Below are 57,671 nucleotides of genomic sequence, written 5' to 3'. Positions count from 1 at the left end.
CGCCCTGGCCAATGGCACCATCTCGCATGCGCTGGACTATGACGATACCCATTTTGCCCATATTGGCCACCCCTCGGTGGCAGTGTTTTCAGCGGCCTTTGCGCTTGGTCAGCTTCAGGGCAGGTCAGTATCGCAGATCATCGAGGCCGCGCTTTTTGGCATGGAACTCTCAATCCGGTTGGGGGTGTGGCTGGGGAGGTCTCATTACCAAATGGGGTTTCATCAGACGGCCACGGCCGGGGCCTTTGGCGCGACGGCGGCGTCAGGGCGTTTGCTGGGACTGACACCGGGGCAGATGGAAATGGCGCTGGGGCTGTGTGCCACCCGCGCGGCAGGGCTGAAGGCGCAGTTTGGCACCATGGGCAAACCCTATAACGCAGGCCTTGCCGCCACCGCCGGGGTCGAAGTGGCCCAGCTGGTTGCAGCGGGATTCGAGGCAAACCCGGAGGCCCTAGAGGGGGCTCTGGGGTTTGGCGGCACCCATCACGGCGAGGGCAATAGGGATGCAGCCCTGCAGGATCTGGGGCGGGTCTGGCTGTGCGAAGAGATCAGCCATAAATTTCACGCCTGTTGCCATGGGCTGCATGCGGCACTGGAAGCGGCGCGCAGCCTGGATCTGGCCGCGCCTGAAATCGCCAGTCTGACGGTGCGGACCCATCCGCGCTGGATGACCGTGTGCAATCAGACTGCGCCAGAGACTGGACTTGGGGCCAAATTCTCTTATCGCACCGTGTTGGCCTTGCAGGCACTTGGCAAAGATACCGCGCGGCTGGACAGCTACAGTGCTGCGCTGTGCCGGGATCCACGGCTGGTTGGGCTGCGCGATTTGATCCATGTGCAGGCCGACGAAAGCCTCACTGAGACGCAGGCCTATGTGACCTTGGTCCGTCGTGACGGTAGACGCCTGGAGGCCAGCCATGACTTGCAAACGCCAGTGGCCTATGAGCTGCGCCAAGAGCGGCTGATGGGGAAGGTCCAGGCTCTGATCGGTGCGGAACGCAGCGCCGCGCTGTGGGCCATGCTGCAGGGCAGCGGATCAGCTGCAGATATCGCCGCACATTTTTGATCTCGGCCATGTGGGCAGAATACAAAGCGGGCGCCCCTCGGTCTGGGGCGCCCGCCAATGCACCGAAATGCATCTATGCCGCGTGAGTGGTGGCATCTGTGTGGTGTGCCCGCTGATCGGGCGTGACACTTTGTTTAGCTCGTCATGTCGTAGGCGCGTTCGCCATGAACAGAGATGTCCAGCCCATTGGTTTCGGTTTCAACATCAACGCGCAGCGATGTGAAGGCACCGACGATTTTGATCAGGGCGATGGTGACAACGGTGGTAAATATCCCAACCACTGCCAGGGCGCCCAATTGCGCAAACCAGCTGGCTTCGCCAAAGACTGCGATCATCACGGTGCCAAAAATCCCGCCAACCCCGTGTACGGCAAAGACATCCAGGGTGTCGTCGATATGCAGCTTGTTGCGGACCAGATTCACCAGCTCCTGACACAGGATACCAGCGATACCGCCGATGATCAGCGCTTCAACGGGGCCAACAAAGCCGCTGGCCGGGGTGATCGAGGCGAGGCCTGCGATGGTGCCGGTGACCAGACCCACAACCGAAGCCTTGCCGTATTTGATCTTTTCCCACAGCGCCCAGGTCAGCGAAGCGGCGGCGGCTGACAGATGGGTGACGGTGATGGCCATGGCGGCACCGCCATCAGCGGCCAACTGCGAGCCACCATTGAAGCCGAACCAGCCAACCCAGAGCATTGCAGCCCCGATGACCACATAACCGGGGTTATGCGGTGGGGTTGTGCGGTTCTTGCGTGGTCCAAGGAAGATGGCGATGATCAGGGCTGCCAGACCGGCGGTTTCATGCACCACGATTCCACCGGCAAAATCCTTGACGCCGACCTCACCAAAGATGCCGCCATCTGCCATAATGCCGCCGCCCCAGATCCAATGCACCACGGGGGCATAGCACAGCAGCATCCAAAGCCCTGAAAAGGTCAGTACAAAGGCAAAGCCAACCCGTTCCACATAGGCGCCCACAATCAGGGCCGGAGTAATGATGGCAAAGGTCATCTGAAAGGCAAAGAACAGGATCTCGGGCAGGGTGCCGCTGAGACTATCTGCGGTGACCCCGTTGAGGAACATCTTGTCTAGCCCGCCCCAATAGCCGCTCTCGCCGGGACCAAAGGCAATGGTGTAGCCAAAGGCGAGCCAGAGAATGCTCATCAAACAGGCAATTGCGTAGCATTGCATAAAGACGCTGAGCACATTTCGTGCACGCACCAAGCCGCCGTAAAACAGGGCAAGCCCTGGCAGAGTCATAAACAGCACAAGGGCCGTTGCTACAATGATCCAAGCTGTATCAGCTCCATTCATGGGGTCGTCCTTCCATCCCGCTTGCGTGGTTGGTGGATCACAGACCTGATCTGAAGTGAGGAAAAAAGCGTCACGTGGGTCAAAAGCGCCAAAAACATGGGCTTTTGTAAAAGTGATTAAAGAATAGGCGTAATTTGACTGCCGTTGCCTAAAATGCGCTCGATTTGCAAAGTCGAATTTTGCAGCAGTAAAAGCGCATGTGCACAGCTCTTGGCCCGCACGCGGTCACGCCCCAGGGCGCCAAACTCGATGGTTTCGACCATGACCTTTTGGCCTGTTCTGGCTAGGCCGAAACAGACCCGACCTTCGGGCTTGAGTCCGGACCCGCCTGGACCGGCGATGCCTGTAATTGCCACTGCTAGGTGTACCTGTGCTTGGTTTAGGGCACCCTGTGCCATCTCCGCAGCGACCTCTTCGCTGACAGCGCCATAGGCGTCAAGCGTTGCAGGGCTGACGCCTAGCATCTCTTGCTTGGCGCGGTTGGAATAGGTGACAAAGCCGCGGTCCAAGACCGCAGAGGAGCCGGGAACATCGGTCAGGGCCGCCGCAACCAAGCCGCCGGTACAGCTTTCAGCGGTTGCCATGGTGAGGCCTAGTTGGGTCGCCAGAGCAATGAGATTCGCGATATCGAGCGTTAAGTCCGGCGGTGATTGTGAGAGAGTGTGACTCATAGACCTAGTACCCCGTGGCTGAAACCGGCGAGCAGGACGACACCAATAGCCGCCAGCAGCCCGGCAATGACATCATCCATCATTACCCCGACGGGGCCCTCTTTGCCATCGGCCCAGCCCACGGGCCCAGGTTTCCAAATGTCGAAGAGGCGGAACAGTACAAAGGCGGCAATCCAGCCGGGCCAGAGCGCGGTGATCTCAATCCCTTTGGCCCAGGCTGGATAGGAGATCGCCCAGATGGCCAGCCATTGCCCGGCGACTTCGTCGATGACAATTTCTGACGGGTCGTGATCGGATTTACCTCTTGTCATTTCCGCTGTTGCCCAGATGCCAAGCCCGGTGCAGATCACCGTGGCCAGGGCCAGCAGGGGAAAGCCGCCAAGCTGGTGCAGGGCATAGGCCATGGGCAGGGCCACCAGGGAGCCCCAGGTGCCCGGAGCCGGGCGGAGATACCCTACACCGCCGACGGTGGCAATCATTGCGGCCAGGGTCATGGTTTCACCAGGGCCGCAGTCGCCAGCGCGGCAATACCTTCGCTGCGCCCGGTGAAGCCCAGCCGTTCAGAGGTGGTGGCCTTGATCGACACGCGGGTGGGGTCAATCCCCAGAATCTCTGCCATCACGCTGCGCATCTTTTCTGCCCGGGGACCGATTTTTGGATATTCACAGACCAGAGTGCAATCAACGTTGGATATCTGAAACCCCATCTCACGCGCCAGTTCAGCGGCATGGCGCAGAAAGATCTCGCTTGCGGCGCCTTTCCACTGGGGATCTGAGGGCGGGAAGTGCTGGCCGATGTCGCCCTGCGCAAGGGCGCCATAGATCGCATCTGTTACCGCGTGCATACCCACATCTGCATCTGAGTGGCCCTGAAGGCTGCGATCATGCGGGATTTCGACCCCGCAAAGGATGACGCTGTCACCGGGGCCAAAACGATGCACGTCGTAGCCATTGCCCAGTCTGATGTCGGGGCTGATACTCATTTTATCTTCCGTTTCTAATATTTTGGCGGCGCGGGCAAAATCCTCGGGCCGAGTGATTTTGATATTGTCCGGCTCTCCGGCGATGATTGCAACCTCCAGGCCAGCCTCCCGGGCAACCTCCACATCATCGGCAGCCCCGCCGGGATGCCGGGCATGGGCTTGCAGGATTGCATCGAGGCGGAAGCCCTGCGGGGTTTGCGCGGCAAAGAGCCCAGAGCGGTCTTGGGTGCCTGTAACCATACCCTTTGCACCGGTCCAGAGTGCATCTGTCACCGCAAGGGCGGGGGCGGCGGCTGGGCCATGGTCTAGTGCGGCAATAACGGCGGCGATCAGCGCCTGGCTGGTGCAGGGGCGGGCGGCATCATGGATCAACACCTTTGAGATCGGCAGCCTCTGGTGCTCTGCGTGATCGCGCAGAGTGGACAGGCCATTTTGCACAGAGATCGCACGCTCTGGGCCGCCTGCGGTCAGGATCAGGTCGCTCTGGTCTGCAAAGCTATCCCAGGCTTCACGATCTTCGGCCAACAGCACCAGAACGATGGTGCCAATCCCTGCATCCCGAAAGGCATTGATTGTCCAGTCAATGACGCGCTTACCCCTAAGGGGGCGCCATTGCTTTGGCAGGCCGACGCCGGCGCGGGTGCCGCGTCCGGCGGCAACGATCAAGGCAGCTGTCTTCATTAAGCCCTCATTATTTTGGGTCACTCTGGTCCTGTCTTTCAGGCCAGTGCGTTGGCCTGGAATGCCCGGGCAGTGTGCCAAGTCTGTGCTGGGATTTGTTTAGGTTCTGCCGGTTCCAGAGGCAATCACCTGTGGATGGCTGCTTAAAATTTAGGCATGTGGGTGGAGTTGTCCCCTTGCAGAGGGCGGTTTCATTGTCCAATACCGGGGGCTTCGGTTACAAAACACGCACTCGCACAAGGATTAGGCAGTTGTCCTTCACCCTCGGAACCACTTCATTGACCCCCCCTATCGCACTGGCCCCCATGGCTGGAATCACGGATCGCCCGTTCCGCGATCTGGTGCGGTCCTTTGGTGTTGGGCTTATGGTCAGTGAAATGGTGGCCAGTCAGGAGATGGTTCAGTCCAAGCCTGGTGTGCGCGAACGCGCCGAGTTGAGCGCCGATGTGGAAAACACCGCAGTGCAGCTTGCGGGACGCGAAGCCAGCTGGATGGCCGAGGCCGCGCGACAGGTCGCGGATCGTGGCGCACGCGTGATTGATATCAACATGGGCTGTCCCGCCAAGAAAGTGACCAACGGCTATTCTGGCTCTGCCCTGTTGAAAACGCCGGATCATGCCCTGTCGCTGATTGAGGCGGTGGTCGAGGCCGTGGATATTCCCGTGACCCTAAAAACCCGCTTGGGCTGGGATGACAATTGCCTGAACGCTGCCTCCGTTGCGGCCCGTGCCGAGGCGGCGGGCATTCAAATGGTCACGATCCACGGTCGCACGCGCTGTCAGTTTTACAAAGGCCGTGCGGATTGGTCCGCTATCCGTGCGGTTAAAGAGGCGGTGGGCCTTCCGGTTCTGGCCAATGGCGATATCGTTGACAGTGCAACGGCGACCAGTGCCCTGGAGCGCTCTGGTGCCGATGGGGTGATGATCGGCCGTGGCATCCAAGGCAAGCCCTGGCTCCTGGCACAGGTCGCCAGCGACCTTTGGGGCAGTGCGGCACCTGCCATTCCCGAAGGTGATGATCTTATCGACATGGTTTCAAAGCATTACGAGGCGATGTTGGGCTTTTATGGCGGCGATCTGGGCCTGCGCGTCGCCCGGAAGCATTTGGGCTGGTACATGGATCAGGCCCAGACGCCAGCCGCTTTGCGGCGCGCTATTTTGACCGAGAAATCCCCAACCGAGGTACTACGGCTCTTGCCTGATGCCTTGTCCTCTTCTCTACGAAAGGGAGCCGCATGATTTCGGACACCGCACTTTGGGCCTCGCTCCCGATTCCCGCCTTTCTGATCGGCCCTGACAACCGTATTCTGGATGCCAATTCTGCCGCCGAGGGATTTTTGAACACCTCCCGTCGGGGATTGCTGAACCAGCCGCTCTGGGAAAAGATCGCTATTGATGCCCCCATTGAGGCCTCGTTTGAGCGCGCCCGGACCCAAGGGACGCCTCTTTTCGTGAACGACATAGACGTGGGCTCGCGGGGGCGGGCACCGTTGCAATGTGGGGTTCAGGTCGCGCCTGTACAGGGCCAAGAGGGGGAGATGTTGTTGCTGCTTTCCCCGCGTGAGTTGGCGGCGCGGATGACGCAGAACCATTCTGCCAAATCAGCGGCGCAATCGGCTATAGGCATGGCTGAAATGCTGGCCCATGAAATCAAGAATCCGCTTGCTGGTATCACCGGAGCGGCCCAGCTCTTGAGCATGAACCTCACTGGGGAAGATGTTGAACTTACAGATCTAATTGTCAGCGAAAGCCGTCGTATCGTTAAGCTGCTTGATCAGGTGGAACAGTTCGGAAATTTGAGCGAACCCCAGTTCAAGCCGGTAAACCTCCATGACGTTCTGGACCGGGCGCGGCGCTCGGCTTTGCTCGGCTTTGGCGCCCATATGACCATTATCGAAGACTATGATCCCTCGCTGCCGCTGGCCTGGGGGGATGCCGATCAATTGCTTCAGGTGGTGTTAAACCTGCTCAAGAATGCTTCAGAGGCGGCCTCTCCAACGGGGGGCACCATCAGCATTCGCAGCTACTATGAGCATTCCTTTAGAATGCGCCGGAGTGACGGAACGGGCAAGCTGCTACCTCTGCAGATCGAGGTAATCGACGATGGCCCTGGCTTGCCAGACTCGATCCGTGACGATGTTTTTGATCCCTTTGTCTCTGGCCGTGAAAACGGCACAGGGCTTGGGCTCGCCTTGGTGAGCAAGATCATCGCTGAACACAATGGCTGGATCTCAGTTGACTCGGTGCCGGGACGCACCGTGTTCCGGCTTTCCTTGTCCCGAATACCAAAAGACGCAGAAACGCAGGAGATTTAACCCATGGACGGTACCGTTCTTGTCGCAGATGACGACCGCACTATTCGCACCGTGCTGACGCAGGCATTGACCCGGGCTGGGTGCCGGGTGCATGCAACCTCCTCGTTGACGACCCTCATGCGTTGGGTGGCTGAGGGAAAAGGCGATGTGGTGATTTCCGACGTGGTCATGCCTGATGGCAACGGTCTGGAGATGCTGCCAAAGATTGCGCAGGATCGGCCTGGCCTGCCGGTTATCGTGATTTCAGCGCAAAACACCATCATGACCGCGATTAAGGCCGCCGAGGCTGAAGCCTATGACTATTTGCCGAAACCTTTTGATCTGCCAGAACTGATGAAACGCACGGCCAAGGCCATGGCTGATGCGCGTAAGTCCCCCAGCAGTTCGAACGTGGTTGAGGAAGAACGCCCCGAAGATCTGCCGCTGGTGGGACGGACCGAGGTTATGCAGGCCCTGTACCGGTTGATAGCGCGGGTGATGAATACCGATATGCCGCTGATGATCACCGGCGAGAGCGGTACCGGAAAATCCCTCATTGCACGGGCAGTACATGATTTCTCCGATCGCAGAACCCTTCCTTTTGTCACTGCATCGGAAAGTGATCTTATGGCACTCGAGGGGCCTGCCCGGCTGCTCTCAGAGGTTAAGGGCGGAACTCTGTTGATTGATGAGTTGATCGATCTGCCAGATGAGGCACAGGCGCGGTTGGTTCGGATGATGGATTCTCCAGGAACCCATGCACCACGTATCATGGCGACCAGTCAAAAAGATCCGGCGACTGAAATGGAAAGTGGCGCGCTGCGTCAGGATCTGTACTACAGAATTTCCGGAACCGAGCTGCGGGTGCCGAGCCTGCGCGAGAGGGTCGAAGATATTTCTCTGTTGTCCGCACATTTCCTGATGAGGGCCGAAAATGACGGCGCACCTCATCGGCGGTTTAGCGAAGAGGCTACCGAGATGATGCGCCACTGCGCCTGGCCGGGCAATGTTCGGCAATTGGAAAACCTGGTGCGGCGCCTGGCGCTGACGGCCCATAGCGAGGAGATCACCAGATCAGAAGTCGCGGCCGCGCTTGGACCTCAGACTGAGGCTGGGCCGATTATTGGCGGAACTGTCAATGAGAAGCTCGCAGATTCGGTGGCGCGCCATTTGCAGCGGTATTTCGATCTGCATGGGGACATTCTGCCGCCTCCCGGGCTCTATGCGCGGATCTTGCGTGAAGTCGAAGCCCCCTTGATCGAGATTGCGCTGACTGCAACGGGCGGAAATCAGGCCAAATGCGCCGAGCTTTTGGGCATCAACCGAAATACCCTCAGAAAGAAAATTACAGATTTGGATATAGAGGTGACACGCCGCCGCAAACTGATGTAATATCGCCACATCACTGTGGTCATCGCCGTTGCTTTCTGGTGATAACCGCGAGATATGGCGGTTGGCTGGGATGGCCACACATCAGAATGAGGGTGTTACGTGGCTCAAAAGTCACTACTTTGGACCGGGCAGAGCCCCTTGATGGCTTTGGACCGCTGGCGCAAAACGCGCCAGGCCCGCAATATTGGCACGCTGGGAATGGTCCTTTTGGGGCCGCTTCTGGCACTGCTGACCTTCCTGATTTTTGGTCCGCTCGGCCATGGCGCCTCTTCCAGACCGCTGCGCGTGATTCTGCTCGCCGATATGGTTTACATCATGGCCATCGCTGCCTTGGTGCTTACCCAGATCGTGCGTTTGTTTGCGGCGCGCCGCTCTAAATCGGCGGGATCTCGCCTACATTTGCGGCTGATTGGCGCCTTTGGCTTTTTGGCGCTGGGGCCAACCGTGATCGTTGCTGTTTTTGCGGTGCTTACCGTGAATGTCGGGCTTGAGGGGTGGTTTTCCCAACGGGTGCATCAGGTGATCGGCAGCTCGCTTGCTGCGGCTGAAGCGTATCAAGAAGAGCAACGTCGGGATATAACCACTGATGCCCAGGCCTTGTCACGGTTCTTGGATCAGAGCCGCAGCCGCAGCTACTATATCAACGATGCCGAATTGCGGCAGGTCCTGACACAGGGGCAATTGCAGATCCAGCGCGGGCTGCGTGAGGCCTATGTCATTGACGGCACAGGCCGTATTCGCGCCCGCGGTGAGCGCTCCTATGAATTTGATTTTGAACGTCCCAGCGCCGATGATCTTGCAAAGGCCAGCTCAGAAGGGCTGAGTATCATCCAGGATTGGGACAACAACGAGTTTCGCGCTCTTGTCCGGCTGGAGGCATTTGTTGATCGGTTCTTGTACATAAGCCGCGATGTCGATGGGGCACTGTTGAACCTGTTGGACGAGACCAAAGAAACCGCGCTGCTGTATCAACAGCTTGAAAAAGAACGCGGTCGGGTTCTGTTTGAATTTGGCATTCTGTACATCGGCTTTGCACTGATCCTCATTTTGGCGGCGATGTGGCTGGGGATCTGGTTTGCGGAACGTTTGTCGCGCCCGGTTGGTCGGCTGACCGTTGCGGCGCAGCGGGTGGGGGGCGGTGACTTGAATGTCCGCGTCCCCGAAGAACACGGCGGTGATGAGATCTCACAATTAGGCCATTACTTCAACCAGATGACCCGCGAGTTGCGGGCGCAAAGAGCGACCTTGTTGGAGAACACCAATCAGATTGAACGGCGTCGGCGCCTGTTTGATTCTGTTTTGTCCTCGGTCACGTCGGGCGTTGTTGGTCTGGATGATGAGGGGAGAATTACCTTTGTGAACCGCTCGGCAGAACGGCTTTTGGATTGGCATGAGGATCAGCAGACACTGGCGCTTTCGGTTGCGATCCCTGAGTTCGGGCCGCTGTTTGAGACATTGGTCACAAGCGGTGGTGAGGCAGAGCAGGGAGAAATCAAAGTGACCCGCCAGGGTCGATTGGAAAACCTGCTGGTGCGCATGTCGTTGCGCCGCGGTGATGATGGCAAGCTTGAGGGCTACGTTGTGGCCTTTGATGATGTGACCGACCTGGTGAGCGCCCAACGGATGGCGGCCTGGGGTGACGTGGCACGGCGGATCGCCCACGAGATCAAAAACCCACTCACCCCCATCCAGTTAAGTGCGGAGCGGATTAAACGCAAATTCGCCCCAATGCTGGGAGAGGAAAACAGTGACAAGTTGCAATCCATGACCGACGTGATTGTCCGTCAGACAAATGATCTACGCCGGATCGTCAATGAGTTTTCCAAATTTGCGCGTATGCCTGAACCTGAACGGCATGAGGAGGATCTGGTTGCACTGGTGCGAGATGCCGTGACCCTGCAACAGACTGGCCAACCAGAGGTCGCCATTTCAGCGCAGCTGCCGCAAGAGCCGTTTTGGGCGGATCTGGACTCAACCATGATTGGCCAGGCCCTGACCAATCTTATCAAGAATGCAGGTGAGGCGATCGAGACGCTTACAGCAAAACAACCCGATACCCCGGTGGAGCCGCAGATACGTATCTCGCTCCACATGGCGCAGACAGGTGGCTATGAGATTACCATTGCCGACAATGGGATTGGTTTACCGGAGGACCGCGCTCGGTTGTTTGAACCCTATGTAACGACGCGGAACGAGGGCACCGGACTGGGGCTCCCGATCGTGAAAAAGATTATCGAAGAACATGGTGGTGTTCTCTCGCTTGAGGACGCACCAATTTTTGAAGGGCACCAGCATTGTGGTGCTATGGCCGTTATACGTCTGCCCGCAGCTGCCAGCGCGGCGCAGAGGAACCGGAATACAGTGAAAGCAGGTCTGACATGAGTGACATTTTGATTGTTGACGATGAACGTGACATTCGCGAGTTGATTTCTGACATCCTGGAGGATGAAGGATATGCGACACGCAAGGCCGGGAATTCCGAAGACTGCATGGCGCAGCTAAACCAGGAACTGCCCTCATTGCTCATTCTCGACATCTGGCTCAAAGACAGTCAGATGGATGGAATTGACATCCTCAAAACCGTGAAACGGGACAACCCCGAGGTGCCGGTGGTGATCATCTCTGGACACGGGAATATTGAAATCGCTGTGGCTGCGATCAAACAAGGCGCTTATGACTTCATTGAAAAGCCCTTTAACATTGACCAGTTAATGGTGGTTATCCGCCGCGCTATGGAAGCGTCACAACTGCGCCGCGAAAACACTGATCTGCGGCGGAAGGAAACCGGTAGCTCCGAAATGGTGGGATCTTCAGCCGCTTTTCGTGGGTTGGTTGGCCAACTGGATAAGGTCACAAAATCCAATGGCCGGGTGATGCTCAGTGGTCCGGCTGGCAGCGGTAAAGAGATCGCAGCGCGTTATATCCATCTGAATTCTGCGCGTTCTTCTGCACCCTTTGTCACGGTGAGCTGTGCCGGAATTGAGCCTGACCGCATGGAAGAAGTGCTGTTCGGCCGCGAAAGCTCTGAGCGCGGTGTCGAACCTGGCTTGCTGGAACAGGCCCATGGCGGTGTGATTTTCTTTGATGAAGTTGCAGACATGCCGCTGGGCACTCAGTCAAAGATTTTGCGGGTATTGGTGGATCAACAGTTCCAACGTGTTGGAGGCAATGACAAAGTGCGCGTAGATTTGCGCGTGATCTCGGCCACCAACAAGGATCTTGAGGCGGAGATCAATGCAGACCGGTTCCGCCAGGAGCTTTATCACCGCCTGAATGTGGTGCCGATCAATGTGCCCTCACTGGCGGATCGGCGCGAGGATATCCCGCAATTGGCGGAGTATTTTATCGCTCAGTTCAATGAAAGCCAGGGATTGCCGCTGCGTGCCTTGGCGGATGAGGCTGTCGCGTTGATGCAAACCATGACCTGGCCAGGCAACGTGCGCCAGCTCAAGAACATGGTGGAGCGGGTATTGATCCTTGGCGATGGCACCGGGCCGATTGAGGCAAAGGACTTGCCGCGTGAAGAGGACAAGGTCGTGGAAGAGGGCCGGGTGGTGCTGTCTGGTGCCCTAGCAACCCTGCCATTGCGCGAGGCGCGCGAAGCTTTCGAGCGAGAGTATCTGCTGACGCAGATCAACCGATTTGGTGGCAATATCAGTCGGACAGCTTCCTTTGTCGGGATGGAACGTTCCGCCCTGCATCGTAAGTTGAAATCTCTGGGGGTTGTGACCTCCAATAAAACCGGGGCACGCATTGCCCATGTCGAAAAGGAAGAGGACATGGTCTGAGGCTTCAGACCATTGGCCCCTTGAGGCTCCAGGAGTTTGCTGTCGATTCTGATGGTGATTTTGGGAGACCCTATGTCACATCATGGCCCCCTAGCGGGGCCATTTTCATGCCCCGCCAAGCGTAGGCTTCCGCCCTCAGGGTGCCGCGTTCTAGAGAGGCGGGAGAATAACGGTATTGCCGTTGCTTTGCCGGACAGCGCAGGCCTCGGCCGGCAGCCCTCCGGCGCTCCGCGAGGATTTTGGTTGGGATTGCAGTAGGGCGATTTGCTCTTTGGTACAGCGCGGAAGTTCCAGGCGACGATAGCCTTTTTGCGTCATGCAGTTCTGCACTAGTTGGCGACGCAACCCCTGGTTCACATCCACCGTGTAGGTGCCGCCATCGACCCAGTAACCGGGGCTGGTCCAACAGTTGCCAGCGCTATTGCAATGGCTTCTGCCCGGATAATAGACGGGCGGGCGTTGGCGGATTTGATTGGCGACAGGCGCCTCTTTCAGGGCTTTGACCTCGCAGGTCAGCGTATCGCTGTTGGTTCGGGTTTGGTCGCTGCCTGTCTTGTAATAGACCGGCAGCGGGCCGCAGGCGGCAAGCCCCAGAAAGACAAGTGAAAATGCGCAGGCGATGTGAGTTTTCATCATAGTGCAAGGGTGCCGTATAAGGAGAGGCGTTACAATTGATTTGACCCCCCTGATGGCTTCTGGCATTCAAATCTGGCGAAATGTCGCCCAATAATCGCGGCCAGGGGACTGTGGCATGAAAGTTATTATCTGTGGTGCAGGCCAGGTTGGCTGGCAGATTGCGCGCCATCTCTCTGCGGAACAAAACGATGTCACTGTCGTTGACAACAACCCAGAACTGGTGCGCCGTGCGACGGATACATTGGATGTGCAGGGGGTGGCGGGATTTGCGTCCTATCCGGATGTGTTGGACCGGGCAGGGGCGCGCGACGCTGATATGATCATTGCGGCCACCCACTCCGATGAAGTCAATATGGTCACCTGTCAGGTGGCCCATTCGGTCTTTTCGATCCAGCGCAAGATTGCACGGCTCAGAGCCCGCAGCTATCTGACCGCGATCTATTCCGATCTGTACCGCCGTGAACATTTGCCCATTGACGTGGTGATCAGCCCTGAACGCGAAGTGGCGGCTGCGGCGATGCAACGGCTGTCGGCGCCAGCGGCCTTTGACACCGAGATCTTCATGGAAGGGGGGGCCCAACTCCTGGGGATCCACATCGATGAAGATTGCCCCGTGGTGAATACCCCTCTGCGGCAGCTTACCGATTTGTTCTCGACCCTGCGGGCGATCGTTGTGGGGGTGCGCCGCGAAGGGTCACTGTTTGCGCCTGAACCGGGGGACCAGTTGTTTGTGGGCGACAGTTGCTACGTCTTTGCCCATGCAGATGATGTGAACCGCACCATAGAAGTCTTTGGCAAGGTTGAAAAACGTCAGGACCGAGTGGTGATTGTCGGTGGCGGAAACGTGGGGCTGGAAGTCGCCAAGGCGTTGGAGAGCGGGACCAGCCGAATCCGCGCCAAGATGATTGAGAAAAGCCGGAAATGTGCCGAACATGCGGCTGAGGCGCTGGAGCGCACCATTGTGCTCAATGGGGATGGCTTGGATCGCTCACTGATGATCGAGGCGGGGATTGATCGCGCAGATGCGATGCTGGCTGTGACCGATGATGACAAGACCAATATGCTGGCTGCCGTGCGGGCCAAGGCCGAGGGCTGCCCCTTTGTAATTGCGCTGATCAACGATCCAACCCTCTTGCCGTTGCTGTCGCCTTTGGGAATTGATGCTTTCATCAACCCCCGTGCCACCACCGTCAGCTCCATTCTGCGTCACATCCGCTATGGGCGGGTGCGTCAGGTCTATAGTATCGGCGATGCAGAAGCCGAGGTGATTGAGACCGAGGTTATGAGCACCTCGCCCATGGCCGGGAAGGCGATCCGCGATATTGACTTTCCAGAGGGCGTTCTGGTGGGGGCGGTACGAAAGGGCGGTGAAGTGCTGCGCCCAACCGGCGGGCTGAAAATCGAGACAGGCGATGTGATCGCGCTCTTTGCCATGGCAGATGATGTGCCCGAAGTGGAGCGTCTGATGCAGGTCTCCATCGACTATTTCTAGGATGGCACGCCGCAATAAGACACCCAACCGGCTTTTGCGTTTGCCGCTGTTTCTGTTGATCTGGAGCATTGCCTCTTTGGCCATGTGGATCCCAGCAACCCATGCGCTGATCCTGGATGATCATCCAACCTCGCGGGCGTTTTTCTATACGGGTATTCTGGGCCTGTTCCTGGTCACCCTTGCAGGGTTATCGCTGGGCAATCGAGTGCCGCGTTATGGCATGCCTGGGCAGTTGCTGTCGCTCTTGGCGACCTTTGTGATCCTGCCACTCTTTCTGGCGATTCCAGTGCAGGAGTCACTGCGCAACACAAGTTTTCTGAACGCTTATTTTGATATGGTCAGCGCTGTGACCACCACGGGCGCTGACATTTTTGCCGATCCTGGTAGGCTGCCGCCAAGTCTGCATCTGTGGCGCGCCATTGTGGCCTGGCTCGGCGGGCTGCTGATGTGGATCTCGGCTTCTGCGGTATTGGCACCGCTGTCCCTTGGTGGCTTTGAGGTGACAGCCCGAGGTGAGCCCGGCGGCGGGACCGCGACGCCTTCGCAAATACAAGATGCTGATCCCAAACGACGTTTGATCGAGATCGCGCGGACGCTTGGTCCGGTCTACGGTGGACTTACCCTCGCGCTATGGATTTTGCTGATGATCACCGGTGAGACCCCGCTGGTTGGGGCCAGCCACGCCATGTCGACCTTGTCAACCTCGGGGATTTCGGCGGTTGGCGGTGTCGATAAGGGCACCGGTGGAATTGGCGGCGAAATGGTGATGTTTCTGTTTATGTTCTTTGCCTTGTCCCGGCTGACCTTTTCCAATGACACAGTCACTGTGGGGTCGGGAAGGCTGGACAAGGACCCAGAGTTTCGAACCGGGATATTGATCCTCGTGGGGATGCCGGTTCTGTTGCTGTTTTGGCATTGGTTAGAGGCATTTGAGGTCGGGGCCCATTCCGAACCGCTACAGGCGCTTCGATCCCTTTGGGGGATGCTTTTTACGGTGATGTCCTTTTTGTCCACCACCGGTTTTGAAAGCGCTGACTGGGAGACCACGCGGGCATGGTCGGGGTTGCAGACGCCTGGAATGATCTTGCTGGGGCTTTCGGTGATTGGCGGCGGGGTGGCAACAACTGCGGGCGGGGTGAAACTGTTGCGGGTCTACGCGCTTTACTTAAATGGGATGCGCGAACTGGAACGCTTGGTGCATCCCTCTTCTGTGAGCGGCGAGGGCAGTGGCAATAAGCGCATTCAGAGGAATGGGGCCTTTGTTGCCTGGGTATTTTTCATGCTGTTTGCTTTGTCGCTTGCACTGATCTCAACTGCGCTTTCGGCTGTGGGCAGTGATTTTGAACAATCGCTGATTTTGGCCATTGCCTCGCTATCGACCACCGGTCCCTTGACTGAAATCGCTGGCAATAGCCCTATTGTGCTGACGGGGCTCGCGCCTGTGGCTAAACTAATCCTGTGCTTTGCAATGGTGCTGGGGCGGCTTGAAACCTTGGCGATCATTGCGCTTTTGTCGCCAAATTTCTGGCGCAGCTAGGCAATCGTGACTAACCTCTGGGTGGATGGAGCGTTTTTCGGCTGGAAACTGTCAAAATCTGCGTCCATAGTCGTAAATAATATGGTGTGTTGGTCCGCAACGTGCCGCAAGAACAAAGGCGAAAGAAAACAATATGGCTTCGGACAGACAGAATTTGCAGGATGCTTTCCTCAATCACGTTCGCAAAACCAAGGTTCCAGTAACAATTTTCCTGATTAACGGGGTCAAACTGCAGGGTGTTATCACCTGGTTTGACAATTTCTGTGTGCTGTTGCGCCGTGATGGCCAGTCACAACTGGTCTACAAACACGCGATCTCTACCATTATGCCGGCTCAGCCGATCAGCCTATACGAAGGCGAAGACGCCTCTTGATGGAGCACGACAGGATCCGCACCCGCGCCTGGGTGTTACATCCGGATATTAAATCTGACCAGGGGCGTCGCCCTGCTGAACCCGCTTTGGCGGAAGGTGTTGCCTTGGCCGAGGCGTTGCCTGATCTTGACGTGGTTGGCTCCACCGTTGTGCGCCTGCCTAAGGCCCATGCGGGGATGCTGTTTGGCTCGGGTAAAATCGAAGAGCTGAAAGACCTGCTGCACAGTAATGAGGTCGATCTTGTTTTGATTGATGGACCGGTCTCGCCGGTGCAGCAGCGCAATCTGGAAAAAGCCTGGAAGGTCAAAATTCTCGACCGTACCGGTCTGATCCTCGAGATCTTCTCAGATCGGGCCCGAACACGCGAGGGTGTTCTCCAGGTCGAAATGGCGGCGCTCAGCTATCAGCGGACCCGTCTGGTTCGGGCCTGGACCCATTTGGAGCGCCAGCGCGGGGGATTGGGATTTGTCGGCGGACCCGGCGAAACCCAGATCGAGGCGGACAGACGGGCGATTGATGATCAATTGGTCAACCTGCGCCGACAACTGGCCAAAGTGGTGAAGACGCGTAGCCTGCACCGGGCGGCGCGGGCAAAGATCCCGTTCCCGATTGTGGCGCTGGTGGGCTATACCAATGCCGGAAAATCGACGCTGTTCAATCGCTTGACTGGGGCCGAGGTGATGGCCAAGGATATGCTGTTTGCCACATTGGACCCTACCATGCGCCGGGTCGAGATGCCGGATGGCCCCGAGATTATTCTGTCTGATACGGTAGGCTTTATCTCGGATTTGCCCACTGAACTGGTTGCGGCTTTCCGGGCCACGCTGGAAGAAGTCTTGGCGGCGGATGTCATCCTGCATGTCCGCGATATCAGCCATGAAGACAGTCAAAACCAGGCCAATGATGTTGCCGCCATTTTGTCGACGCTGGGAGTCGATGAAACCAGGGCCCAGATTGAGGTTTGGAATAAGCTCGACCAGTTGCCCGAGGATGTCGCTGAGGCGCGTCGTCAGCGGGCTGCGCGCGAAGAAGGTATTCACGCAATTTCCGCGCTTACCGGTGAGGGAATCGAGGCGCTGCTGGATGATGTCGCGCTCAAACTGGAAGGCGTGCGCCACGTTGAAGAGTTCACGCTTTCCTTTGCACAGGGCAAGGAGCGGGCCTGGCTGTTTCAACAGGATGTTGTGACCAATGAAGAGCAGGGCGAAGAGGGATTTGCCCTGACCGTCCGTTGGACCGATAAGCAAAAGGCCCAGTTTAAAGCGCTGTAGTTGGCGCGACAGACTGGGGAAGAAACAAGCGCGGGGGCAACCTCGCGCTTGTTGTTTTATGCGGGTTAGGTGCCCTTTTTGCTGCTCTGGCGTGACAGCACCAAGGCGGTCACAAGCGGGCCGATGAGTTCGAAACCTGCGGTTGTTCCAATGGCCAGTGCAGTGATTTGATCGGCATAAGCCGGCAGTTGTTCAGAGGCGGCGAGAGCCATGCCGATCGCAACACCTGCCTGTGGCAGCATCGCTGCGCCATAAAGTCGGCTTTCCTGTTTTGGCGCCTGTGCCAGGTTGCCGCCAATCCAACCACCCAGCACACGCCCCAATATGCGGAACAGGGCATAGGCCAGGCCTGCACCACCAGCCAACAAAAGCGCCTTGGAGTCCAGGGAGGCGCCGGCCAGAACAAAGAAGATGATCAAGAAAGGCCATTCAATACTGCGGACCTCGGCAAAGGCCCGGCTGTTGTGGCGGGCGTGATTGACGATGACTGCTCCCACGGTCATGCCGGCGATCAGATAGGATAGATCCAGCATGAGCGACAAGCCTGCGGTAAGGAACACCAGTCCCAATCCCTCGATCCTGAGGGGTTCCCCCTCTGAGAACCGTCCAATGAGGATGGCACCAGGCCAACCGATTGCAACGCCCAAGGCAACAGATCCGCCAAGTTCATAAGTGGCAGTAAGCAGGGGGGAGACTGCCTGCGCGCTATCGCCAAACAGGCGCAGGGCAAGCATAGATAGGCTAAAGGCCAAGAGCCCCCAGGCATCGTCAATGGCCACCAAGCCCTTAAGCCGTTTGGTAAAGGCCGTGTCCTGTCCGGATTGATCAATCACATCATAAGTTGCCGCTGGATCGGTGGCTGTGGCGAGCGCGCCCAGTACCAGTGCAAGGGCCAAGGGCAGGCCAAAGCCCCAGAGCCCAATGGTAACCACTGCCTGGGTCATCAGAACAACTGATAGGGAAACGATAATTACGACCCGCCCATGGCCACGCAGGTTTTCCAACGAGAGCGAGCTCCCCAGCAAAACCGCGACAGCGCTGAGCGCGACTATTGCCACAACCGGGTAGAGTTCGGTAATCACGCTTGGCAGCAGGTCAAATCCGGCCTGGCCCACCATCAGGCCAAAGGCCAGCAAGAGCGTCACCCGCGGCAGGCGCAATTGCCGCCCGATCCGGTCTGCGGCCAATCCAACAAAAAATAACAGTCCCAGAACGATAAGCGGTGTGGCAAGCTCCTGCATGAGGGCTAGTTCCTTGGGGTGATTGTTGTGATGCCGACAGCCGCTGCACGGGCCAGGTCTTCGTCCAATGACATCGGAACATATTCGCCACGCCGCCAAAGCTGCGCCATGTCATCGTAGTTGCGGGATAGAAAATGGCCGGACTGACCGGTTGCCAGAATAAACAACGAGCTGTCAGGATCTGCAAAATCATAGACCCCCCGATAGCCCGCTGCGTGGATGTTGTGGAACGGGTTTGGGTCCTGTCCAGAGGTCAGCCCACGCTGTAGGGTATTGTCACCGCCGCTGGTCGATTGACGGATGTTCACGAAGAAACGAAGAACGGGTATTTTTCCCAAGGTTTCGTGGTCTTGGGTCGCTTGGTGTGCATCGCCCCAGCGCAGAGATTCTAGGGCAGGGCCATAACGCTCTTCGATCCAGATCAGTGCATCATCCAGGGCCAGTTGCGCCATATGCGTACAGCTTTCCAGGGGCGCGCTTTGGCGCACATCGCACCAACTACTGGCCCCCTCCACATCGCGGTAGACACGCTCAATAAACAGAGGGTCGACCAGGGTGAAGGCCTCTGCCAGTGGGCCCAGATCGTCGGCGATCAAACGCGACTGTAGCGCCCGCAGCCAAGCGGCATAGAGCAGGGGCTCAGGGAGATGCTCGTTCATCTCACCGTTCCATTCAGACAATAATGACAGGGCGATCTGACGTTGGCGTTCCCGGGTTCCTTCCTCTGCGGCGCTGCCGGTAAACCACAGATCGGCGCCAATCAATGGGAGCAAGGCACGCGCCGTATAGGACACCGTGTCCAGTTGCGCTTCCATAAAGCTGTCGCGGGTGTGCACCTCCCGGCTTTGCATCAGGCGGCGCCAGCGATTTATCCGTTGGGTATCGCCCCAAGTATAGGAAACGTGACTGGGGAAGGGGCGCTCCAGAATCTTGTTGTTGGTATTGCCCAGAATCCCCCCTCGCGGGCTGATGAATTCGGGATTGGCGGCATAGGGCGCACGACCCAGCCATTGGTTCACCCTTTGCCAGCCCTGACTGGGCAGTCGTCCCTTGCTGTGATGCCGGGAGTCGCGAGCGGGAAAAGCGCCAACGGTTTTTTGCGCAATGGTCTGACGATCGGCCAGGACCAAGTTCTGTGAGGGAGCAATGAAACCTTCGCCTGCGGCAATGGCTTCGCGCACGTTTGAGCTGCGCATCAGATCAATCGCTGCGGTCAGCGAGGTGTCCTGCGGACCTAGAGCTGTCCACCCTAGGCTCACCACATGTCCTGGTGGGGTAATTGTCGAGAGCCCAAAGAGGGACCCTGGCAAAATCGGCCCGTTTTCGCTCCACCGCAGGGTTAAGGTCACCGGGGGCGCATCCTTGATTTTGATAATCGAGGGGCGTTTGGCGAAGGCTTGGTAGCCCGTGGGGCTTAGGTATTCCTCTGGGTTGTCCGGGTTTAGTTTTTCGATAAACAAGTCCTGATCGTCGAGGAAGGACGCGGTAATGCCCCAACCCAATTGTTCTGACCGGCCGCTCAGGATCGCGGGGATGCCGGGGATCGTGCCACCAATAATGCCCCCTGTTGCCAGTTCCATCCGGGCCAAATACCAGCTGCCCGGAGCGGACAGGCCCATATGCGGGTCATTTGCCAACAGGCTGCCTCCCGCTGCCGAGCGATCGGGAGATGCGGCCCAGGCATTGGAGGCTCCGCCGAACCCGCGCTGGGGTACTGGAAAGAGGCTGTTCTGTGCAGGCCCTGGTTCGGCGCTGGCAAAGCGGGGCAAATTGGGGAAAAAACTGGCGTACTCGGGGAGGGCCGTGATGCCCTTACCGGGCGCGTCGGGCAAAATGTCCTTCAGCCGCGCCGGGTCAGCAAGCGCCAATGAAGTGCGCGCCCGAAGGACTTCATCCTGTAGATGGTTTGACGACCGCAAGGCCATCAGCTTCAGGACTGCAATGCTGTCGGCTGGTTGCCAGGGAGCCATGGGCATATTGAACAGGAACATCTCCGGTGCGCCTCGCCCCAGAGCCTCTTCGTTGATTTCCAGAATGCGGGCGTTCACCCCCGCAGAATAGGCCTTGAGCGCTTGCAGCGCCTCCATCGATTGAGCCGAGACGGATTGCTGGGACAGACCATAGAGATCCAGACGACGGGCGAGCAGATCGGTCTCAAGGGTGCGGCCGCCAAAGATCTCTGACAAGCGCCCCTGGGCAGTGCGGCGCAGTACGGCCATTTGCCACAGACGGTCCTGGGCATGGGCGTAGCCGAGGCCAAAATAGACGTCTTCATCACTGGCACCATAGCTGCCAAAGATATGCGGAACATTGGCGTTGTCCCGAATGATCTTGACCGGAGCTGAGGGGCCAGGAAGCGCGATTTCCTTATCATATTCGGGCAGAGACTGAGCCGCGAGGTAATAGGCCAGGGCACTGGCTAGGAGGGCCAGTAGAATCAGTGTCGCGGCCAGCCGCAAAAGCCAGCGAAAAAGACGTGCCATCAAGAGCCTGTGTCCTATTTTTTATGGCTTTGGCGTGCTGCAAAGAGCTGCAGCACGCCAGAACTGTGTTGGGTGCCGCCAACATAATCCAGTTCAGAACAGGGGAAAAGCAAATGGCAAAGATCGCCCTTGGTGGTCCCTGGGGCGCTGCTGCATAGGCTGAGGCTTCGCCTCAGAATTGCTTCGCCTCTCCGACAACGGATCTTTGAAAACGACAGGCAAAAAGGCCGCGCAAAAGGTGATTTGCACGGCCTCAAACTGCGATATCCTAGGGCAGAGATCCGAGCCGGAGCTTTAGGGGATAATGCGGGTGTATTTGGTGCCTTCCAGCGTCGCCCCAAGCCGCAACCCGGCTTGACCAAAGACGGCTGCAAGAATGGGCGAGGTCAAGGTATTGGTATCTGCGGTGATGGAATTGCCATCGTCTCGCACAACATATTCCAGATCGGCACCAGCCGCCCAGCCTGACGAGCGCCGGAACCCGCTGAGCGCATCCTGGGTCATGAAGAACAGAACATGGGCATATTGCTGGGCGCCGATTTGAAGCCCGGCATTGCCCTTTACAGTCGAGTAATAGTCCACTGTGGCGCCATTGATGAGCAGCGCGCCGCGCCCATAGGCACCGCCAACAATAAACCCAGCTTCAGTCACCAGGGGCATGACCAGCATGCCAGTTGATTTGGCCGCTAGGGTTTGGGTGTTGGGGTAGAGGTTGTACATCTGGTTCAAAGTGGAATCTACACGGGCATCAATGGTGGCACCATTGTTGTTGCCAACGCCATTCCCACAGGCTGCGGTAACGCCTGCTCCTGCCAGTAGGCTTAGGGTAAACCCGCGACGTGACATGCGGTCAAAAGAAGTGCTGCTCATATATCCAGTAGCCTGTCCTGCTGCTCAAAGCGATGTCGCATGATTGAGGGGGCCTCTTAGGAGCAATCCTCAATCCATGCCAACACTCCGAACGGGTGTCATTGAAAGGCCGGTTTTCCGGCTCTAAGCCCATATATAAGCCTATCGCGGCCCTCTGTCATCACTTGGCCAGAAGGAATGATCCCCCATGGGCGGCATATTGCTGTATGGAGCGAAAATTCTAAGGGAAACTGCGTCTATCCGTTGAGAATGCGTGCGGTTTGCGGTGCAAAATAGCTGAGAACTCCGTCGCAGCCCGCACGTTTAAAGGCCAAGAGGCTTTCCAGCATCACTTTTTCACCATCAATCCAGCCATTTTGAGCCGCAGCCTGGATCATCGCATACTCGCCTGAAACCTGGTAAGCAAAGGTCGGGGTGCCAAAAGTGGTTTTAACCCGGTAGCAGATGTCGAGATAAGCAATGCCCGGCTTGACCATCACCATATCGGCGCCCTCTTGTAGGTCGCGCTCGATCAGTCGCATGGCCTCATCCGAGTTTCCAGGATCCATCTGGTAGGTCTTTTTGTCTCCCTGTAGCGCGCCCGAGGCGCCGACGGCGTCGCGGAACGGGCCGTAATAGCCAGAGGCGTATTTGGCCGAATAGGACAGGATCGAGACATTGCGATGGCCCGCTGCTTCTAATGCACTGCGCATGGCCCCGATGCGCCCATCCATCATATCGGAAGGGCCGATGATATCGGCGCCCGCCTCCGCCTGAGCCAGGGTCATCTTGACCAACGCCTCAACAGTTTCGTCATTGACAATCTCGCCATCAACCACATAGCCGTCATGGCCATTGATATTATAGGGGTCCAGGGCAACGTCGGTCATCACCGCGATGTCGGGCGCCACCGCTTTGATGGCGCGGATGGCGCGGTTGCACAGATTGTCCGGGTTCCAGGCCTCGGCGCAGTCCTCGGTCTTGAGTGACGCGTCGGTATAGGGAAAGAGACAAATCGCTGGAATGCCCAGGGCCTGCGCTTCAATGGCGGCCTCTGCGATCTTGTCCACTGAGCGACGCATGACGCCAGGCATAGAGCTCACGGGTTCCTCAACCCCTTCGCCATCGCGCACAAAAACCGGCCAGATCAGATCGTCTGTTGTCAGAGTATTTTCACGGACCAGCCCACGGATCGCGGGGCTGACGCGGGTACGACGCAAACGGGCGGCGGGAAAGGGCGCGACGGTGGGCTTCATCTGGAACTCATCTATTCTTGTAGCAGGCGGCCCGTGGTCGCATGGAAGTCCGGTGCCTGGCAAGTGGCACAATCGCCGCGCTTTTGGCGCTGGGGGAGGCGCCGCCCGTTTGGGGGGCTTGTTTAACCCAATCCGACAGAGGATATAGGGCCGATGAAACAGGCAGGGCAGGCCGGTCTGCGCGATAGCCCTCCTCCTAGGAGAGAGCCCTTTCGGCCGGCACTGTGATCTTGCGTGAAAAGAGGCACTAACGTTTTGAGTCTATTTCAAACCTTGTCCGAGATGATTGATCTGCGGTCTTTTTCCAATCTTTGGTATTGGATTGCCTTGGCGGTTTTATGGTCAACTCTTAGCCATCGTATCCTTGGCGTGCCTTTTGACATGGTGGCGCGCGCGCGCAAATACGGCGGGCAACCGGCTCAGGATCTGGAAGATTTGGTGCGTATCAATGTCAATCGGATGATGTTTGTAGTCCGTTCAGCTGGTGTCTGGCTGCTCGGTTTCGCCTGTTTTGTTCTCTCCGTTCTGGCGACGCTTGGGTTTGTGCTGAGTGTCGAAACTGCCCAGGCGGTTTTTCTGCTGGTTTTTCCACTGTCTCTTGTCGTGTTGATAAATCTCAAGACCGCACAGAAGGTCATCCAACAAGAGGCGCAGGACGAAGAGCTCTATAAGATGATGATCACATGTCGGCTGCAGATCCAGCTCTTGGGCATGCTGTGTATCTTTGTGACTGCCCTGTGGGGGATGTTACAGAACCTGAATATTGGCCCCCTCGGGGGCTAGCCAGAACTGCGTTTTCTGAGCCGTTAAACACTGGCATCACCTTGACACGGCTCCCCGAGCCGGTGAGGTAAGCGGGCCAAGCCGCATGAATAGACGCGACAGAGTAAGGGCACTTCCTGTTAGGAGGTTGTTGAGAAGGAGAAGCGCGACATGGCGCAACGAGCGATTACCATGGGCGGCGCCCCCGAGGGGTTTGACGCCCGGCTGATCCTGAATGAGCTGGAAAAGTCCGGTGAACCCGTGCTGCATATCGCCCGGGATGACAAGCGGATGGAGGCCATGCGGTCCGCGCTGGCATTCTTTGCACCAGATATGCCGGTAATCATTTTCCCCGGTTGGGACTGTCTGCCCTATGATCGCGTTTCACCCAATGCGGATGTGGCGGCGGCGCGGATGGCCTGTCTGGCGGCGCTGGTGCATCAGATGCCCAAACAGTTCGTGCTGCTGACCACCCTGAATGCTGCCAGCCAGCGTGTGCCGACGCGCGCTGTCCTGCGCCAGGCCGCCTTTTCCGCGCGGGTGGACCAGCGGGTGGATGAAAAGGCCCTGCGCGAATTCCTGGTGCGCATGGGCTTTGTGCAAAGCCCCACGGTAATGGAGCCCGGCGACTATGCCATTCGCGGCGGCATCATCGATATCTTCCCACCCGGTGACACTGGCCCGGTGCGGCTGGATTTCTTTGGCGATGTACTGGACGGCATCCGCCGGTTTGATCCGGCCAGTCAGCGCACCACGGAAACTCTGGATCTGATCGAGCTGGCACCGGTCTCAGAGGTGATCCTGGATGAGGCGGCCATAACCCGGTTCCGACAGAATTATCGGATCGAATTTGGCGCGGCGGGCACCGATGATCCGCTTTATGAAGCGGTAAGCGCCGGGCGCAAACACCAGGGCATTGAGCATTGGCTGCCATTCTTTCACGAAAAGCTGGAAACACTCTTCGACTATCTGCCCAAGGCCACAGTGACAATCGATGATCAGGTGACGCCAGCGCGCCTGGCCCGTTGGGACAGTATCGAAGATCAGTATGAGACCCGCAAGATCGCCATGAGCCAAAAGGGGCGCATGGACACCGTCTACAAGCCATCGCCTCCGGCTCTGCTCTACATGGATGATGCTTCCTGGGAGGCCGCAGTTGCGCCTTTGCGGCGAATTCAGCTGCACCCCCTGGCACAGGCGTCGGGACCGGGCGTGGTGGACGCTGGTGGTCGTATAGGTCGTAACTTCTCCCCAGAGCGCCAGCAGGAAAGTGTCAGTCTTTTTGGGGCTTTGGCTGCCCATATTAAATCGCGCCTTCAGGAGGGACCGGTGGTTGTGGCCTCCTATTCAGAGGGCGCACGCGAGCGGTTGACCGGGTTAATTGAGGACGAAGGTCTGGCGGAAGTTATTCCGGTGATGGATGGCACCCGGATCGGAAAATCAGGGCTGCACTTGGCGGTTTGGGCGCTGGAGCACGGGTTTCAAACCCCAACCATGACGGTAATCTCAGAGCAGGATGTTCTGGGTGATCGTCTGATCCGGGCGCCAAAGAAACGCCGTAAGGCCGAGAATTTCCTAACAGAAACTCAGTCGCTCACCCCCGGCGATCTGGTGGTTCATGTGGACCACGGTATTGGCCGCTATCAGGGTATGGAGGTGGTGCGCGCTGCGGGGGCTGCCCATGAATGCCTTCTGCTGGAGTATGCCGAAGAATCCAAGCTCTACCTGCCGGTGGAAAACATTGAGCTTTTGTCGAAATACGGCCATGACGAGGGGCTGTTAGACCGTCTCGGCGGCGGCGCATGGCAGGCGAAAAAGGCCAAGCTCAAAGAGCGTATCCGCGAGATGGCGGATAAGCTTATCCGGATTGCTGCCGAGCGGGCATTGCGGCGGGCGCCAGCAATGGATCCGCCACCCCACGCTTGGGAAGAGTTTTCAGCCAGGTTCCCGTATCAAGAAACCGATGATCAGTTGCGGGCCATTCAAGAGGTCATGGCGGATCTGACCTCTGGCCAGCCGATGGACCGGCTGATTTGTGGCGATGTGGGCTTTGGCAAGACCGAGGTGGCAATGCGGGCGGCCTTTGTGGCGGCCATGTCCGGCGTACAGGTGGCGGTGGTGGCCCCGACCACCCTGTTGGCGCGTCAGCACGCGGCGTCTTTTGCAGAGCGTTTTCGGGGGTTTCCGTTAGAAGTCAGACAGTTGTCGCGCTTTGTGAGCGCAAAAGAGGCTGCTAAAACCCGTGAGGGTATGGCCAAAGGGACTGTTGATATCGTCATCGGCACCCATGCGCTGCTGGCCAAAAATATCCGCTTTAACAACCTCGGCCTGTTGATCATTGACGAAGAGCAGCATTTTGGCGTTGGCCACAAAGAACGGCTGAAGCAGCTGCGCTCGGACATCCATGTCCTGACCCTGACCGCAACGCCGATCCCTCGTACGCTGCAGCTCAGCCTCACGGGCGTGCGGGATTTGTCGATCATTGGCACCCCGCCGGTGGACCGACTGGCGATCCGAACCTATGTCAGCGAATTTGATGCCGTCACCCTGCGCGAGGCGCTGCTGCGCGAGCATTATCGCGGAGGGCAGAGCTTTTACGTGGTGCCGCGCATTTCTGACCTCCCAGAGATCGAGGCTTTCCTGAAAGAGCAATTGCCAGAGCTTACCTATGTGGTGGCCCATGGTCAGATGGCTCCGGGTGAGTTGGACGACCGCATGAACGCCTTCTACGACGGCAAATATGATGTGCTGCTGGCGACCACGATTGTCGAAAGTGGCCTAGACATTCCAACGGCAAATACCATGGTTGTTCACCGTGCCGATATGTTTGGCCTGTCGCAGCTCTACCAGATCCGGGGCCGTGTGGGCCGCTCCAAGACCCGCGCCTATGCCTATCTGACCACCAAGCCGCGCCAGCGCCTGACGCCAGCCGCAGAAAAGCGTCTGCGCGTGCTCGGCTCGCTGGATACGCTAGGGGCCGGGTTTACTCTGGCCAGCCAGGATCTGGATATTCGGGGCGCCGGCAATCTGCTGGGGGAGGAACAATCCGGTCAGATGCGCGATGTCGGCTATGAGCTCTATCAGTCGATGCTGGAGGAGGCGATTGCCAAGATCCGCTCCGGTGAGCTGGAGCGCCTGAGCGATGGTGACGCGCAATGGGCTCCGCAGATCAATCTCGGTGTGCCGGTGCTGATCCCGGATGCCTATGTACCGGATCTGGATGTGCGCCTGGGGCTGTATCGTCGTCTGTCTTCGCTCACCACCAAGGTAGAGCTGGAAGGTTTTGCCGCCGAGCTGATTGATAGGTTTGGAAAATTACCAAAAGAGGTCAATACCTTGATGCTGGTTGTTCGCATCAAGGCAATGTGTAAACGGGCGGGAGTTGCAAAACTGGATGCTGGTCCCAAGGGCGCAACACTGCAGTTCCACAACGACAAATTTGCCTCGCCCCAGGGGTTGGTTGAATTCATTCAGGGCCAGAATGGTCTGGCAAAGGTCAAGGACAACAAGATCGTGGTGCGCCGCGACTGGAAGAAGGACAGCGACAAGATCAAAGGCGCTTTTGCCATTGCCCGCGATCTGGCCGAGCGCCTGATTGCCGAACGTAAGAAAGCAAAGGCCAAATCTGGTTGATAAACTTTGGGTTGAGTAATACTTGTCCTAGGGAATTTCAATTTTGAGAAAGTAGTAGTATGAAAACGACTCTTCAGATGATCGCAGCATGTGGTGTTTTGAGTTTGACGGCCTGCGCGGCAAGCCAAAGTGTTCCAGACCAGCAGGCGCTAGACACCTGCTCAGAAAAAGTTGGTCTGACACAGAAACTTGTTGTGGTTGCAGACGCAAACGGCAACCAATCCATTCAGATTGAACCTGCTGGATCCTCGCTCTCTGCAGATGAAGCTATTGCTTTGAAGCGTTGTACTGACGGGCTATAAAGTAGTCCTGTCTTCTTGCAGGTGAGCTCTATGTCTTAGCCTCACCAGTTGGGGCCGTTGTACAACGGCCCCTTTTTATTTCATAGCGATCTGAGCGCATCCGCAAGAGGCAAATACACCATCCGAGCGCGCCTGTGCGAGGTCGAGCTTTTGTTTGATGTGCTGGATCTCGACGGTTTCACCGCGCGCATTGAGACAATCGTATAAGCCTTTGAGGCTCCAAACATTATCCGGATGCTCGGAGGCGCGAGACAGGGTGTCATCCAGGCCTAGATCGGCGCGGTAAACCGCTTCAGCCTCTGCCACGTGCCCCTGTTCCAACAACAGCGCCCCCAGCGCGTGGCGGGTGGGCTGCATCCAGCCCCAAGGCTCGTCATAGGGCAGGTTGTCATCTAGGCTGACCGAGCGGCGCAGGTGGGTATAGGCCTGGGCATAGTTCTCCTTGCGATACTCAATCTCGCCGCGCAGCATCTCGCGGGCAATTTCCAACAGATCCACCACGCGGTTGTTATGCATCAACCGGCTATCGGGCACGCGGGCCTTGGCGGCAAGAAAGCGCTGCTCTTCAGCCTCGGCCTCAGCCACTTGCCCCGTGGCGGCATAGCCTATGGCCCGGGCGTAATGGGTTGTTGCTGTGAGGGTGCAATATAGGTCCTGATCCTCAGGCAACTCCAACTCGATACAATCCTGCCAGCGACCAAAGCGGATCAGGATATGGGGATGCATCGCCATATAGGATTCAAAATAATCCGCCATCGGTGGGCTCTCAATACGGAGCATCTCTTCCGGCGTGGTCTCCCACAACCCGGCATTGGCGCGCAGGGCTGGTTCAATTTGCCCAAGGAAAAGAGCGCCATAGATCACGAAGTGATAGTCGTGCTGGCGGTAGCCTGTGTAGATGTTATAGGCGCCTTCGCGGGCGTAATACTTGAGGTCCGCCTTGATGGCCTGCTCATTCCATAGCACCACATCGTGATAATTGCCGCAGAGCACATCAATATGGGTGGGCATATGCACCAGATGCCCTGCATCCGGCACCAATCGGCGCAGTACATCGGCGGGTTTGAGGGCCTTTTCAGGACTGGGTGACATCTCCATCAGGTGCACATAGAGGTGCAGCAATCCGGGATGGCTCATAGCGGCAGGCGTTGTGGCCATGGCCGCTTCGAGCACGTCTTGCGCCTCCAATGTGGCAGCGCCCTGTGCCGGAGCCCCGGTCTTTAGATCCCACATTTTCCAGGGGGTGAGGTTGAGCAGGCTCTCGACATAGATGGTGCGCAGGTCGAGATGGCTGTCGCAGCGGCCAAAGGCCGCGCGCATGGCATCGGCGAAGTCAAAATCCCAGGCGTGCATGTCTTGCGCCAGATCGCGTTGCGGGTAGCGGGCCTGTAGCGCGTTGATCAACAGCGTTTCGGGCACTGTGCAGCCTGCAAGGTGGGCGACAGCCGCCTGACTGGCCTCATATGCCGTAGCCAGGGCCGAGGCGCGCCCCTCTTGGTCGTGCAACTCCCAAGGCATGTTGTAGTTGGGGCCAGAGGCATAAGCGAGCCCCCAATGAGCCATGGCGCAGGTTGGGTCATGGGTGAGGGCCTGCTTGAAACAGGCTATGGCCTCTTGGTGATTGTAACCATAGGTCCAGATCAACCCGCGATCAAACCAGCGCTGCGCCAGCGGGGATGTGGTGGTAATCGGGCAGGAGTAACTGCCTAGGTCGTACGGATATTCCATGAAATAACCTTCCCAAATATTTGGGAAGGTTATGGGGTTCAAGGCTGAGCCACAAGCCAATGCCCTGCTGATCGGCGTCTAAAATCGGGCTTCGACGCGTGCCATATGTAGCATGATAAGATAGCCGATGCTGGACATGACCAGGATCCCCAGGGTGATGGGCAAGAGCGTGCCATTGAACAACAATCCAATAGGCGCTGCGATCGCTGCCGCCAGCACGGTCGAAATCGCGCCAATAACCGATGCTGCCATGCCGGCGATATGCCCCATGGGTTCCATCGCCATGGCGTTAAGATTGCCCAGGGTGGTTCCGGCCATAAAGAAGACACTGGTTTGCCAGACCACAAAGATCCCAAAGGCCAAAGAGCCAGGGAGCTCCAAGCCAGACAGGGTGAGCACGCTAGCAGACAGCAGGATCTGTGCAGCCAGAGACCAGGTCACAATGCGGCGCATGCCAATACGCACGACAAAGGCGGCATTCAGCAGGCTCGCACTGCCAGATAGCAGCGCCACCAGGCTGAACCAGAGGGGGAAACTATCGGCACGCTCAAAGATGAGGTCATAGATTTGCTGTACCATGGTGATCATGGAAAATAGAATAGCGAGGCAGAGCGTTTGTACCAGGATCGACAAGCGGACCGTAGGGTGTAGAACAATCTCCTTCACCGCAGCCAGCAACAACGGCAATTGAAAGGGCCGTCGGTTTTCAATCGCCAAGGGCTCGGGCAGGCGTATTTGGGTCCAGAGGGCAATGATAAGAGCAAACAGGGCAAAGGCTGCAAATATTCCCCGCCAACCGGCGATAAGGATGATAAATTGCCCAAGCATCGGCGCAATGGCCGGCACCAGGGTAAAGATCATCATGGCGATCGACATCATCCGGGCCATTTCGCGCCCCGAATAGAGGTCACGCACGATGGCGATGGCCACAACCCGTGGCCCGGCAGCACCCAGCCCCATAACCACCCGCGCGACCAAAACCAGCTCCAGCGAGCTGGAGGCCCAAGCGACTCCAGCGGCGATGATATAGAGCGCCGCCCCGGTGATAATCACCGGCTTGCGTCCAAATGCATCTGAGAGAGGGCCGGTAAAGAAAGTGCCGATGCCCATTCCCAATACAAATGACGTCAAAATTAGCTGCGCTTGATTGATGTCATCAGGGCTGAGTTGCACACCAATTTCGGGCAAGGCCGGAAGCATTGCATCGATAGAAAAGGCAATTGTGGCCATCATCATCGCGACCAGCGAAATGAATTCGGTCTTGGACATGGCGGGCTTGGTGTTCATCGGGATCCTCATAAGAGACTTCGGGGATCCGTAAATTGAATCCGATCCGGGTCTCGTCAGAATCGGGCTATCACGCCTCACAAGAACAGGCCATGGCTCAAAATGCACAGGGATCTGTGCATTGTTGTTTTGTAAAGGACTTGAACCAGGGCGCTTTGTACGCGCTATTTTTTGGGCGGGATCTCACGGGGATGTGAGGGGGCAATTCCATGGGGCTGATCATCCCGGTTCGCCACTTGTTCTTCATGGGCTTCCTTGTGATGCCCCAAGCGGGCAAAAAGCCACTCATTATGCTCTTGCCGTTTGAGCAATTGGCTCCTGGCAAATTCGTGGATTGCCAGAGCAAAGACTCCCAAACCACCAAAAATCAAAAACGTCGTGGCCAGTTTGCCGGCAGCGGTGACAGGCACCAGGTTCCCATAGCCGACCGTTGAGATTGTCACGACGGTGAAGAAATAGGAATCCAACCACCCCCAGCCTTCGACGAAATGGAAGAATACAGTACTGCCGGAGATAACAACCACCAGCGCCACAAAGATCGTGACGTTTCTGAGCTGCTTCATGTTTCCCCCTCAGTAGATTGAAGTTGCGCCATAATATCTTCAATGACCTGTTTCCACATGTCAGGTTGCTGCGCTCCGGGGACGGCATGCTGATTTGCAATGATAAAGGTTGGGACTGAAGAAACCCCCATTTTACGTGAATGGGCGTCGCGGTTACGGATGTCCTCAACATCATTCATGCCAGACAACAGCTGGCGCACCACATCTGCCTCCATCCCGATCTTTGCTGCGATTTCTACCAGGACCTCTGGGTCCCCGATATCAAGGGCCTGGGTAAAATAGGCGTCAAACAATGCATCCACCATGGCGCCCTGTTTGCCTTCGATCCCGGCCCAATGGATCAGACGGTGGGCGTCGATGGTGTTGGGTGTCCGCTGCATGCCCTCGAAATCAATGCTCAGCCCTGCTTTTTCAGCATGTTCCACAACCGGGGCATAGGCGCGCACCGCGCCCTCTTTGCCGCCGAACTTTGCCTCCAGGTAGGCACGTCGGTCCATGCCCTCGCCTGGCATATCCGGGTTCAGCTGAAAGGGATGCCATTCAATGACAAAGGGATGATCAGGGGTTTCGGCCAAGGCCTTGTCCAGATGGGTTTTGCCGATATAGCACCAGGGACAGATCGGGTCGGAAATAATGTCCAGTTTGACGGTTGGCAGAGGGGCGGTCAGATCGGCAGTCACGTCGGCAGTCATGGTCTATCCTTTAAAATAGGCGGGCAGGGCGCGGCGCAGCAGTTTGCCATTGGCGCCACTTGGCAGCATGGCAAGATATACATAGGCGCGTGGCTGTTTATAGCGGGCCAGATGTTGGGCGGCAAAGGCCTCCAACTCGGATGTCTCCAAGGCAATTGGGCCGGTATAAAAGGCCACGATGATGTGGCTGTCGGTCTTTACCTCAACCGTGGCAACACCAACCTGAGTGATACCGGGATGGGCGGAAAGCTGTGTTTCGACCTCAATCGGCGAGACACGGAACCCGCCGGCATTCATCATGTCATCGGATCGGCCGAGATAGCTGATCTGACCGTCAACCGCCATGGCGCCCTGATCACCAGTCAGGAACCAGCCGTCCTGCATACGCGCTGCCGTTTCTTCTGGGGCATTGAGATATCCGAGCATTAAGCCAGGGTCGGTGGCAGCAATAGCGATGGTGCCTTCTTGCCCCTGATGCACGGGCCCGTCAGGGCCCAGAATAGCGACTTTGCGCCCCTTCTGAGGCTGTCCCAGTCCCGTGCCGCGTGCGGGATGTCTGGGGCTGGACGACACAAAGGTCGAGCATTCGGACATCCCGTAGGCCTCATATAACTCGGTCTGGGTTGCGGTGGTCCAGGCGCTGTGAAGATGCGTCGAGAGCTTTTCTCCGGCGCAAAGCCCATGGCGCAGATCGGGGAGGCACATTGAGACCCTATGTTTTAATAGCTTCCGGTAAACACCTGGTGCAGCAGCGAAAATTGACGCTTTGTGCTGGCCGAGGAGAGCGGGCAGATCGTCAGGGTCCGTGCCAGGTTCCGGGATCAGGGCTGTGGCACCCATCGCCCAGGGATCCATCAGGCCTGTGCCCAGAGTAAAGGTCCAATTGAACGCGCCGGCATGGAGCAACCTGTCGCTGGGCTTGAGATCATACCAGCCCGACACCATCATCTGACGGGCCCAGATCGCACGGTGGGCGTGGGCCACGGCGCGGGCCTGGCCGCTGGTGCCGGAGGTATAGACCGCATAGGCCATGCGGTTGGGATCTCCCATGTCATACTCACAGGGGGCAGATTGGCGCATAGCCTGCAGCTCAGGCAGCAGGATCTGATTGTCATGGGGCGCGCAGGCAACCGTAGGGTCCCGCAAGATGGCAGCTGGCTTTAGGTCAGCAATCATCTTTGTTGTCTCATCTTCTGTGAGCTGCGAGGAGGTCGGCACCGGGACCAGACCGGCAGCGATCGCGCCCAGATAAGCTATCGGGAAATCAACCGTATTGCCAAGGCGCATCAATAGAATTTGTCCTGGCTCAAACCCCGCCTGCAAGAGCCCGCCTCCGGTGCCCCGCACAGCGGCCTCCAACTGGGAATAGCTCCAGATTTGGCTACCTGTTGCGCCTACCACTTCCAAGGCTGGCTTATCGGCCAGAGCAGACGCGTGACGAAGCACAAAGGCTGCCAAATTGAACGGAGCGGGGCAGGGCGCAAAGGCACCTTGATCAAACAGGGACAACATTTCCATTGGCTAGCGCGACAAGTGCTGCGTTGCAAGCACCCACCGGGCGTCATATAGAAGCTCTATGACAGGACATGACCCAAAATCTCTTATTACCATTGCCCGCGCCAATGGCGAAGAGCGTGAAGCAGAACCGTTGGATCTTGGCGCCCGTGTGCGTGAGCTGCGCAAGGCCCGCGACTGGACCTTGGAACATGCCGCCAATCAAGCGGGGCTGGCGCGCTCTACCCTGTCAAAGATCGAAAACGGCCAGATGTCTCCGACCTATGAAGCGTTGAAAAAACTCGCGGTTGGTTTGCAAATCTCCGTGCCGCAGCTGTTCACGCCACCACAGCGGGATCAGGTCAATGGTCGCATGACTGTCACCAAGCTGAACGAGGGTTCTGCTCAGGCGACCGCCACCTATGAGCATGAGTTGCTGGCCGAGGGATTGCGCCGCAAACAGATGCTCCCTTATCGTGCCAGAGTGCGTGCGCGTTCCATGGACGAGTTTGATGGTTGGGTGCGCCACGACGGCGAGGAATTTCTCTATGTGCTTACGGGCGTGGTGACGCTGTTCACTGAGTTTTATGAGCCCGTTGAAATGCGTCGTGGTGACAGCGCCTATTATGACGCGGCCATGGGGCACAATGTGATCTCCAACAGTCAGGAAGACGCCACGATTCTCTGGGTGACATCGCTGAACTAAAGCGCCTGTTCTTCGGCTTCTCTGATTTCATTATTGAAGACGGAGCTCAGCTTGCATCGCACTTTCGCGCGTGAACCGCACCCAAACACTGTTCAGTGGACGCCTGGGTCCGCGCTCAAATTCAGCATGACACCTAGGCTGGGTCTGTTTCAAGCTCCGCATGTAGGCTTTCGGTAAAGAGAAAATCTTCAACCTCTTCATGGGCTTCTTGCAGGGTAAGTTGGTGACTGGTTGCAAGGTATCTCACAAAGGCTTCCCAGTCCTGCTCTAGACTGAGGACTGTTTCACGCTGTAAATGTGGAAACCGCTGCTTAGCCCGAGGGTACATGGCCTTCCAGCACAGCGGGGAAGGACGAACTGTCATCATTGATGCCCCTTTTGAAACAAATACCACTTTACTCTGGGCACTATAGCAAAAATGGCAAAAAAAGAAACGCGGGAGTTCTGTCGTCCTGATACAGGCGTTAAGAGGCCAACTCCGGTGGAGTTAGACCTGCCATTAGCCAATTCTATTCCTGCACAAGGGGGCGGCGGTTTAATCTTCCTGGTACCACCAAACATCCGGCATAAACCCGGTGCGATCACCATAAATGGGTAGAGTATCGGGGAATTGCAATTCGCGGGCGTGAGCAATGCGTCCTTTGTCAAAGGACCAGATCGGGATGACATAACGTCCCGCAGTTAAGACACGATCCAGCGCGCGGGTTGCGGCGACGAAATCCTCTGAAGCTTCGACATTAAGCATCTTGTCAATCATTGCATCAACTGCAGGCTCGGTGACGCCCATCAGATTTCGGCTACCGGGTTGCTGGGCCCCTGCTGAGCCCCAATACAGCCTTTGCTCGTTGCCGGGGCTAAGAGAAAGCTCGCGACGCACCTTTGTGAGATCAAAGTCAAAACTGCTTTGTCGGCCCACGTATTGCGCATTATCGACAGGTTCCGGTGTGAGCGTGATCCCAAGCCGCTCCAGCGCACGGGCATAGATTTCAACCACGGTTTTCATTTCGGTATCGCCCTGACGCAACAATACGTTGAAGGCGATCTTTCTTCCTGTCGCATCGCGCAGGCTGCCATCTTCCACCGTGAGACCTGCCTCTTCCAGAAGCGCCATGGCTTTGCGCAGGTTCTTGCGGTTGCGTTTTGTCCCATCGCTTTGTGGCAGGGCGTACCCTTCCAGCGTGCCAGGTGGCAGCTCCTCGGCAAAAGGCATCAGGTATTGGGCAACCTTGCCCGTTGCCGGACCAGGCAGAAACCCCAGATGAGAGTTGGAAAAATACGAGCTGATACGGGGCTGGGCACTGCCGGTAATTGTCTCGTTGATATACTCAAAGTTGAAGGCAAGCAAAAGCGCCTCACGGACCCGCCAATCGTCCAGAGGTGCGCGGCGGGTGTTGATGGCAAGCCCGGTCATGCCAGAGGGGCGCTTGTGTGGGATCTCACTCTTGACCACCCGGCCATCTGCAACCGCGGCGAAGCCATAGGCACTTGCCCATTTGTCGGCGTTAAATTCTCGATAGCTGCTCAGCTCTCCGGCTTTGAAAGCTTCGAACAAAACGGTTTGATCGCCGAAGAAATCAATTCGCAACTCGTCAAAGTTTTGCGTTCCAACCCGAAAGGGTAAATCTTTGCCCCAATATTCGGGATTGCGTTTTAATGTAATTTGGCGCCCGGCCTCAAAACTATCGACCACATAGGGCCCAGTTCCAATTGGGGCCTCCGTTAGGCCTGAGGCGGCAAAATCTTTGTCCTGCCATTGCGATTTTTGCAAAATTGGGCGCAGCCCTGCAATCAAAGCGAGTTCTCTGTCTTCCACATTAAAGCTAATGCGCAGGCTGCGCGGACCGGTCTGCCGGATCTCAGAAATTTTCTTCCAAAAGCCGCGATACCGTAGATGCCCTTCGGTACCTAGTGTCTTGTAGGACCAGATGACATCCTCGACTGTGACGGGGCTGCCATCGGAGAATTTCGCCTCTGGTCTGAGGCTGAATTCAACCCAAGATCGGTCCTCGGGTACTTCAACTGATTCGGCCAACAGCCCGTAAAGAGTGAAAGCTTCGTCCCAAGATCGCCCCATCAGGCTTTCATATCCCCAGAACCTCAACTGCCAGGGCGGGGTGCCTTTTTGAGCAAAGGGATTGAGGGTATCAAACCCGCCAGTGTTGCCCACCACCAGTCTTCCACCCTTTGGCGCATTGGGGTTTGCATAGGGAAGAGACACAAAATCCTGTGGTAGGGCGGGGTCTCCATACATAGCTATGCCATGTGATGATTCTGCAGCTAAGGGGGCAGTGCTGCAAATCAGCAGGATTCCAGAGCTTGCAACTTTAAGTTTTTGGAAAAAATCTTGCTTCACTTTGGCAACAATCCCCTACTGCCCTTATTTTACTGGCTCTATACCTTACAGAGCTCTGAGGGTCATTTAAAACTTTTAGCTTGGATGAACGGACATAATTGCGTATAAAGAAGTCACTGCTCGATAGGTTTCTTGCCTGTATGAAACCTGCCTCAATAACTTTACGCCCGCCTTGCGCGGGCGTTTTTTTTGGCTTTTCGAGCTTTTCCTTTTGTTATTCGGCGAAATCCTGCGCTTTTTGACGGTCGTTTGACCCCAGCCGTCCGGCCCTAGGCGTTGGGATGTCAGGGTTTAAGGCTACGTAGTCCTACGCGTTTCCTTTGCCTTGGTTGCGTGGCAAGAAGGACCGGTAAAACTGCTCAGCTTTCAGAAAAGGAACAACAGATGACGCTCCAGGGAAAAACCGCTGTGATCACGGGATCCAACTCGGGCATTGGTCTTGGGATTGCTCGCGAATTGGCGCGGGCCGGGGCGGATGTTGTGTTGAACTCTTTTACCAACCGGGATGAGGACCATGAACTGGCATCCAAGATCGCGCAGGAGTTTGGCGTCGGGGCACGATACATTCAGGCCGACATGTCGAAAGGCGAAGCTTGCAGAGGATTGATCCAAGAGGCTGGGCGCTGCGATATCTTGGTCAATAACGCCGGCATTCAGCATGTCGCCCCAGTGGATGAATTCCCAGCAGAGACCTGGGATGCCATTTTGGCGATCAATCTCAGCTCTGCATTTCATACCACAGCTGTGGCGCTGCCTATGATGCGGGCAGCTGGCTGGGGCCGCGTGGTGAACATTGCCTCCGCCCATGGGTTGACGGCTTCGCCTTTTAAATCGGCCTATGTCGCGGCGAAACATGGCGTGGTTGGTCTGACAAAGACCGTTGCCCTGGAAACCGCAGAAGAGCCGATTACCTGCAATGCTATTTGCCCGGGTTATGTTTTGACCCCGCTGGTGGAGGCGCAGATCCCGGATACCATGGAGAAGTACAATATGTCGCGCGAAGAGGTGATCAAACAGGTGATGTTGGAGCGCCAGCCCTCACGCGAATTCGCCACTGTAGAACAACTGGGCGGGTCCACTGTGTTTTTCTGCTCGGATGCTGCCGCACAAATTACTGGCACCACACTGAGCGTCGATGGTGGCTGGACCGCGCTTTAACTTATCTCAGGAAGTTGCTCTCGGAACAAAATAAAAGGGAAGGCCCAGCGCCTTCCCTTTTTTGTTTGTGTTCGTGTAGGGCTCACAATCCTTAGGATGCGGCGTCTGTCTGCTCAGGAGTACTGGGATCCCTGGGGTTGGGATAGACCAGCCCGGCTGAAATAACCAATTTGGCAGCGTCTTCAACGCTCATGTCCAATTCGATGACATCATCCTGGGGCACAAAGAGCAAAAAGCCTGAGGTTGGATTTGGCGTTGTGGGAAGAAAAACGCTCATCAAAGCACTGCCGGTGTTGGCATGTGCAGAGACCTCGCCTTTGGCCGTTGTGGAAATAAACCCGATGGCCCATATGCCCCGGCGGGGATATTGGATCAGGCAGGCTTTCTCAAAACTCCGTTCAGACTGGGCAAAGACCGTTTCCGAGATCTGTTTGATGCCAGAATAGATCGTACGCACCACAGGCATCCGGTTGACCAGGTTTTCGGCAAAACCGATCAGCGAGCGACCAATGATCCCCTTGGCGATCCAACCGATGACAATGGTGAAAAGCAAAAAGAAAATCAGCCCGATACCGCGCAGATTGATGCCGATGTATTGTTCAGGGGAGATCGTGTGCGGCACCAGAGGTAAAACCACGGAGTCAACCCAGCCGACCACGGTCCAGAGCAGCCAGATGGTCAGCCCAACCGGTGCGATGACCACAATCCCAGTAAAGAAAGAAGAGCGCAGCCGCGCAAACAGACCGGGACGGTGGCGAACAGGGTCTTCGTCGAAGGGTGTGGTCATCGGGTTCAATCAGGTATGAGGACAATCACGTCCATTGCGTTAGCCAGAACCTAGGTACTGATCGCGCCATCGGCAATGCCAGAGTCAAAGGAAAGTCACTCAAGAGTTAAGAGCAGCCATTTCTTTGGCAATTTCCGCAGCAAGCCGCGCATTATTGCGCACCAAAGCGATATTTGCGGTGAGCGAGCGCCCTTCAGTGAGTTCAAAAATGCGTTTCAGCAGGAAGGGTGTCACATCTTTGCCGCTGACTCCCTGTGCATCGGCTTCGCTTTGGGCTTGGGCGATCACCGGAGCAAGAACTTCAGCTGCAATTTCGGATTCTTGCGGAATAGGGTTTGCAATCAACTGGCCACCTGGCAGGCCCATGGCGCTGCGGGTGAATTGGGCGCGGGCAATGTCACTGGCCTTGTCCATGCGCAGAGGAGAGGTCAGCTCAGACTGAGCTGACCAAAAGGCCGGGAAGCTGTCCTGACCATAAGAGATGACCGGAACCCCCTGGGTTTCAAGAATTTCTAGGGTTTTGGGGATGTCCAGAATGGCCTTCGCGCCGGCGGCCACTACGGTCACTGGTGTTTGCGCCAGTTCCCTAAGGTCAGCGGAAATATCAAAGCTGGTTTCGGCGCCCTTGTGGACGCCGCCGATGCCGCCGGTGGCAAAGACTGAAATCCCGGCAAGCCGCGCGGCGATCATGGTGGCGGCCACGGTGGTGGCACCGGTTTTTCCCATGGCGATACAGGCTGGCATATCTGCGCGTGACACTTTGGCAACGCCTTGGGCTTGGCCCAGCGCCTGGAGCTGATCTGGTTCGAGCCCAACATGTAGGATGCCCTCCATCACCGCGATGGTGGCCGGAGTGGCGCCTGCATCGCGGATATCCTGCTCCACCTGCGCGGCCACTTCAACATTCTGTGGGAAGGGCATGCCGTGGGTGATGATGGTGCTTTCCAGGGCGACAAGAGCGCTGCCTGTCTCTTTGGCGGCGCTGACCTCTGCCGAGTATTGGATGTCGATCACAGTGGGGGTTCTCCTGAAACATAATTGGCTGCGGCCTGCAGGGCGGCGGCCAGAGCCGATTGTCGATTTTCGCCGCGCGCTTCAGCGGCGATATGGGCGGCCATAAAGGTATCGCCAGCGCCAGTGACGCGGGCCACGGTGACCCGTGGTGGCTGCTGGGTTATCACCGCATCTACTCCGCTGGAAATACAGGCTTCGCTGGCAGAGGCCCCACCATCAGTTACCAAAACACGCGCCGCGCCGCGGGCAATCAGTGCCTTCGCTGCTGTTTCGCTATTGGTAAAGGTATCCTGGCAGAGCAAGCCTGCCTCTTCGAGGTTGACATATAGTGTCCCACGGGTGGCAGTCAAAAAGGGCCGCAGCCGTTCCGCCTTGCCTGGTGAGGCCGGCGCCACATGCAGATGAGCCTTGGCAAAGGCGGGATCAGTGGCGATATCACCCAGTAAAGACAGGGTCAGATTGCCATCCAGGGCGATTGCGCCCTCATAGGGTGCTTGGCGCGAGCCAAGGGTGCCATCGATTAATGGGCGCAGAATCTTTTCGCCGGCGGCCTCCAGCGAATGGGCATCGGCGATCGCCGCGATCAGCCCGTTGCCCCCTTCCACGGCCATGTAACGATCGGTGGGGAGATCTTCGGAGCGGTATAGATGCGCAGTGCCGCAGCCCAGACGGGCGCAGGCAGCGATCAGTTCGGTTCCCTCGGGGTCGCGCCCGACCGCGCTCAAGAGATCGGGTTTGAGCCCAAAACGTGCCAGAGTCATGGCAATATTCATTGCCACGCCGCCCGGAAGACGGGTGATGCGTCCAGGCACATCCGATCCCCTGCGCATTTCAGCCGGACTGCGGCCAATGATGTCCCATAGAACGGATCCGATGCAAAGGACTTGCGGGGAGACCTCAGTCGAGGCGCTTGTGGCGGTGGGCTTCTCTTGTGTCATGGCAACTCTATTGCGCCTTTTATCGTGCCTCGCAAGCGGCAAGCGGAAAAACGCAATGATTGGCTTCCTCTGGGTCTATGGAATAGCAAAAACCAACGAGGCCCAGAGCGTTTCCCAAACTGCATTCGCGTTGTCCTCTAGGGGGCGCAGCACCACGGAATTCAGGAGGTAGCGGTGCTGGGCGCGCACAGGGATTGGAACAATCCCGGTTGCATCGGTGCGCAACAGGCGTCTTTGCACTGTGTCGTTGGGGCTGCGTTCAAAAACCTCCACCTGGGCATGAGGTCTTGGCTGACCTTTGTAATACAGTTGTACCGGCAATAATGCAGGGGAGTCAGCTTCAGGCACCGCGAGAGTGTAGGGATTCTGCAAAGCTACAAACTCAGTCTCCAGCCCAAAGGCACGGTCTGAGCCTTCCCCGTGATCGACTGAAACCAGCAGCTTGGCGTGGCGGGTGTAATGTTCTCCAAAATTGCTCTTAGGCAGACCACGCGCATTATGTCTGTTTTGGATGTCGTCAAACCCCTGGGTCTGGGCAAAACTGGCAAATTTCTCCCAGTTTTCATAGGTGATCAGATCGGGGGTGGTTTCATGCAGCGCGACCAACAACCCCGAGGTCAGGTTCTCGATGACCAGGGCAGGCATATCACCCATTCGGCCCGCATAGGGGGTGACATTGTCATTCTGGACGGTTTCAAAGCGGCGAATACGGTGGTTGAAATAGGGCAGGCGGGCGCCTTTGAACAGCTGGCCGTTTCTCAGTCCGGCCTTAAGCGAGCCGTCGGAATCTACTTGATATTTTTCTGGCTCAATCCAAAACTCGTGGGAGAGCGCCGGTTGCACAGGCACCAATAGGGAAGCAAGGCAGAAATGCAGGAAAACAAAAGGGCGGAACAAAAGGTTGAGCATATCTGTGACTTCTAAATTAGGTTGCCTCAGGGTGATGATCCTTTCTTTGGTGTCAAGCCTCCTGCTGTGGCTTCCCCTTTCAGGGCGTGCTCATGAGGTCACGCCGACGATTGCCGATTTCGAAGTTTCTAATGGCCAGTTGGCACTGAGCTTGCAGATGAATGTCGAGGCTTTTGTCGCCGGAATTGACCTGGATGAGCGCAGTGATACCGATAGCAGCGCCCGTTCTGCCGACTACGACCTGTTACGCCAGATGTCCCAAAGTGAGCTGGACCCCATGGTGCGCCTGTTTGTCGAAGACTGGCTTGAGGAGGTACAGGTTGAGGCGGGCGGCCCTGTGCCCCTAAAGCTAGAAAAGATAACAATTCCGCCCGTTGGTGATGCCAGCCTGCCGCGGAGTTCAGTGTTGGAGTTGACGGGGGCGCTGCCCGAGACCGCGCTCTATCTGCGTCTCGCCTGGCCAGACCGATCTGGGGCGGTGGTGTTGCGCCAGAATGGCGTACCGCAACCCTACACAGGCTACCTCTTGGGAGGAGGGCGCTCTCCGGCTATCGGCCTAAAGGGAGGTGCTGTGCAAAGCTCATGGGAGGTGTTTCAAAGCTACCTTCCCGTCGGGTTCGATCACATCCTGCCCAAGGGCTTGGATCATATTCTATTCGTCCTGGGGCTGTTCTTCCTTAGCACCCGGTTGGCGCCACTCTTGTGGCAGGTGACCACCTTTACGGTGGCTCATAGCATCACCCTGGGCCTGGGAGCATTGGGGGTGGTCACTGTGAATGCCGCCCTGGTAGAGCCGTTGATTGCTGCCTCGATTGTTTTTGTCGCGGTAGAGAATATTTTCTCCCGTCGCCTACACCTTTGGCGCCCTGTGGTGGTGTTTGCCTTTGGGCTGCTGCATGGGCTTGGCTTCGCCTCGGTACTGGGGGAGTTCGGTCTGCCGCAGGACCAAGTCATTCCAGCCTTGCTTGGCTTTAATGTTGGGGTTGAGTTGGGTCAACTGACGGTGATCGCCTTGGCCTATGGCGCCCTTGGGTATTGGTTTGGCAAACATCCAAAATATCGTGGTCGGGTGGCTATTCCTGCCTCAGTGACCATCGCACTGGTTGGAAGCTACTGGTTCTACGAGCGGGTTTTCGGCTAGGCAATAGAACAAGTCGTCAAAAGAAAAGGCGCAGGAGGAAGATCCTGCACCTTTGCCATGAAACTCTTGTTATGCGTCTGGCTATCGCATCGCCGCCATGAACCGGTTTAGGGTTGCAACGGGATCTTCCGTATTCCAGATTTCTTCGCCAAGGCCAAAGAAGTCCGTAAAGGGCGCGACAGTGCGGATCAGATCCTCGGTGAGGCCGCCTTCTGCCACTACCGGCACCTCGATCATTTGTGACCACCATTCAAACAGTTCGGTCTCGGCGACGGCACCGTCCCCCAGACCTGAGGTGCCCACAGGGCCAAAACTTACGTAATCTGCGCCGGCCTCCCCAGCGCTAATACCATCATGGCGCGAAGCACCACAGAAGCTGCCAACAATCGCATCCGGCCCCAGGGCCTTGCGTGCGGTGCGCACAGATTTGGAGGCATCGTTTAGATGCACCCCGTCCAAACCCAGGCGTTCGGCCAGGATCTGGTGGTCACTGATCACAATGGCAACGTCGCGGGCATGGCAGACCTCGCGTAGGGCATCGCCGGCGCGGCTCAGGGTGTCTTCGTCCCGGCTTGCCATATTAAGCCTCAGGCAGGAAATCTCGGTGCTGTCCAAGACCCGTGCCAGCATGTCTGGGTAACGCCCCAACTCAAAGCTGGGCGGGGAGATCAGGTAGATCTGCGGGGCTTCGGGGGCTTCTGCGGCGTTGTCCATGCAGGTCACTCCTGTTCTCATTAGAGCACGGGTTTTAGCGGTTTTATGGCCAAGTGCAAGGTTTGGCGGTCGCTATGATCCTAAATCCAACGCGTCCCCCCGTGTGACGGGGGGACGGCCTGCGCATTTGGGTTGCTCATTGGCGGTCTGACGACTACAGCAAAGCGGTCTTTAGCGGAGAACATAATGCCTAGTCCAACGCCACAACCTGCCTTTGTCCTGGTCCGTCCGCAGATGGGGGAAAACATCGGTGCGGCGGCCCGTGCCATGTGGAATTTTGGCCTTGATCGCATGCGCATCGTATCGCCGCGCGATGGCTGGCCAAATCCAAAGGCCGTTGCAATGGCCTCTGGCGCTGGGCGTCTGCTGGACGAGGCGATCTTGGCCCAAGATCTGCCCGAGGCGCTGGAAGATTGTTCCTTTGTGTTTGCCACCACTGCGCGCCCTCGAGAATTGGTCAAACCGGTCTATAGCCCAGAGGCTGCGATGAAGCTGGCGGCGCAAAAAATCAAAACTGGCGAAAAGGTTGCGGTCCTGTTCGGGCCGGAACGCGCAGGGCTGGAAAACGAAGATATCGCCCGCGCCAATGCGATTATCTCGGTGCCAGTAAACCCTGATTTTGCCTCTTTGAACTTGGGGCAATGTGTGTTGCTGACGGCCTATGAATGGCAACGCCAAACCCAGGACGTGGTAGACGAGGCCATCGATCTGGGGAAAACCGACTGGGCGACGGGACGCGATGTCGAGGCCCTGGTCCGCCACTATGAAGACCGTCTGGATGAGGCGGGGTTCTTCTTTCCCGCGACCAAGGCTGCAGGGATGAAAGTGGTGTTTCGCAATATGTTCAGCCGCCTGCCACTGACCCGGGCGGATGTGCAGATGCTGCATGGGGTTATGCGGCAGATGGTGCGCTGGCGCCATAAGGACGACCCCGCCCAAGGCGAGGCGGACCCATCCACAGAAAAATGACATCTCGGGCCCTTATCGGCGGGCATGCTCTGGACCTTCACCGCCAGCCTGCCTAGCTTGGCCCCAGTTCTATATGAGGCAAGCATGAGCAAGCGCAGCATTTTTGAAGAGGTGTCGGGCGACAAACCCGAAGCCGTCGCAACCGCCACTCCGGGCATGATTGATCGTGGGCGCAATGGCGCGCGCGGCGCTATTCGGGCCTGGTTGATGATGCTTTTCGCTCTGGTGGTCGCGATGATCGTGGTTGGCGGTTTGACCCGGCTGACGGATTCCGGCCTGTCGATCACCGAATGGCGTCCTGTCACCGGCGCGGTGCCCCCCATGTCGGAGGTGGAATGGCAGTCTGAATTCGACAAATACAAACAGATTGACCAGTGGCGTATCGAGAATCAGTGGATGGAGATGGCTGATTTCAAAACAATCTATTGGTGGGAATGGGGGCACCGACAGCTGGGCCGCTTTATGGGCTTGATATGGGCGGTTGGATTCCTTGGCTTTCTCATCACCCGAAAGATCCCGACGGGTTGGACATTGCGGCTTGCTTTGCCCGGAATGCTGGGCGGTGTTCAGGGCGCGATCGGCTGGTGGATGGTCTCTTCCGGTGTCACCCAAGGTGAGGGAATGACTTCCGTCGCCTCATATCGGTTGGCGACCCATTTGGGTTTGGCTTTTGTCATTCTGGGCGTCATCGCCTGGTACATCCTCCAGTTGGGCCGCTCGGAACGCGATTTGATGCAGGCGCGCCGTGCAAAGGAGACAAAGATCTTTGGTCTCGCAACCGGATTGCTGCACTTTGCCTTTTTGCAAATCCTGCTCGGCGCATTGGTTGCCGGCATTGATGCGGGGCGGTCCTATACTGATTGGCCCCTGATGGGTGGCCAAGTGATCCCACCCAACCCGCTAATGTTTGAGCCCGTCTGGAGGAACTTTTTTGAGAACCCTGGCCTTGTGCAGTTTATCCACCGGGTCTGCGGTTATCTTCTGCTGGGCTTTGGCGTTGTTGTTTGGCTCAAAGGACGCACATCGGCGCATCCGCTGACCCGCAGTGCCTTTTCCTTGAGTTTTGCGATTTTGTGCCTGCAGATCCTTTTGGGCATCATTACCGTTCTCTATGGCGCGCCTTGGCAGGCGGCTATCTTGCACCAATTGGTGGCAGTGGGCCTCTGGGTCGCAATCCTACGGGCGCGGTTCTTGGCGGCCTATCCCATATCAACCTCGATTAAGGACCATTGATCCCATGAGCATTTTTGACACTTTGATGGCCTATGAGCGTGATACCCAGGCGCTGGGCCAGATCGCTGGACGGCTGGGCTGGGATCAGGAGACCATGATGCCACGTGGCGCAGCTCCGCAGCGTGGCGAAGAAATGGCAGCGATTGAAGCCGTTTTACACGCGCGCCGCTCTTCGCCGCAGGTGGCTGAATGGCTGGCCGAGGCCGAGGCCCCGGATGCGGTTGGTGCGGCGCAGTTGCGAGAGATCAAGCGCGCCCATGAGCGCAGTGTCAAAGTGCCTGCTGATCTGGCGCGTCGTCTGGCCCAAGTGACCTCCGAGGCGCAGGGCAAATGGGCCGCCGCGCGGGGCGACGAAGACGTGGCCGCCTTTTTGCCGGTATTGCAAGAGGTTGTCGCGCTGAAACGCGAAGAGGGGCAAGCCTTGGCCGCCGGCGGCGATGTCTATGACGCCATGATAGAGGACTATGAGCACGGCACCAGCGCTGCGGAAATTGCCGCAACCTTTGATGCCATGCGCCCCGGCCTTGTGGATCTGCGGGCGCGGGTTTTGGACCGGCCCGCCCAAAAAACGCTTGAAGGCAGCTTTGATGAGGGCGCGCAGATGAAGCTGACGCGCAAGCTGGCCAAGGCCTTTGGCTACGACATGAGCCATGGCCGCGTAGACAAGGCGGTGCATCCCTTTAGTTCTGGCAGTGGCTTGGATGTTCGTATCACCACCCGCACCAGCGCGCAGGATCCGTTCAACTGCTTTTACTCCACCATTCACGAGGTCGGTCACGCGGCCTATGAGCAGGGCATCAGCCGGGATTATCTGCTGACCCCGCTGGGGCGTGGTGTCTCTATGGGGGTGCATGAAAGCCAAAGCCGGATCTATGAAAACCAGATTGGGCGCAGCGCTGCCTTCACCAGCTGGCTATATGGGGAGATGCGCGACAGCTTTGGTGATTTTGGCATTGCCTCGGCGGATGAGTTCTACAAGGCGGTCAACACCGTGCACAAAGGCTATATCCGCACCGAAGCCGACGAACTGCAATATAACCTGCATATCATGCTGCGGTTCGACCTAGAGCGTGCGCTGATGGCCGACGATCTTGAGGTAGGCGATCTGGAAGCCGCTTGGAATGACCGTTTTGAGGCGGACTTTGGCTATAGCGTCGACAAGCCGTCAAATGGCTGCTTGCAGGATGTACATTGGTCTGTTGGGCTGTTTGGCTATTTCCCGACCTATACCCTGGGCAATGTCTATGCGGGATGTCTGAACCAGAAGATGCGCAAGGATCTGCCGGATCTGGATTCGGAACTGGCGTCAGGAAACACCAGTTCGGCCACGCAATGGCTGCGTCAAAATCTGCAGCAGCACGGTGGTTTGCGCAGTCCGATAGAAACCATTGAACGTGCCGCAGGGACTGCGCCCAGCCCGGCGCCATTGATGAGCTACCTTGAGGAAAAATTCACCGGCCTTTATGGGCTGTAAAATACCCTGCCTGTGAAACGACAAAAGGCCGGGCAATTGCCTGGCCTTCTTCTTGCGTGGTCTGCCTTCGTTTAGATCAACGCCATACGTTCGGCGCGTTCCGGATCTGGGAAGGGGCGGAACAGACCAAATTCTGCGTGGGCAATCAGCGTGTTCACATTGCGATAGAGCCGCGCCACTTCCTCGTCATCCTCGCCCAAGACCCTAAATGCTTGATCCAGCTGGGTCATATTCTCAAACTCTATCTCAAGAAGAAAGTCTTTGCAGCTGTCGCTGGCAAGGTTCAACTTGCGCCGTAGCAACCGGTGTCCCTGTACCACGCCACGCTCTTTCAGATAGGCCATCCATTGATCAACCGCTCCGGCAAAGGCCAGGGCTTTGGCTTCGTTATGGATGTCGATGGCGCAGTGATAGAGGTTCATAAGCAGATCCTGGCGAATTTCGTGGGCTTTTGATCTCCTTGCTAGGCGAAAAAGCCTTCGCTTTCGTTAAAACCCGGATTTTACATCCAGATGCCACAATTTTGCTCTCCTTTAGCGGGAGTTTCCGCAGGATGCACACTCATTTTGAGAGAGGTATTTGCAATGAAGAGGTTCTTTGCCACCGCGGTTCTGTCGCTTTTTGCATTTCAGTCTTCGGTGAACGCCGCTGAGCTGACGCGCAGCGAGATCCGTGTACTGGCCTACGCTGGCGATTATGCCAGTTTGGAAAGCAAGCTGAGCGCGGAGCGTGCGCAGCCCCTGGTCGAGAGTGAAGATTTTTTCAAACTGCGACGGTTGATGTCAGTTTTTGAGGCCTCCGATCCGCGCATGGTCTCGTTTGTTGAACGCTGGGTCGACGCAGAGCCAAGCTCTGCCTTTGCCCATTCGGCGCGCAGTTTTTCTCTCAGCCTGGGCGCCTGGGATATTCGCGGGGAAGCCTATGCCAAATATGTGCATCCACAGGCCCTGGCGGTGCACCACAACATGATCCAGCAGGCCATTGCCCATGCGCGTCGTGCCCTGGAACTGGACGCAGACTTTATTCCCGCCTCTGATGCGCTGCTGAACCAAAGCGTCACCTCGCGTGACAAGACCGAGATCCTCGAGACCCTCGACAGGGTTATGATACAGCAGCCGAACTGGGGCAGCCTGCGCAGGTCGCTGGGTATGGCCCATCAGGGCTATGGCGGCACTGCGGCAATGATTGAGCAACTATGCCAAAGCTACGCGCCGCTGATCCCCAGTGCTGGTCCCGACATGCTGTTTCGCTGCCGCTATTTTGGACTGAAAAGGTATTATTTTTCAAAAAGTTATGATCTGCGCCAGACAATGCAGGCCGCAGCGGCGAAGGACCCTGAGTTTGATCTGAGCCGCGCCATTAGGATGACGGATCAAAGCGATAGCCATAATCGTACGGATGAAGACATCGCGTTTGCGCGCGAAACCATTCTGGAGCAGGCCTGGTGGAGACCTCAGGTTGTTCAGAACTTTGACATGGCCTTTAAAACTCGGTTGGGCGGTCGGTCTCTAGAAGAAGAAATCGCGGTATTGAAGATTGATGAGGTGAAGGAGGGGCTACGGCATGATCCGTTTAATCAGTCCTTAATGAAACTTGCTGAGAGCTGGGTCCGGTATCAAATCAAAAACAGATCGACTGAATATGCTCCTGCAGCGCTTTATGATCTTCAGGAACAGCTGGCAGTGGATTTTGCTTTCCGACGTCTTATTGCTTCCCCCTTTTCTGGACAAAACTGGGAGCAGGTTGCAAAGCACAAATTCGGCAACGATAGCCCTCTCAATATTTTCTTAGGCGATCAGTTTCTCGTCAACGGTATCGTCTATTCTGGCTTTGAGGATCATGCCCTCTATCGCTTCATGGCCCGTAAAGCGAAGCAATGGTATCGGTTTCGAGGGGTTGTAAGGCTGCACGATCACAAGGGAGACCGGCCTGAAAAGGGCGATGCAACCCATTTGGATCGTAGTGAGCTTTTGCATTGCCCATTCCTGCGCGCCTATCTTCGTCTGGAGCAGGTCTGTGCGGAAAACGGTGGCCGGGGATATTGCGCTGAGGAGGATTTTGCATCCTTTGCGCCGCAGTTGAAAACTGCGCAGGCCGATCAGAACTGTGATTTTCTCAACGGGTTAAGCCCAGAAGATCTGGCCTTTCAACCGGTTGAGGTCGATCTGTCTTATGATCCGCAGGCGCATTGGCCGGCAGTTGAATGACGCCGGCCAATCGCTTGTTTTTATCGCGGGTTACTCTTCGCTCACCACGGCGGTTTCGTCGTCTTCGCCGCTTTCGGCGATCCAGGCGACTGAAACCACCTCTTCGCCTTTGCCGGTGTTAAAGACACGCACGCCGCCAGCGGACCGTGAGCGGAAAGAGATGCCATCAACCGGCACCCGGATTGATTGGCCCTTGGAGGTCGCAAGCATGATCTGATCACCCAGCTCAACGGGGAAGGTGGCGACAATTTCGCCGCCTTTCATGGCACCAACGCCCTGGCCGCCACGGCCGCTCACCCGGTAATCATGGGCCGAGGTTAGATTGCCCGCGCCGGGTTTGTTGATGGTCACCAGCAGATCGTTGGCTGCGAGCATTTCTTGATACCGTTCCTCGCTCAGTGCACCTTCTTCGATCTCTTCCGCAACCTCAGCTACTGCGTCGTCCTCGGAAACATCACTGCCCAATTCAGAACGGAACCGCTTGATAAAGGCGCTGCGCTCCCAGGGTTCGGCGTCAAAGTGACGGATCACCGACATGGAGACCACTTCGGCCCCCTCACTCAGTTTGATCCCGCGTACCCCAACCGAATTGCGGCTGTTGAAAACGCGCACATCGGTCGTTGGGAAGCGAATAGCACGACCGGTGCTGGTTACCAGCATCACATCGTCGTCTTCAGAGCAGATGCGGGCATTGATCAGCTTTGTATCGGCGTGATCTTCTTCGAACTTCATCGCGATCTTGCCGTTGGACTTCACATTTGTGAAGTCTGACAACCGGTTGCGGCGCACAGTTCCGGCAGAGGTAGCAAAGACGATTTGCAGGTCCGCCCATTCGTCATCGGGGCGATCCACGGGCATTATGGCGGCAATCGAGACTCCGACAGGGATTGGCAGGATATTGACAATGGCCTTGCCCTTGCCTGTCCGGCTGGACTGCGGCAGGCGCCAGGTTTTCAGTTTGTAAACCATCCCATCGGTGGTGAAGAACAAGAGCTGGGTGTGGGTATTGGCCACAAAGAGGTTGGTGACAACATCCTCTTCCTTGGTCTGCATCCCAGAAATGCCCTTGCCGCCACGCTTTTGAGCGCGAAAATCAACCAGCGGCGTCCGTTTGATATAGCCGCCAGAGGTCACGGTGACGACCATGTCTTCGCGTTCAATCAGGTCTTCGTCATCCATGTCGCCGGACCAGTCGACGATCTCGGTGCGGCGGGGCACGGCAAACTGGTCACGCACCTCACGCAGCTCATCACAGATGATCCCCATGATGCGTTCCCGCGAGGACAAAATTTCAAGGTATTCCTTGATCTTACCTGCAAGCTCTTCCAGCTCATCGGTAACTTCTTTGACGCCGATCTGGGTCAGTCGCTGTAGGCGGAGTTCCAGAATTGCACGGGCCTGGGTTTCTGACAGGTTGTAGGTGCCGTCCTCATTTGCAGTATGGGTCGGATCGTCGATCAGCGCGATATACTGCAGGATCGGCTGGGCAGGCCAGCGCCGGGTCATCAGCTTTTCGCGGGCCTCAGCGGCATCAGCGGATTGACGAATAGTGGCGACGATCTCGTCGATATTGGTAACGGCCACGGCCAAACCACACAGAATATGACTGCGCTCGCGGGCCTTACGTAGCAGGTAGGCGGTGCGGCGGGCGACCACGTCTTCGCGGAAATCAATAAAGGACGTGAGGAAGCGTCGCAGTGTCAGCTGTTCTGGGCGGCCGCCATTCAGCGCCAGCATATTACAGCCAAAATAGGTCTGCATCGGGGTAAAGCGGAACAGCTGGTTCAGGACCACTTCAGGCGTGGCATCGCGTTTCAGCTCGACCACCACGCGAACGCCGTTGCGGTCGGATTCATCCTGCACATGGGCGACGCCTTCGATCTTTTTCTCGCGCACCTGTTCAGCGATCTTTTCGATCATCGCGGCCTTGTTGACCTGATAAGGAACCTCATCGACCACGATCGCATAGCGATCCTTACGGATCTCTTCGACACGGGTTTTGGAGCGAATGATGACGCTGCCGCGCCCCTCCAGATAGGCTTTGCGCGCTCCAGAGCGGCCCAGCATGATGGCACCCGTGGGGAAATCAGGGCCAGGGACATAGTCAATCAGCTGTTCGCTGGTCAGATCAGGATCTTCAATCAGCGCCAATGTTGCGTCGATCACCTCGCCCAGGTTGTGGGGCGGAATATTGGTGGCCATGCCTACGGCAATGCCACCCGCACCATTGACCAGCATATTTGGGAACCGGGCAGGCAGAACCGTAGGCTCGCGGTCCTTGCCGTCGTAGTTATCCTGAAAATCAACCGTCTCTTTTTCGATATCGTTCAGCATAAACGCAGCGGGTTTATCCATGCGCACTTCGGTATAGCGCATCGCCGCAGCGTTATCGCCATCCATCGAGCCAAAGTTGCCCTGACCATCCAGAAGCGGCAGTGACATAGAGAAATCCTGCGCCATACGCACCAGGGCATCATAGATCGCGCTGTCGCCATGGGGGTGGTATTTACCCATGACATCGCCCACAGGACGGGCCGATTTGCGGTAGCTCTTGTCGTGACTGTTTCCGGTCTCGTGCATTGCGTAGAGGATGCGACGGTGCACCGGTTTCAAACCATCACGCAGGTCGGGAATGGCCCGGCTGACAATGACGGACATTGCATAGTCCAGATAGGAGGTCTTCATTTCCGCTTCGATGGAGACCGTGGGGCCATCATAAGTGGCGCGCTGAGGAAAGTTTTCGTCAGCGTTTTCAGGAGTTTCCGGCGTATCTGTCACGTTGGCTGCCCGTTCTTTTCTATGGGTCTATATCTTGTTGGAACACCCTATCAGAGAGGGTGTATAGGGCGCAAGCAAACTGCCGGTTTTGCGCTGGTTTTGCCTGATTTTTCCGTGGCTTTCTTTGTGTGGGATCTGGATTTGCAGGTGATTAACCAATTTCAGGCTACGCTATATCTGGGGGGCTCTTTAAAGGAGGCCACAGATGGAGATGAGCAGTACCGAAATGATGCTCAAGGGCTATGGGTTGACCACTGCCGAATTCACCTACCACATGCCCGATTATTCTCATGTATTAAACACCTATGTCTGGCAAGACTACGACCTGGCACCAGACCACGAACGGCTGTTCAAATTTGTTGAGTTCTGGCAGCGCGAGCTGGACGGGCCGCTGCATTCCGTGCGGTTTACCCATCGCAAGATGATCAGCCCGGGCGAATGGCGCAATGTAAAAGGCATCTTGAACCTGCACTGAGCGCGCGCAACACAGATACCGGCACAGGGCTGGTGAGCGGGAAATGTTGCACAGGTCGATGGAGTTCCAAGGCGGGTAGCGTGGCTCAGGCCGAACAGCTGGCGCCACCCAGAACGCAGAACTTGGCGCAATGCGCATGGTTCAGCCGGACGTCCGCCTCTGCGTCGGCTAGGGTCTCTCCTAGTTCGAACTCTGGCGAATAGGGGAGCAAAGTGCAGGCAAGCACCACCGGCGCCGCAGCCCCCTTGCGTTTGACCACCATACGGGAGGAAGAACACATCACGTCATTCGGGGATTTATCTAGAATTCCCCAGCAGGCGGTGGTGATTTCTGGAACTTCGACGTTTTCGTCCATTTCTGGAAATAACACCGTGGAACCAGGGTTCTGGGCGTCAATATCAAAGCCATGCTTTTCATATAGGGCAGCAAAACCGTCGCGGCTCTGGTCTTGGCTCTCTCCCCACAGGCTGCGGCCCGCCACTGCCATTTTGATGCCTGCGTCGCGCAGCCAGCGCATGCCTTGAATAGACTTGTCGAAACTGCCCAGGCCACGTTCGGCGTCGTGATGCTCTGGAGCGAAATGATCCAAAGAGACCCGCAAGGTCATTTTGCCGGGGTAGGCGGCCTCCAGCTCTTCTAGACCCGCACGCATCGATTTTCGCATCATCGGGAGCATCGCATTGGTCAGGATCAAGACCTCAAAGCCGCGTTCCAGTGCGGTTCGGGTCATGGCGATCACTTCAGGATTCATAAAAGGCTCGCCACCGGTAAAACCAATCTCCCGGATTGGCCAGCCGCGCTCGGTGATTTGGTCCAGATACAGACGCACCTCGGGTTCGGTCAGATAGACCAGCGCGTCATTGGTGGGTGAGCTTAGGATGTAGCAGTTTTCGCATTCGATATTGCAAAGCGTGCCTGTGTTGAACCATAGGGTTTCTGGATTGCTGAGCGCTACGCTAGCGCGTTCTGAGCCATCCGCTGTCACATGACTGTCTTTGAATTTCCCGATATTGGCGGTTGGAGCAGTTAGATCTTTCACGCTTAAACACTCTCGGACAGTTTCTTTCGCTGGAAGCTAGCTTATAATGATGGAAAATGAAAAGCCGCCACAGGTCTTTATGACAGGGAAGTGATGGCCCTAGGCTTGAAATGGGCCACGGTCATCAAAGGAAGTTGGAAAACAAGATGGTATCTCGTGTCATTCCGGTCGCACCTTTCGATCTGGTGGTATTTGGGGCAACCGGCGATCTGGCGCAGCGCAAGATCCTGCCAGCGCTGTTTCGCCGCTTTTGTGCGGGACAGATCCCGCATGGCACCCGCATTATCGGCGCGGCGCGCTCCGCCTTCAGTCTGGATGACTACCGCCAGAACCTGGCGCAAAGCCTGAAGAAGAACCTCGGCACGACGGCAATCGAGGACGAGAAACTGGTCCAGTTTCTGCAGCTTGTTTCTTACATATCGCTGGATGGCAATGGCGCGGCCGGTTGGCGCGCGTTGAGCGCAGCACTGTCAGACGGACAAGAGCAGTCTGGCTCCGAACTGCGGGTGCAGGTTTATTATTTTTCCGTCGGCCCCAGCCTGTTTGGCCCCTTGGCGGAGCGCTTGCACAGCCATGGCTTGACCAATGCGGCAACGCGCATAGTTGTCGAAAAGCCCTTTGGCCATGACCTGGCTTCGGCGCGGGATCTGAACCGAACCCTGGCCGGACATTTTGACGAGGGGCAGATTTACCGAATTGATCACTATCTGGGCAAGGAAACCGTGCAAAACCTGATGGCTGTGCGTTTCGGGAATATGCTGTTTGAACCACTTTGGAACAGTCAGTATGTGGATCATATCCAGATCACGGTGGCGGAAACCGTCGGTGTTTTGGGGCGCGAAGACTACTATGAGCGCTCCGGTGCCATGCGCGATATGATGCAGAACCACCTGATGCAGCTCTTGTGTTTGATCGCGATGGAACCGCCGGCCAAATTTGACCCCGACGCGGTGCGCGACGAAAAATTAAAGGTCATCCGCGCCCTTGATCCAGTGGAACCCTATCACATCGTACGCGGCCAATATGCCCCGGCTTCCGGAGCGGTGGGTCGTGACCTCAACTACAGGGAAACTGTCGGAAATCAACGTTCAAGCACCGAAAGCTACATCGCGCTTAAGGCTCATATCAGCAACTGGCGTTGGGCAGGAACGCCGTTTTATCTGCGCACGGGTAAACGGCTTAAGGCGCGTTCTTCGGTGATCAATGTGATGTTCAAAGATGCCCCCCATTCGATCTTTGGCGAAGAAGCCGGGCGCCATGCCAACCATCTGAAGATCCGCCTGCAACCCAATGAGGGCATCACCCTGAGTGTGACCATCAAGGAGCCGGGTCCAGGAGGGATGCGCCTGATGGATGTGCCCTTGGATATGAGCTTTGCTGAGGCGCTTGGCCCGAAGGGAAGCGAAGCGGCTGACGCCTATGAAAGGCTGATTATGGACGTGGTCCGCGGCAACCAGACCCTGTTCATGCGCGGCGATGAGGTTGAAGCTGCCTGGGGCTGGACCGACCCGATTATTGCCGGTTTGCAAGCCCGTGGTGATGTCCCCAAACCCTATGAAAGCGGCAGTGTCGGCCCAGGGGATGCAGATCTGTTACTGCGTCGCGATCAACGTGAATGGAGAGGGATAAATCCATGAAAATTAGCGAATACCCCGATAGAGACATGTTGGCCATTGATGTGGCCAGCGCGATCGCTGGGGATTTGGAGATGCATCTTCTTCATCATGATACGGCGGCGCTTGCAGTGGCTGGTGGAACCTCGCCTGCGCCGATCTTTGATGATCTATGTGCAGCGAACCTGGATTGGAGCCGGGTGCATGTCATGGCAACGGATGAACGCTGGGTGCCAATGGAAAGCGAGCGCTCCAACGCGCGCTTAATCCGCGAACGTCTGTTGACCGACCGGGCGGCAGTGGCACATTTCTTGCCGTTTCATGTCCCCGCCAGAGAACCAGAAGAAGTACTGGCTGAGGTCGAAAGCCAGATTAGCCCCAAACTGCCGCTTTCGGTTGTTCTGCTCGGCATGGGGGAGGATATGCATACGGCCTCTTTGTTTCCTGGCGTCGCCGGGTTGCAGCAGGCCCTGGCTGCCGATGCGCCCATCCTGGCAGTGCTGCGCCCCGATAGCCAGCCAGAGCCCCGCATCAGCCTATCAGCGCCGGTTCTCGACGGGGCCCTGTCCAAACATCTGGTGATCTATGGCGAAGCCAAGAAAAAGGCCTTGGATAAGGCGCTTTCCTTGCCGCCGGAACAGGCGCCTATTCAAGCAGTCCTGAGCGAGATGACGGTGCATTGGGCGCCTTAATTCTTCTCCTTACCCTTTTGTTTACAAGTTCTTGGCGGGTTAACCTTCCGCCGGAACAGCCCCATCCACTGTAGTGAACTGACGTTTCAGGCTCCCAGGCAGGGGATAGCCAGAGGCGCCGTCGGGACTGCGTAACACCATCACAGCTTCAAGGGTTGCGCGCAGCCGCCCTGCAGACCAGATCTGTTGTTCCATTACATAGGATGTGTTGCGAAATGTGATGCAGCGCGCGGTGGCGATATAGGCCTCATCTAGCACCATCTCCTGAATGTAATGTACATTTGCGTTCCGCAAAACAGTGCGTGGTGCAGACTGTCTGTCAAAATGTTTGGCACACAGCCTGTCAAAATAGGAGACCCGAGCGGTTTCAAACCAACCCATATAGGCTTTGTTATTGACGTGTTGCAGAATGTCGAGCTCTGAAAACCGGACCCGGTCCGCCAGGGCCATGGGTTTGGGCTGTTCAAGCCCCTGAGCTCGCTGTTCGTCAGGGCCGAGCGGAGTAAGAAAACGTAAATCCATTGTTATCGCCTAGACTGCCCACAGGTCCAAAGGCAAGAGGCCAAACCCCTATCGTGACGTCGTATGATAGAATTTCCGTTGAGATGGTTTTCACACCGATCCAAATCCACCCAAAGGGGACTGAACCTGACTCTGCTGTATAGGGTCCATACACGTTTTCAAAAGGTATTCGGTCGTGGAGCGGGTAACGAGAATCGAACTCGTAACTAAAGCTTGGGAAGCTGCCGTGATACCTTTTCACCATACCCGCTCTGTTGCGCCTTGATCTATTGTGGCCCTTTGGAAAGGTCAAGAGATCAACTTTGGTCTTTGCGGCGTTCGAGTACATTAATTGGGCGATAGGTGGCATGGCCTGCCATGCGCGAAAAGACGCTGTCATCGATTTCGTGGTCAGTTGGAATATTGCGCGGCTCTTGCTGGGGAAGATACCAGGGTAAACCAGACTTGGGGTGGGGCCATTCCCGCCGCGCGCGAGTTTTGGGGATCATATACTCAAGCGGCATCCACCCCATCGACATTGAGGGGTGTATGGGTGCCATGGCATAGGGATTATGCCACTTGGAGGTTAACTTGGGCGGCATATGGGGCAGGGGCAGGCATAGGTTTTCACGTTTAAACTTGGCGTTGAGGACAAATCCTTTGGTCATTTTTAGTTTGCGCCCCTTAGCGAGGGCGTCTTCCTGATCTGCCTTCAGTTCTGCCTGTGCCAGCGCGTCAAGCATCCAGCTGAGCGTGAGCTTGCCGATCTCAGCATTGGCGCCAGTACTGCCCCCGATGTCACTGTGAAACCCTGAGAACCAGCGCTGTTTTAAATACTGTGTGCGCCGGTTTGGTTCATGCGGGAACCGGTTCGGATAATAGTCTGTTCCCTGCCAGAGCAGGGGGCGGAACATGCTCCGCCTTTCGTCCACCGCCAGAGCTTGCAGGACAATTCGGATAGAGGGGTTCTCGACCACATTCGCATGGGTTCCCAATTCTATAATTGATCCGGTTTCCCATAGTGTTTTCAGCGGTTTGTGAAAACGAACCATCGAAGCGACGGTATCAAAGAGCCCAAGGGCCCGGATAGGGACGCTTACCTTTGGGCGCAGAACTTCCCCATAGGCGCGCAGTTTTGCAAAGGTGACGCTGTCATCAGGGCCGCGCTCTGTCTCAGTGACT

49 protein-coding genes and 1 tRNA gene (2 of these 50 only partly in view) are annotated in these 57,671 nt (G+C 57.0%); 23 read left to right on the top strand and 27 right to left on the bottom strand.

The features are described from left to right. Window positions 1-1,066 carry the 3' portion of an MmgE/PrpD family protein gene (locus MED193_RS04480; protein WP_009808455.1) on the top strand. The gene continues 227 nt to the left of window position 1, outside the view, so 1,066 of the gene's 1,293 nt are visible here — the last part of the coding sequence; the start codon falls outside the window, past its left edge; its stop codon occupies window positions 1,064-1,066. A 134-nt stretch (window positions 1,067-1,200) separates the two neighbouring features. Here the strand turns inward: MED193_RS04480 and MED193_RS04475 are convergent, their stop codons facing one another. The 4 genes from MED193_RS04475 to MED193_RS04460 form a co-directional block, all read right to left on the bottom strand. Beyond that, window positions 1,201-2,382, bottom strand: a complete 1,182-nt coding sequence (locus MED193_RS04475) for an ammonium transporter (RefSeq protein WP_009808454.1) — start codon at window positions 2,380-2,382, stop codon at window positions 1,201-1,203. 116 nt (window positions 2,383-2,498) lie between these two features. Further along, complete coding sequence (locus MED193_RS04470; RefSeq protein WP_083790448.1) at window positions 2,499-3,053, bottom strand: CinA family protein; 555 nt, start codon at window positions 3,051-3,053, stop codon at window positions 2,499-2,501. After that, the gene (locus tag MED193_RS04465; protein WP_009808452.1) at window positions 3,050-3,547 is read right to left on the bottom strand and encodes a phosphatidylglycerophosphatase A; all 498 of its coding nucleotides are present in this window, start codon (window positions 3,545-3,547) and stop codon (window positions 3,050-3,052) included. Before MED193_RS04465 ends, MED193_RS04470 begins: the two co-directional genes overlap by 4 nt. Further along, window positions 3,544-4,716: a bifunctional 2-C-methyl-D-erythritol 4-phosphate cytidylyltransferase/2-C-methyl-D-erythritol 2,4-cyclodiphosphate synthase gene (locus tag MED193_RS04460; RefSeq protein WP_009808451.1), complete on the bottom strand. Its 1,173-nt coding sequence runs from the start codon at window positions 4,714-4,716 to the stop codon at window positions 3,544-3,546. Before MED193_RS04460 ends, MED193_RS04465 begins: the two co-directional genes overlap by 4 nt. A 251-nt stretch (window positions 4,717-4,967) precedes the next feature. Between MED193_RS04460 and dusB the strand changes: the two genes are divergently transcribed. From dusB to MED193_RS04435, 5 genes are all read left to right on the top strand, one after another. After that, window positions 4,968-5,954, top strand: a complete 987-nt coding sequence (gene dusB / locus MED193_RS04455) for a tRNA dihydrouridine synthase DusB (RefSeq protein WP_039965886.1) — start codon at window positions 4,968-4,970, stop codon at window positions 5,952-5,954. Continuing rightward, window positions 5,951-7,030, top strand: coding sequence for a nitrogen regulation protein NR(II) (locus MED193_RS04450; RefSeq protein WP_009808449.1), 1,080 nt, complete (start codon window positions 5,951-5,953; stop codon window positions 7,028-7,030). Before dusB ends, MED193_RS04450 begins: the two co-directional genes overlap by 4 nt. 3 nt (window positions 7,031-7,033) lie before the next feature. Then, complete coding sequence (locus MED193_RS04445; RefSeq protein ID WP_009808448.1) at window positions 7,034-8,401, top strand: response regulator; 1,368 nt, start codon at window positions 7,034-7,036, stop codon at window positions 8,399-8,401. Window positions 8,402-8,542: 141 nt separating this feature from the next. Next, window positions 8,543-10,783, top strand: a complete 2,241-nt coding sequence (locus MED193_RS04440) for a PAS domain-containing sensor histidine kinase (RefSeq protein WP_009808447.1) — start codon at window positions 8,543-8,545, stop codon at window positions 10,781-10,783. Next, complete coding sequence (locus MED193_RS04435; protein ID WP_009808446.1) at window positions 10,780-12,189, top strand: sigma-54 dependent transcriptional regulator; 1,410 nt, start codon at window positions 10,780-10,782, stop codon at window positions 12,187-12,189. The genes MED193_RS04440 and MED193_RS04435 overlap by 4 nt, the downstream gene beginning before the upstream one ends. Window positions 12,190-12,339: 150 nt before the next feature. Here MED193_RS04435 and MED193_RS04430 read toward each other — a convergent pair whose 3' ends face one another. Beyond that, complete coding sequence (locus MED193_RS04430; RefSeq protein WP_039966640.1) at window positions 12,340-12,822, bottom strand: hypothetical protein; 483 nt, start codon at window positions 12,820-12,822, stop codon at window positions 12,340-12,342. 118 nt (window positions 12,823-12,940) lie between these two features. Between MED193_RS04430 and trkA the strand changes: the two genes are divergently transcribed. The 4 genes from trkA (at window position 12,941) to hflX (ending at window position 17,498) form a co-directional block, all read left to right on the top strand. Then, the gene (gene trkA / locus MED193_RS04425; RefSeq protein ID WP_009808444.1) at window positions 12,941-14,317 is read left to right on the top strand and encodes a Trk system potassium transporter TrkA; all 1,377 of its coding nucleotides are present in this window, start codon (window positions 12,941-12,943) and stop codon (window positions 14,315-14,317) included. 1 nt (window position 14,318) lies between these two features. Further along, complete coding sequence (locus MED193_RS04420) at window positions 14,319-15,854, top strand: TrkH family potassium uptake protein (RefSeq protein WP_009808443.1); 1,536 nt, start codon at window positions 14,319-14,321, stop codon at window positions 15,852-15,854. 133 nt (window positions 15,855-15,987) lie between these two features. After that, window positions 15,988-16,227, top strand: a complete 240-nt coding sequence (gene hfq / locus MED193_RS04415; RefSeq protein ID WP_008204623.1) for an RNA chaperone Hfq — start codon at window positions 15,988-15,990, stop codon at window positions 16,225-16,227. Then, window positions 16,227-17,498, top strand: a complete 1,272-nt coding sequence (gene hflX / locus MED193_RS04410) for a GTPase HflX (RefSeq protein WP_009808442.1) — start codon at window positions 16,227-16,229, stop codon at window positions 17,496-17,498. Before hfq ends, hflX begins: the two co-directional genes overlap by 1 nt. 65 nt (window positions 17,499-17,563) lie before the next feature. On the opposite strand, the gene MED193_RS04405 is transcribed toward hflX, so the two are convergent. The 4 genes from MED193_RS04405 to hemB form a co-directional block, all read right to left on the bottom strand. Continuing rightward, complete coding sequence (locus MED193_RS04405) at window positions 17,564-18,739, bottom strand: cation:proton antiporter (protein WP_009808441.1); 1,176 nt, start codon at window positions 18,737-18,739, stop codon at window positions 17,564-17,566. 5 nt (window positions 18,740-18,744) lie between these two features. Beyond that, window positions 18,745-21,222, bottom strand: coding sequence for a penicillin acylase family protein (locus MED193_RS04400; RefSeq protein WP_009808440.1), 2,478 nt, complete (start codon window positions 21,220-21,222; stop codon window positions 18,745-18,747). 294 nt (window positions 21,223-21,516) lie between these two features. Further along, window positions 21,517-22,092: a YSC84-related protein gene (locus MED193_RS04395; protein ID WP_009808438.1), complete on the bottom strand. Its 576-nt coding sequence runs from the start codon at window positions 22,090-22,092 to the stop codon at window positions 21,517-21,519. A 236-nt stretch (window positions 22,093-22,328) separates the two neighbouring features. Further along, a complete protein-coding gene (gene hemB, locus MED193_RS04390) occupies window positions 22,329-23,327 on the bottom strand; it encodes a porphobilinogen synthase (RefSeq protein ID WP_009808437.1) in 999 nt (332 codons plus the stop codon). 255 nt (window positions 23,328-23,582) lie between these two features. Between hemB and MED193_RS04385 the strand changes: the two genes are divergently transcribed. From MED193_RS04385 to MED193_RS04375, 3 genes are all read left to right on the top strand, one after another. Further along, the gene (locus MED193_RS04385; protein WP_039965879.1) at window positions 23,583-24,110 is read left to right on the top strand and encodes a hypothetical protein; all 528 of its coding nucleotides are present in this window, start codon (window positions 23,583-23,585) and stop codon (window positions 24,108-24,110) included. Window positions 24,111-24,260: 150 nt separating this feature from the next. Then, window positions 24,261-27,722 (top strand): transcription-repair coupling factor, encoded by a 3,462-nt coding sequence (gene mfd, locus MED193_RS04380; protein ID WP_009808435.1) that lies wholly within the window; start codon window positions 24,261-24,263, stop codon window positions 27,720-27,722. A 59-nt stretch (window positions 27,723-27,781) separates the two neighbouring features. After that, entirely contained in the window at window positions 27,782-28,024 is a 243-nt protein-coding gene (locus MED193_RS04375; protein ID WP_009808434.1) for a hypothetical protein, read from the top strand. Window positions 28,025-28,099: 75 nt separating this feature from the next. Here the strand turns inward: MED193_RS04375 and MED193_RS04370 are convergent, their stop codons facing one another. The 5 genes from MED193_RS04370 to MED193_RS04350 all read right to left on the bottom strand — a co-directional run bounded on the left by MED193_RS04370 (window position 28,100) and on the right by MED193_RS04350 (window position 33,806). Beyond that, entirely contained in the window at window positions 28,100-29,752 is a 1,653-nt protein-coding gene (locus MED193_RS04370; protein WP_009808433.1) for a hypothetical protein, read from the bottom strand. A gap of 78 nt (window positions 29,753-29,830) precedes the next feature. Then, on the bottom strand, window positions 29,831-31,039 hold the full coding sequence (locus tag MED193_RS04365) for a multidrug effflux MFS transporter (protein ID WP_009808432.1): 1,209 nt from the start codon (window positions 31,037-31,039) through the stop codon (window positions 29,831-29,833). 164 nt (window positions 31,040-31,203) lie between these two features. After that, window positions 31,204-31,602 (bottom strand): potassium channel family protein, encoded by a 399-nt coding sequence (locus MED193_RS22230; RefSeq protein ID WP_009808431.1) that lies wholly within the window; start codon window positions 31,600-31,602, stop codon window positions 31,204-31,206. Further along, window positions 31,599-32,294 (bottom strand): DsbA family oxidoreductase, encoded by a 696-nt coding sequence (locus MED193_RS04355; protein ID WP_009808430.1) that lies wholly within the window; start codon window positions 32,292-32,294, stop codon window positions 31,599-31,601. Before MED193_RS04355 ends, MED193_RS22230 begins: the two co-directional genes overlap by 4 nt. Window positions 32,295-32,297: 3 nt before the next feature. After that, window positions 32,298-33,806 (bottom strand): class I adenylate-forming enzyme family protein, encoded by a 1,509-nt coding sequence (locus MED193_RS04350; protein WP_039966633.1) that lies wholly within the window; start codon window positions 33,804-33,806, stop codon window positions 32,298-32,300. A gap of 64 nt (window positions 33,807-33,870) precedes the next feature. Between MED193_RS04350 and MED193_RS04345 the strand changes: the two genes are divergently transcribed. Then, entirely contained in the window at window positions 33,871-34,494 is a 624-nt protein-coding gene (locus MED193_RS04345) for a helix-turn-helix domain-containing protein (protein ID WP_009808428.1), read from the top strand. Window positions 34,495-34,627: 133 nt separating this feature from the next. On the opposite strand, the gene MED193_RS04340 is transcribed toward MED193_RS04345, so the two are convergent. Further along, window positions 34,628-34,858: a hypothetical protein gene (locus tag MED193_RS04340; protein WP_039966630.1), complete on the bottom strand. Its 231-nt coding sequence runs from the start codon at window positions 34,856-34,858 to the stop codon at window positions 34,628-34,630. A gap of 171 nt (window positions 34,859-35,029) precedes the next feature. Beyond that, a complete protein-coding gene (locus tag MED193_RS04335; RefSeq protein ID WP_009808426.1) occupies window positions 35,030-36,745 on the bottom strand; it encodes an extracellular solute-binding protein in 1,716 nt (571 codons plus the stop codon). Between the two features lie 486 nt (window positions 36,746-37,231). On the opposite strand from MED193_RS04335, the gene MED193_RS04330 reads away from it, so the two are divergent. Further along, window positions 37,232-38,005: a 3-hydroxybutyrate dehydrogenase gene (locus tag MED193_RS04330; protein WP_009808425.1), complete on the top strand. Its 774-nt coding sequence runs from the start codon at window positions 37,232-37,234 to the stop codon at window positions 38,003-38,005. A gap of 91 nt (window positions 38,006-38,096) precedes the next feature. On the opposite strand, the gene MED193_RS04325 is transcribed toward MED193_RS04330, so the two are convergent. The 4 genes from MED193_RS04325 to MED193_RS04310 all read right to left on the bottom strand — a co-directional run bounded on the left by MED193_RS04325 (window position 38,097) and on the right by MED193_RS04310 (window position 41,653). Further along, window positions 38,097-38,792: a DUF502 domain-containing protein gene (locus MED193_RS04325; RefSeq protein ID WP_009808424.1), complete on the bottom strand. Its 696-nt coding sequence runs from the start codon at window positions 38,790-38,792 to the stop codon at window positions 38,097-38,099. 99 nt (window positions 38,793-38,891) lie between these two features. Continuing rightward, window positions 38,892-39,806, bottom strand: coding sequence for a pseudouridine-5'-phosphate glycosidase (locus tag MED193_RS04320; RefSeq protein ID WP_009808423.1), 915 nt, complete (start codon window positions 39,804-39,806; stop codon window positions 38,892-38,894). After that, window positions 39,803-40,744 (bottom strand): PfkB family carbohydrate kinase, encoded by a 942-nt coding sequence (locus MED193_RS04315; protein WP_009808422.1) that lies wholly within the window; start codon window positions 40,742-40,744, stop codon window positions 39,803-39,805. The genes MED193_RS04320 and MED193_RS04315 overlap by 4 nt, the downstream gene beginning before the upstream one ends. Before the next feature lie 75 nt (window positions 40,745-40,819). Then, the gene (locus tag MED193_RS04310) at window positions 40,820-41,653 is read right to left on the bottom strand and encodes a DUF4198 domain-containing protein (protein ID WP_009808421.1); all 834 of its coding nucleotides are present in this window, start codon (window positions 41,651-41,653) and stop codon (window positions 40,820-40,822) included. Window positions 41,654-41,687: 34 nt separating this feature from the next. Between MED193_RS04310 and MED193_RS04305 the strand changes: the two genes are divergently transcribed. Further along, window positions 41,688-42,794: a HupE/UreJ family protein gene (locus tag MED193_RS04305; protein ID WP_009808420.1), complete on the top strand. Its 1,107-nt coding sequence runs from the start codon at window positions 41,688-41,690 to the stop codon at window positions 42,792-42,794. An 81-nt stretch (window positions 42,795-42,875) separates the two neighbouring features. Here the strand turns inward: MED193_RS04305 and MED193_RS04300 are convergent, their stop codons facing one another. Then, the gene (locus MED193_RS04300) at window positions 42,876-43,508 is read right to left on the bottom strand and encodes a thiamine phosphate synthase (RefSeq protein WP_009808419.1); all 633 of its coding nucleotides are present in this window, start codon (window positions 43,506-43,508) and stop codon (window positions 42,876-42,878) included. A gap of 186 nt (window positions 43,509-43,694) precedes the next feature. On the opposite strand from MED193_RS04300, the gene MED193_RS04295 reads away from it, so the two are divergent. The 3 genes from MED193_RS04295 (at window position 43,695) to MED193_RS04285 (ending at window position 47,184) form a co-directional block, all read left to right on the top strand. After that, window positions 43,695-44,477, top strand: a complete 783-nt coding sequence (locus MED193_RS04295; RefSeq protein ID WP_009808418.1) for an RNA methyltransferase — start codon at window positions 43,695-43,697, stop codon at window positions 44,475-44,477. Between the two features lie 84 nt (window positions 44,478-44,561). After that, a complete protein-coding gene (gene ctaA, locus MED193_RS04290) occupies window positions 44,562-45,710 on the top strand; it encodes a heme A synthase (RefSeq protein ID WP_039966628.1) in 1,149 nt (382 codons plus the stop codon). A gap of 4 nt (window positions 45,711-45,714) precedes the next feature. Beyond that, on the top strand, window positions 45,715-47,184 hold the full coding sequence (locus tag MED193_RS04285; protein WP_009808416.1) for a carboxypeptidase M32: 1,470 nt from the start codon (window positions 45,715-45,717) through the stop codon (window positions 47,182-47,184). 71 nt (window positions 47,185-47,255) lie between these two features. Here MED193_RS04285 and MED193_RS04280 read toward each other — a convergent pair whose 3' ends face one another. Then, window positions 47,256-47,606, bottom strand: a complete 351-nt coding sequence (locus MED193_RS04280; protein ID WP_009808415.1) for a DUF6614 family protein — start codon at window positions 47,604-47,606, stop codon at window positions 47,256-47,258. 162 nt (window positions 47,607-47,768) lie between these two features. Between MED193_RS04280 and MED193_RS04275 the strand changes: the two genes are divergently transcribed. Further along, a complete protein-coding gene (locus tag MED193_RS04275; RefSeq protein WP_009808414.1) occupies window positions 47,769-49,391 on the top strand; it encodes a DUF4034 domain-containing protein in 1,623 nt (540 codons plus the stop codon). A 30-nt stretch (window positions 49,392-49,421) separates the two neighbouring features. On the opposite strand, the gene gyrA is transcribed toward MED193_RS04275, so the two are convergent. Beyond that, complete coding sequence (gene gyrA / locus MED193_RS04270) at window positions 49,422-52,169, bottom strand: DNA gyrase subunit A (RefSeq protein WP_009808413.1); 2,748 nt, start codon at window positions 52,167-52,169, stop codon at window positions 49,422-49,424. 205 nt (window positions 52,170-52,374) lie between these two features. On the opposite strand from gyrA, the gene MED193_RS04265 reads away from it, so the two are divergent. Beyond that, complete coding sequence (locus MED193_RS04265; protein WP_009808412.1) at window positions 52,375-52,644, top strand: usg protein; 270 nt, start codon at window positions 52,375-52,377, stop codon at window positions 52,642-52,644. An 85-nt stretch (window positions 52,645-52,729) separates the two neighbouring features. Here the strand turns inward: MED193_RS04265 and MED193_RS04260 are convergent, their stop codons facing one another. After that, on the bottom strand, window positions 52,730-53,683 hold the full coding sequence (locus MED193_RS04260; RefSeq protein ID WP_009808411.1) for a radical SAM protein: 954 nt from the start codon (window positions 53,681-53,683) through the stop codon (window positions 52,730-52,732). A gap of 146 nt (window positions 53,684-53,829) precedes the next feature. Here MED193_RS04260 and zwf point away from each other — a divergent pair, with 146 nt between their 5' ends. Continuing rightward, window positions 53,830-55,320 (top strand): glucose-6-phosphate dehydrogenase, encoded by a 1,491-nt coding sequence (zwf, locus tag MED193_RS04255; RefSeq protein WP_009808410.1) that lies wholly within the window; start codon window positions 53,830-53,832, stop codon window positions 55,318-55,320. Continuing rightward, window positions 55,317-55,988: a 6-phosphogluconolactonase gene (gene pgl, locus MED193_RS04250; protein ID WP_009808409.1), complete on the top strand. Its 672-nt coding sequence runs from the start codon at window positions 55,317-55,319 to the stop codon at window positions 55,986-55,988. Before zwf ends, pgl begins: the two co-directional genes overlap by 4 nt. A 39-nt stretch (window positions 55,989-56,027) precedes the next feature. On the opposite strand, the gene MED193_RS04245 is transcribed toward pgl, so the two are convergent. The 3 genes from MED193_RS04245 to MED193_RS04235 form a co-directional block, all read right to left on the bottom strand. Further along, entirely contained in the window at window positions 56,028-56,510 is a 483-nt protein-coding gene (locus tag MED193_RS04245; protein WP_039965876.1) for a thioesterase family protein, read from the bottom strand. 176 nt (window positions 56,511-56,686) lie between these two features. Next, window positions 56,687-56,760, bottom strand: a tRNA-Gly gene (locus MED193_RS04240). A gap of 46 nt (window positions 56,761-56,806) precedes the next feature. Next, window positions 56,807-57,671: the 3' portion of a DUF2235 domain-containing protein gene (locus MED193_RS04235; protein ID WP_009808407.1), read on the bottom strand. The gene runs 431 nt beyond the window's last position; only the last 865 of its 1,296 coding nucleotides appear in the window; the start codon falls outside the window, past its right edge; the stop codon is at window positions 56,807-56,809.

It is taken from the genome of Roseobacter sp. MED193 (assembly GCF_000152965.1).
Lineage (GTDB): Bacteria > Pseudomonadota > Alphaproteobacteria > Rhodobacterales > Rhodobacteraceae > Pseudophaeobacter.
This window is presented reverse-complemented; position numbering and strand designations above follow the sequence as displayed.

Coding starts and splice junctions, on each gene's coding strand:
- trkA (WP_009808444.1), top strand. CDS start 12,941: ATGAAAGTTATTATCTGTGGTGCAGGCCAGGTTGGCTGGCAGATTGCG.
- MED193_RS04400 (WP_009808440.1), bottom strand. CDS start 21,222: ATGGCACGTCTTTTTCGCTGGCTTTTGCGGCTGGCCGCGACACTGATT.
- MED193_RS04350 (WP_039966633.1), bottom strand. CDS start 33,806: ATGTTGTCCCTGTTTGATCAAGGTGCCTTTGCGCCCTGCCCCGCTCCG.
- MED193_RS04300 (WP_009808419.1), bottom strand. CDS start 43,508: ATGGACAACGCCGCAGAAGCCCCCGAAGCCCCGCAGATCTACCTGATC.
- MED193_RS04450 (WP_009808449.1), top strand. CDS start 5,951: ATGATTTCGGACACCGCACTTTGGGCCTCGCTCCCGATTCCCGCCTTT.
- MED193_RS04430 (WP_039966640.1), bottom strand. CDS start 12,822: ATGAAAACTCACATCGCCTGCGCATTTTCACTTGTCTTTCTGGGGCTT.
- MED193_RS04375 (WP_009808434.1), top strand. CDS start 27,782: ATGAAAACGACTCTTCAGATGATCGCAGCATGTGGTGTTTTGAGTTTG.
- MED193_RS04315 (WP_009808422.1), bottom strand. CDS start 40,744: ATGACACAAGAGAAGCCCACCGCCACAAGCGCCTCGACTGAGGTCTCC.
- pgl (WP_009808409.1), top strand. CDS start 55,317: ATGAAAATTAGCGAATACCCCGATAGAGACATGTTGGCCATTGATGTG.
- ctaA (WP_039966628.1), top strand. CDS start 44,562: ATGAGCAAGCGCAGCATTTTTGAAGAGGTGTCGGGCGACAAACCCGAA.
- MED193_RS04475 (WP_009808454.1), bottom strand. CDS start 2,382: ATGAATGGAGCTGATACAGCTTGGATCATTGTAGCAACGGCCCTTGTG.
- hflX (WP_009808442.1), top strand. CDS start 16,227: ATGGAGCACGACAGGATCCGCACCCGCGCCTGGGTGTTACATCCGGAT.
- MED193_RS04465 (WP_009808452.1), bottom strand. CDS start 3,547: ATGACCCTGGCCGCAATGATTGCCACCGTCGGCGGTGTAGGGTATCTC.
- zwf (WP_009808410.1), top strand. CDS start 53,830: ATGGTATCTCGTGTCATTCCGGTCGCACCTTTCGATCTGGTGGTATTT.
- MED193_RS04265 (WP_009808412.1), top strand. CDS start 52,375: ATGGAGATGAGCAGTACCGAAATGATGCTCAAGGGCTATGGGTTGACC.
- MED193_RS22230 (WP_009808431.1), bottom strand. CDS start 31,602: ATGAAGCAGCTCAGAAACGTCACGATCTTTGTGGCGCTGGTGGTTGTT.
- MED193_RS04310 (WP_009808421.1), bottom strand. CDS start 41,653: ATGCTCAACCTTTTGTTCCGCCCTTTTGTTTTCCTGCATTTCTGCCTT.
- MED193_RS04340 (WP_039966630.1), bottom strand. CDS start 34,858: ATGACAGTTCGTCCTTCCCCGCTGTGCTGGAAGGCCATGTACCCTCGG.
- MED193_RS04330 (WP_009808425.1), top strand. CDS start 37,232: ATGACGCTCCAGGGAAAAACCGCTGTGATCACGGGATCCAACTCGGGC.
- MED193_RS04470 (WP_083790448.1), bottom strand. CDS start 3,053: ATGAGTCACACTCTCTCACAATCACCGCCGGACTTAACGCTCGATATC.
- MED193_RS04365 (WP_009808432.1), bottom strand. CDS start 31,039: ATGAACACCAAGCCCGCCATGTCCAAGACCGAATTCATTTCGCTGGTC.
- MED193_RS04305 (WP_009808420.1), top strand. CDS start 41,688: ATGATCCTTTCTTTGGTGTCAAGCCTCCTGCTGTGGCTTCCCCTTTCA.
- MED193_RS04435 (WP_009808446.1), top strand. CDS start 10,780: ATGAGTGACATTTTGATTGTTGACGATGAACGTGACATTCGCGAGTTG.
- MED193_RS04335 (WP_009808426.1), bottom strand. CDS start 36,745: ATGTATGGAGACCCCGCCCTACCACAGGATTTTGTGTCTCTTCCCTAT.
- MED193_RS04405 (WP_009808441.1), bottom strand. CDS start 18,739: ATGCAGGAGCTTGCCACACCGCTTATCGTTCTGGGACTGTTATTTTTT.
- MED193_RS04370 (WP_009808433.1), bottom strand. CDS start 29,752: ATGGAATATCCGTACGACCTAGGCAGTTACTCCTGCCCGATTACCACC.
- MED193_RS04440 (WP_009808447.1), top strand. CDS start 8,543: ATGGCTTTGGACCGCTGGCGCAAAACGCGCCAGGCCCGCAATATTGGC.
- MED193_RS04325 (WP_009808424.1), bottom strand. CDS start 38,792: ATGACCACACCCTTCGACGAAGACCCTGTTCGCCACCGTCCCGGTCTG.
- MED193_RS04295 (WP_009808418.1), top strand. CDS start 43,695: ATGCCTAGTCCAACGCCACAACCTGCCTTTGTCCTGGTCCGTCCGCAG.
- MED193_RS04395 (WP_009808438.1), bottom strand. CDS start 22,092: ATGAGCAGCACTTCTTTTGACCGCATGTCACGTCGCGGGTTTACCCTA.
- MED193_RS04445 (WP_009808448.1), top strand. CDS start 7,034: ATGGACGGTACCGTTCTTGTCGCAGATGACGACCGCACTATTCGCACC.
- MED193_RS04460 (WP_009808451.1), bottom strand. CDS start 4,716: ATGAAGACAGCTGCCTTGATCGTTGCCGCCGGACGCGGCACCCGCGCC.
- MED193_RS04245 (WP_039965876.1), bottom strand. CDS start 56,510: ATGGATTTACGTTTTCTTACTCCGCTCGGCCCTGACGAACAGCGAGCT.
- hfq (WP_008204623.1), top strand. CDS start 15,988: ATGGCTTCGGACAGACAGAATTTGCAGGATGCTTTCCTCAATCACGTT.
- MED193_RS04355 (WP_009808430.1), bottom strand. CDS start 32,294: ATGACTGCCGACGTGACTGCCGATCTGACCGCCCCTCTGCCAACCGTC.
- MED193_RS04345 (WP_009808428.1), top strand. CDS start 33,871: ATGACAGGACATGACCCAAAATCTCTTATTACCATTGCCCGCGCCAAT.
- MED193_RS04285 (WP_009808416.1), top strand. CDS start 45,715: ATGAGCATTTTTGACACTTTGATGGCCTATGAGCGTGATACCCAGGCG.
- MED193_RS04280 (WP_009808415.1), bottom strand. CDS start 47,606: ATGAACCTCTATCACTGCGCCATCGACATCCATAACGAAGCCAAAGCC.
- MED193_RS04420 (WP_009808443.1), top strand. CDS start 14,319: ATGGCACGCCGCAATAAGACACCCAACCGGCTTTTGCGTTTGCCGCTG.
- MED193_RS04275 (WP_009808414.1), top strand. CDS start 47,769: ATGAAGAGGTTCTTTGCCACCGCGGTTCTGTCGCTTTTTGCATTTCAG.
- hemB (WP_009808437.1), bottom strand. CDS start 23,327: ATGAAGCCCACCGTCGCGCCCTTTCCCGCCGCCCGTTTGCGTCGTACC.
- mfd (WP_009808435.1), top strand. CDS start 24,261: ATGGCGCAACGAGCGATTACCATGGGCGGCGCCCCCGAGGGGTTTGAC.